This is a genomic window from Allostigmatella hybrida (genome assembly GCF_020103775.1).
Classification (GTDB): domain Bacteria; phylum Myxococcota; class Myxococcia; order Myxococcales; family Myxococcaceae; genus Hyalangium; species Hyalangium aurantiaca.
Window position 1 is genome coordinate 1 of the sequence record NZ_JAHXBH010000043.1, and the last position, 50,885, is coordinate 50,885.

The 50,885-nt window shown below is 68.6% G+C and carries 41 protein-coding genes and 1 pseudogene; 19 read left to right on the plus strand and 23 right to left on the minus strand.

Going from position 1 to position 50,885, the window contains the following annotated elements:
* The first annotated feature begins 421 nt into the window (after positions 1 to 421).
* Positions 422 to 670: a hypothetical protein gene (locus tag KY661_RS34895; RefSeq protein WP_225414302.1), complete on the plus strand. Its 249-nt coding sequence runs from the start codon at positions 422 to 424 to the stop codon at positions 668 to 670.
* 353 nt (positions 671 to 1,023) lie between these two features.
* Here the strand turns inward: KY661_RS34895 and KY661_RS34900 are convergent, their stop codons facing one another.
* The 3 genes from KY661_RS34900 to KY661_RS34910 form a co-directional block, all read right to left on the minus strand.
* Positions 1,024 to 2,577 carry a hypothetical protein gene (locus KY661_RS34900; protein ID WP_225414303.1) on the minus strand — a complete coding sequence of 518 codons (1,554 nt, stop codon included), beginning with the start codon at positions 2,575 to 2,577 and terminating at the stop codon, positions 1,024 to 1,026.
* A 341-nt stretch (positions 2,578 to 2,918) separates the two neighbouring features.
* Positions 2,919 to 4,313: an SH3 domain-containing protein gene (locus KY661_RS34905; RefSeq protein ID WP_225414304.1), complete on the minus strand. Its 1,395-nt coding sequence runs from the start codon at positions 4,311 to 4,313 to the stop codon at positions 2,919 to 2,921.
* 135 nt (positions 4,314 to 4,448) lie between these two features.
* Positions 4,449 to 5,024, minus strand: coding sequence for a class I SAM-dependent DNA methyltransferase (locus KY661_RS34910; protein ID WP_225414305.1), 576 nt, complete (start codon positions 5,022 to 5,024; stop codon positions 4,449 to 4,451).
* 236 nt (positions 5,025 to 5,260) lie between these two features.
* On the opposite strand from KY661_RS34910, the gene KY661_RS34915 reads away from it, so the two are divergent.
* The 3 genes and pseudogenes from KY661_RS34915 (at position 5,261) to KY661_RS34925 (ending at position 5,920) form a co-directional block, all read left to right on the plus strand.
* Positions 5,261 to 5,611: a BP74-related protein gene (locus tag KY661_RS34915; RefSeq protein ID WP_225414306.1), complete on the plus strand. Its 351-nt coding sequence runs from the start codon at positions 5,261 to 5,263 to the stop codon at positions 5,609 to 5,611.
* 30 nt (positions 5,612 to 5,641) lie between these two features.
* Positions 5,642 to 5,772 (plus strand): annotated as a pseudogene (locus KY661_RS34920) (IS3 family transposase); the annotation flags it as partial.
* Between the two features lie 10 nt (positions 5,773 to 5,782).
* Positions 5,783 to 5,920, plus strand: a complete 138-nt coding sequence (locus tag KY661_RS34925) for a PEP-utilizing enzyme (RefSeq protein ID WP_225414307.1) — start codon at positions 5,783 to 5,785, stop codon at positions 5,918 to 5,920.
* Positions 5,921 to 5,963: 43 nt separating this feature from the next.
* Here the strand turns inward: KY661_RS34925 and KY661_RS34930 are convergent, their stop codons facing one another.
* The gene (locus KY661_RS34930) at positions 5,964 to 6,515 is read right to left on the minus strand and encodes a TetR/AcrR family transcriptional regulator (RefSeq protein WP_225414308.1); all 552 of its coding nucleotides are present in this window, start codon (positions 6,513 to 6,515) and stop codon (positions 5,964 to 5,966) included.
* 104 nt (positions 6,516 to 6,619) lie between these two features.
* Here KY661_RS34930 and KY661_RS34935 point away from each other — a divergent pair, with 104 nt between their 5' ends.
* On the plus strand, positions 6,620 to 7,534 hold the full coding sequence (locus tag KY661_RS34935; RefSeq protein WP_225414309.1) for an NmrA family NAD(P)-binding protein: 915 nt from the start codon (positions 6,620 to 6,622) through the stop codon (positions 7,532 to 7,534).
* A 97-nt stretch (positions 7,535 to 7,631) separates the two neighbouring features.
* Here the strand turns inward: KY661_RS34935 and KY661_RS34940 are convergent, their stop codons facing one another.
* The 6 genes from KY661_RS34940 to KY661_RS34965 all read right to left on the minus strand — a co-directional run bounded on the left by KY661_RS34940 (position 7,632) and on the right by KY661_RS34965 (position 13,082).
* Entirely contained in the window at positions 7,632 to 8,666 is a 1,035-nt protein-coding gene (locus KY661_RS34940; protein ID WP_225414310.1) for a DUF3592 domain-containing protein, read from the minus strand.
* A 203-nt stretch (positions 8,667 to 8,869) separates the two neighbouring features.
* A complete protein-coding gene (locus KY661_RS34945; RefSeq protein WP_225414311.1) occupies positions 8,870 to 9,457 on the minus strand; it encodes a protoglobin domain-containing protein in 588 nt (195 codons plus the stop codon).
* A 91-nt stretch (positions 9,458 to 9,548) separates the two neighbouring features.
* Positions 9,549 to 10,118, minus strand: coding sequence for a MarR family winged helix-turn-helix transcriptional regulator (locus tag KY661_RS34950; protein ID WP_225414312.1), 570 nt, complete (start codon positions 10,116 to 10,118; stop codon positions 9,549 to 9,551).
* Positions 10,119 to 10,488: 370 nt separating this feature from the next.
* Positions 10,489 to 10,764, minus strand: coding sequence for a hypothetical protein (locus tag KY661_RS34955; protein ID WP_225414313.1), 276 nt, complete (start codon positions 10,762 to 10,764; stop codon positions 10,489 to 10,491).
* A 161-nt stretch (positions 10,765 to 10,925) separates the two neighbouring features.
* The gene (locus KY661_RS34960; protein WP_225414314.1) at positions 10,926 to 11,489 is read right to left on the minus strand and encodes a type II toxin-antitoxin system RatA family toxin; all 564 of its coding nucleotides are present in this window, start codon (positions 11,487 to 11,489) and stop codon (positions 10,926 to 10,928) included.
* 75 nt (positions 11,490 to 11,564) lie between these two features.
* On the minus strand, positions 11,565 to 13,082 hold the full coding sequence (locus KY661_RS34965) for a flavin-containing monooxygenase (RefSeq protein WP_225414315.1): 1,518 nt from the start codon (positions 13,080 to 13,082) through the stop codon (positions 11,565 to 11,567).
* 183 nt (positions 13,083 to 13,265) lie between these two features.
* Here KY661_RS34965 and KY661_RS34970 point away from each other — a divergent pair, with 183 nt between their 5' ends.
* The 6 genes from KY661_RS34970 to KY661_RS34995 all read left to right on the plus strand — a co-directional run bounded on the left by KY661_RS34970 (position 13,266) and on the right by KY661_RS34995 (position 19,507).
* A complete protein-coding gene (locus KY661_RS34970; RefSeq protein WP_225414316.1) occupies positions 13,266 to 13,670 on the plus strand; it encodes a DUF3175 domain-containing protein in 405 nt (134 codons plus the stop codon).
* Positions 13,671 to 13,743: 73 nt separating this feature from the next.
* On the plus strand, positions 13,744 to 14,916 hold the full coding sequence (locus KY661_RS34975) for an AI-2E family transporter (protein ID WP_225414317.1): 1,173 nt from the start codon (positions 13,744 to 13,746) through the stop codon (positions 14,914 to 14,916).
* 92 nt (positions 14,917 to 15,008) lie between these two features.
* On the plus strand, positions 15,009 to 16,274 hold the full coding sequence (locus KY661_RS34980; protein ID WP_225414318.1) for a glucan 1,4-alpha-maltotetraohydrolase domain-containing protein: 1,266 nt from the start codon (positions 15,009 to 15,011) through the stop codon (positions 16,272 to 16,274).
* Between the two features lie 228 nt (positions 16,275 to 16,502).
* The gene (locus KY661_RS34985) at positions 16,503 to 17,723 is read left to right on the plus strand and encodes a M20/M25/M40 family metallo-hydrolase (RefSeq protein WP_225414319.1); all 1,221 of its coding nucleotides are present in this window, start codon (positions 16,503 to 16,505) and stop codon (positions 17,721 to 17,723) included.
* Between the two features lie 51 nt (positions 17,724 to 17,774).
* Positions 17,775 to 18,581, plus strand: a complete 807-nt coding sequence (locus KY661_RS34990) for a lysophospholipid acyltransferase family protein (RefSeq protein WP_225414320.1) — start codon at positions 17,775 to 17,777, stop codon at positions 18,579 to 18,581.
* Positions 18,578 to 19,507: an SDR family oxidoreductase gene (locus KY661_RS34995; RefSeq protein ID WP_225414321.1), complete on the plus strand. Its 930-nt coding sequence runs from the start codon at positions 18,578 to 18,580 to the stop codon at positions 19,505 to 19,507. Before KY661_RS34990 ends, KY661_RS34995 begins: the two co-directional genes overlap by 4 nt.
* Positions 19,508 to 19,525: 18 nt before the next feature.
* Here the strand turns inward: KY661_RS34995 and KY661_RS35000 are convergent, their stop codons facing one another.
* Entirely contained in the window at positions 19,526 to 20,269 is a 744-nt protein-coding gene (locus KY661_RS35000; protein WP_225414322.1) for an SAM-dependent methyltransferase, read from the minus strand.
* Positions 20,270 to 20,292: 23 nt separating this feature from the next.
* Here KY661_RS35000 and KY661_RS35005 point away from each other — a divergent pair, with 23 nt between their 5' ends.
* Complete coding sequence (locus KY661_RS35005) at positions 20,293 to 20,868, plus strand: RBBP9/YdeN family alpha/beta hydrolase (protein WP_225414323.1); 576 nt, start codon at positions 20,293 to 20,295, stop codon at positions 20,866 to 20,868.
* Between the two features lie 4 nt (positions 20,869 to 20,872).
* On the opposite strand, the gene KY661_RS35010 is transcribed toward KY661_RS35005, so the two are convergent.
* From KY661_RS35010 to KY661_RS35030, 5 genes are all read right to left on the minus strand, one after another.
* Complete coding sequence (locus KY661_RS35010; protein ID WP_225414324.1) at positions 20,873 to 21,667, minus strand: pseudouridine synthase; 795 nt, start codon at positions 21,665 to 21,667, stop codon at positions 20,873 to 20,875.
* A 2-nt stretch (positions 21,668 to 21,669) separates the two neighbouring features.
* On the minus strand, positions 21,670 to 22,218 hold the full coding sequence (locus tag KY661_RS35015; protein ID WP_225414325.1) for a GNAT family N-acetyltransferase: 549 nt from the start codon (positions 22,216 to 22,218) through the stop codon (positions 21,670 to 21,672).
* Positions 22,219 to 22,229: 11 nt separating this feature from the next.
* Entirely contained in the window at positions 22,230 to 24,587 is a 2,358-nt protein-coding gene (gene xdhB, locus KY661_RS35020) for a xanthine dehydrogenase molybdopterin binding subunit (RefSeq protein ID WP_225414326.1), read from the minus strand.
* Between the two features lie 4 nt (positions 24,588 to 24,591).
* Entirely contained in the window at positions 24,592 to 26,043 is a 1,452-nt protein-coding gene (gene xdhA / locus KY661_RS35025) for a xanthine dehydrogenase small subunit (RefSeq protein WP_225414327.1), read from the minus strand.
* A gap of 63 nt (positions 26,044 to 26,106) precedes the next feature.
* Positions 26,107 to 26,523 (minus strand): DoxX family protein, encoded by a 417-nt coding sequence (locus KY661_RS35030; protein WP_225414328.1) that lies wholly within the window; start codon positions 26,521 to 26,523, stop codon positions 26,107 to 26,109.
* A 108-nt stretch (positions 26,524 to 26,631) separates the two neighbouring features.
* Between KY661_RS35030 and KY661_RS35035 the strand changes: the two genes are divergently transcribed.
* Positions 26,632 to 27,723 (plus strand): AI-2E family transporter, encoded by a 1,092-nt coding sequence (locus KY661_RS35035; RefSeq protein WP_225414341.1) that lies wholly within the window; start codon positions 26,632 to 26,634, stop codon positions 27,721 to 27,723.
* 7 nt (positions 27,724 to 27,730) lie between these two features.
* Here KY661_RS35035 and KY661_RS35040 read toward each other — a convergent pair whose 3' ends face one another.
* The 5 genes from KY661_RS35040 to KY661_RS35060 form a co-directional block, all read right to left on the minus strand.
* Positions 27,731 to 27,934, minus strand: a complete 204-nt coding sequence (locus KY661_RS35040; protein ID WP_225414329.1) for a hypothetical protein — start codon at positions 27,932 to 27,934, stop codon at positions 27,731 to 27,733.
* Between the two features lie 139 nt (positions 27,935 to 28,073).
* On the minus strand, positions 28,074 to 30,206 hold the full coding sequence (locus KY661_RS35045; RefSeq protein ID WP_225414330.1) for a dipeptidyl peptidase 3: 2,133 nt from the start codon (positions 30,204 to 30,206) through the stop codon (positions 28,074 to 28,076).
* An 88-nt stretch (positions 30,207 to 30,294) separates the two neighbouring features.
* Complete coding sequence (locus KY661_RS35050) at positions 30,295 to 31,986, minus strand: lamin tail domain-containing protein (RefSeq protein WP_225414331.1); 1,692 nt, start codon at positions 31,984 to 31,986, stop codon at positions 30,295 to 30,297.
* Between the two features lie 157 nt (positions 31,987 to 32,143).
* Positions 32,144 to 32,611 carry a YqaA family protein gene (locus KY661_RS35055; RefSeq protein WP_225414332.1) on the minus strand — a complete coding sequence of 156 codons (468 nt, stop codon included), beginning with the start codon at positions 32,609 to 32,611 and terminating at the stop codon, positions 32,144 to 32,146.
* Between the two features lie 7 nt (positions 32,612 to 32,618).
* Entirely contained in the window at positions 32,619 to 34,262 is a 1,644-nt protein-coding gene (locus KY661_RS35060) for an AMP-binding protein (protein WP_225414333.1), read from the minus strand.
* Positions 34,263 to 34,381: 119 nt separating this feature from the next.
* Here KY661_RS35060 and epsC point away from each other — a divergent pair, with 119 nt between their 5' ends.
* Both epsC and cysK read left to right on the plus strand, forming a co-directional pair.
* Entirely contained in the window at positions 34,382 to 35,227 is an 846-nt protein-coding gene (epsC, locus tag KY661_RS35065) for a serine O-acetyltransferase EpsC (RefSeq protein WP_225414334.1), read from the plus strand.
* A gap of 34 nt (positions 35,228 to 35,261) precedes the next feature.
* Positions 35,262 to 36,173: a cysteine synthase A gene (cysK, locus tag KY661_RS35070; RefSeq protein WP_075004665.1), complete on the plus strand. Its 912-nt coding sequence runs from the start codon at positions 35,262 to 35,264 to the stop codon at positions 36,171 to 36,173.
* 12 nt (positions 36,174 to 36,185) lie between these two features.
* Here cysK and KY661_RS35075 read toward each other — a convergent pair whose 3' ends face one another.
* Positions 36,186 to 37,325, minus strand: a complete 1,140-nt coding sequence (locus KY661_RS35075) for an aminotransferase class V-fold PLP-dependent enzyme (RefSeq protein ID WP_225414335.1) — start codon at positions 37,323 to 37,325, stop codon at positions 36,186 to 36,188.
* On the minus strand, positions 37,322 to 39,583 hold the full coding sequence (locus tag KY661_RS35080; protein ID WP_225414336.1) for an HYR domain-containing protein: 2,262 nt from the start codon (positions 39,581 to 39,583) through the stop codon (positions 37,322 to 37,324). Before KY661_RS35080 ends, KY661_RS35075 begins: the two co-directional genes overlap by 4 nt.
* A gap of 374 nt (positions 39,584 to 39,957) precedes the next feature.
* Here KY661_RS35080 and KY661_RS35085 point away from each other — a divergent pair, with 374 nt between their 5' ends.
* The 4 genes from KY661_RS35085 to KY661_RS35100 form a co-directional block, all read left to right on the plus strand.
* A complete protein-coding gene (locus KY661_RS35085) occupies positions 39,958 to 41,757 on the plus strand; it encodes an OmpA family protein (protein ID WP_225414337.1) in 1,800 nt (599 codons plus the stop codon).
* 18 nt (positions 41,758 to 41,775) lie between these two features.
* On the plus strand, positions 41,776 to 49,905 hold the full coding sequence (gene agmC, locus KY661_RS35090) for an adventurous gliding motility protein AgmC (protein ID WP_225414338.1): 8,130 nt from the start codon (positions 41,776 to 41,778) through the stop codon (positions 49,903 to 49,905).
* A gap of 150 nt (positions 49,906 to 50,055) precedes the next feature.
* Complete coding sequence (locus KY661_RS35095) at positions 50,056 to 50,517, plus strand: SRPBCC domain-containing protein (protein ID WP_225414339.1); 462 nt, start codon at positions 50,056 to 50,058, stop codon at positions 50,515 to 50,517.
* 102 nt (positions 50,518 to 50,619) lie between these two features.
* Positions 50,620 to 50,885 (plus strand): transposase (locus KY661_RS35100; protein ID WP_225414340.1); only part of this gene is annotated, 266 nt, incomplete at its 3' end.

The window sequence follows — 50,885 nt, forward strand, 5'->3', positions numbered from 1 at the left end:
CCCGCTGCTCTTTGACAACCTCGCGCGGGCCCAGACTCCGGCGGGAGAGGGCCGCGCTTTGCCTGTTGCAGAAACCAAAACCGCCTCGAGGCAAAGCGCGAGGCCACCAGCAGGCTCCGCTGCGACACCAGCCCTATCTTCGTGCCCGCTGTGACCGATCCGGGCTATTCCCTCGGGAGCGCGCAGGGCGTTCACTTCCTGCTTTCTCTTGTTTTGTAGACACTTTGAAAGGGGTGAACTCAAGTCCTGTGTCCACCAAACCAAATCGGGGCAAGCCCTTGAAACACGGCACCGGACATAGCGCTTGCGGACAGCGGGACGTAGGCGGCTGCGGCTGCGGCTGCCCACCCTGGGGTGGACATCGGCCCCTTCCCCCCGGCTAATGTTGCAGGCCATGTTCAATGCCTTCGTCGGACCATTCTTGGCTGCGTTCATCGCGCTGCTGTTCCTGGGCCTCCTCGTAGGCCTCGTGCACAAGAGGGCGTGGGCGTGGGCCACCGCCATCGTGGGCCTCTTCCTCGTGCTGGGCGGCGTGAGCGGGAGCGATCTGGCCGTCGCGCTCGCCAACCTGCTGGCCACAGCAGGCGCGGCTGGGCTGCTGTTCCGCCGTGCGCACCGTGAGCAGGTCCTGAAGCAGGAGATTGATGCGCTCTCGCGGCCCAAGCCCTGAGCGTCGGCACCGCCGGCATCCCTAGAATCGGTGCTCGACATGCCCGGAATGTCTGCTCGGCATCCCCGGAACGACTGCTCAACTTGCTCCGGAACACGCAGCTGGCATGGGGCTGCTGTACGCAATCGGCCTGCTCTCGTTCGCGGATGCCCGGCTTCAGGGGAAGAAGGTCCTGGCCCCCGTGCGCGATCTTCCCGTCGAAACCGAGGCGGAATAGCCACTTTCCTGGCGCGAAGCCATGAGGCTCCTCGCCTGCCCCGCGCTCCTCCTGCTCGCCCACCTGAGCGACTGCACCTCCCCCGCAGCCCCAGCGGATGCAGCCCGCTGGTGGCTGAAAAAAAGCGCGCAGGCGGTCAGGAGTGCTTCCCAGCGCGAGCTGGTTTCCGAGCAGCTCGCGTCACCTGACGCGGGCCTTTGCCCAGGGGTGGAATCACCACGTGAAGCGCGGCATAGAGGTAGAAGTCGGTCTCGCCCCCTTCGTTGCCGAAGTACCCAGTGGCGCTGTATGCACCGGAGTGGAAGAGCTGAACGACAGGTTCCTCCGAGGAGGGACTGTCCACATCGCCCTCCACGGTGCGCGGCTTCACGGGGCCGTTGAACTCTGGCGGAGAAATAACCCACGTCACTCCGAAACCCCTGGGCGCGTCCTCGTGAGCGGCGATGGGCAGGGCCTTCTCAATCACCCACGGGTCCAACAATCGCTCATCCAGCAGATCTTGTTCTTCTTCGGATGGGAATCGCTTCAACTGCCAGGTCTCATCAGCGCACATCTCGATGAGGTAGGGCTGAAGTGAAACAGACAGGCCCGCCCTGAGCGCTGCCGCCGCCACCTCGGCATCGCGTCCTTTCAACCTGTGAAGGGCTGCTTCCTTCTGGGTCAGCGGCGGCAGGCTGCGCCGGAAGGCTGCTTCGTGGCTGTACATGTGAAAGCAGGGGAAGCCGAGCATGCCGCCCCGCGGAAGGAAGTGGCGATCCGCCAGTGTTCGCTCCAACCCCTGACGGAGCCGCTCCGTGGCTTCGCCAGAGGGCCTGGGGGCGGTGATGGCGCCCTCCCCCCGGTAGAGGAGGTAGGTCAGCGTCACGCGCAGCCCCATCCACACCTTGTCGATGGCATGGTCCACGTCACCGAAGAAGGCCGCCCAGTGGATGCGCGAGGGCTCTGCCTGTTGGCTGATGTCCTGCCCCCAGTCGAAGACCTTGTGTGCGCCGCGGTGCGTGAGCACGAGCTGACCGTTGAAGAACCGCGAGGGGAGGCATACCACCAAGGTGCCCAGCATCTGGCTGCCTCGCGGCGTGTCCTTGTGAGGCTCGAAGTGGCCCTCCATCCCGTACACGTTGACGTTGTACAGCGCGGCGGTGAAGGCGGTAGGGTCGCCCGGGCAGAGCTGCTGGCGGACAACTTCAAGCACGCCGGAGGCGGCCGGATCGAAGTTCAGGACGGTGAATGCCCCCCCTTCAGCCTTGAGGTGGAGGGCATCACGCACGCGGCGGTTGTAAAGCGTCTTCCTGCCCTTTCCGAAGGGGGCCGGCGAGCATCGGGCGAGCAGAGGCTCAAGAGCGGTGTGTGGATCCGCACCGCGCTCCAACCGCGTGATGGGCATCTGCACTCCGTCCTTGAAGCGCAGTGTCACCGGGGCTTCGGGCACGAGTGTACCGCTGCAGACGAAGGGCGCGGAGATGCCGTGGACGAGGTTGCTCAGCTCCTCGATGGCGGCTTGCTGATGCGCTGAAGCCTGAGGGATTCGATGGGGCATGGAAGGGATGTGCTCTCGTGGGTAGGGCCGACGACATGATACCTCAAAGGTATGGATGGCTTCCGGAACCGGAAGCTCACCGGCGGTGCAAGGCTCTGAACCTAGCGTGGAGCCCTGGAACTCCGGAGAGCCCTTGCTCAGGTGGCTGCTCACGGAGTGCCGACTGTCGAGCGGCTCCGCTCGGTCTCTCACTGTCCGCCCTCGCGAGCGGCCGTGGGCGGAGTGTCAGTAGGCAATATGGCTGCGGGCGAGGAAGCGGAGGGCCGCGCGCCGTCCGTCAGCAGCCCCCCCAGGTGAGTGTCACGGGGTGGACCTCGCAGTCGGGTGCCCAACCTCGGAAGGCTCCGGCAGGACCGGCTCGGTCCAGGCACAGTCGCCGACGGCTACCCAGCGTATGCGGGCTCCCTGTCATTGCTCCCACTCGTGTCCAACCCACCCCGCCATGCAGGCGCGCGCTCGTCGTTCGCAGCCGGGCGCTGATGCCCCAATTCGGCTCACTGGCACGTGGGCACGCCACGCCTCGGCGTGAAGCTGGGGGAGTCCCCCTTCATGTCCTCCAGGATCTCGCTCCAGGAGAACTCCCGTGATTCCGCCAGCAGTCCCTCGTAGGGCTCGGTCTTCTGGTACAGGCGCACCCCTTCCTGGCCCTCTGGAGGCTCGATGAACTCCCCCACGCCGAGCTGCTTCGTCTCCCGGGTGAACTCCAGCTTCAACGTGTCTCCGTCGAACGTCCACGTCCCGTACTTCTTGAAGTCATCGACGAGGAACTCCAGCATCACGCGTCCGTCCTGACAGAGGTTGTAGGTGTCCATCGTGCTGGCGTACTCGTTTTCGAGGATGAGGCCCGTGGCGGAGGGCTGCCACGGCGCGCTTCCGCCCGCGGATGCCCGCATGGACGCGTGTAGCTGGCGCTGCAAGGTGGAGAGCTGCGCGCGCGTGTCGGGGATGAGGGCCTTCTTCATGGCCGCCAGTCCCTGGGTGAGGGTGTTGGCCCGGGCCCAGCCGAGCAGCCCCGTCTCTGACTGGACGAGGTACCACGTGCCCTCCGTGGCCAGCAGCGTGACGGTGCTCCCCGCGCGCAGCTTCGCCACCGTCTCCGCGTCGTCGCGGCGGGTGCGCAGCAATGGGAAGGAGATGGACACCTTCGGCTTCAGGCCCGAGGCGTACAGCTCCGGCAGCACGAGGATGGCGCCGGCCGTGGCATCGCCGTTGATGCGTGCCGACTTTCGGAGCGCCTTGGCCGAAAGCCAGCCGAGCACGTCGCCGGGCTCCCCCACCACGCTCGTGAGGTACCAGCCGCCCTGGCTGTCCTCCGGAGCCGGCTTGAAGGCAAGCAGCGAGAGGGAGCGGTTGGCGCCGGCCATGGCGACGACTCCCAATTGCGCCGGCGTTTGCCAGAGCGTCATCAGGCCCGGAGGACGCACGACACGGCCGACGGCGTACAGCTCCTGCGGCACCTCGGTGAAGCCTGGCACCTTCGCGTCGTAGAGGTACTTGTCGCGGCGCTTCCAGCCGTCCGGCATGGGCACGTCACAGAGGAGGATGCCGTTGCCGGAGGCGCTCGGCGTGCCCGGAGGCAGTGGCACCTCCTGGAGCGCGGTGCCTTCCTGCCGGAAGAGGCGGTAGCGCGCCTCTCCGTGAACGAGCACCTCCCGGCGCTTGTCGCTGCTGTCGACATCCACCACGGTGACGCCGCGCACTCCGGGCAGCTCGCCCTCCGTGAAGGACGTGCCGGCGGTGAGGCGGAAGGCTCCGGACTTCGTCACCTCCAGCGTGATTCGCTCCCGAGAACCGTCACCATTGAGGTCTGCGCCAGCCTCCCGGCTGGGAGAGGAGGGCGCGGGGGCCATGAGCACGGCGGCGAGCACCAGGGCGCATGTGTTGGACATGCGGTCACACTGATGCAGGACCGCAATGCCGCGCAAGGCGGCTACCAGTGTGCCTCCCCGTCGTCGAGGCGCCCACACGCTGGCGCTACGACAAGACGGCATGCGCTGGGGCTGGGGCGCCAACGCGTTCGGCCATTATCCAGTCTTGCGCGACAAGAAGTAGACGTTCTCGCCTGGGTCCGTGTGCGTCGCTTCCAGCGTGAGCCCGTATGCGCGCAGCAGGTCGCGATACCCGTCGACGCTGTACGAGTGATAGCGGAACGGCACGCCATTCATCGGCTCGCCGTCGATGGAGCCGTGGGCGTCGCCGGAGGTGAAGAGGAACGCGGCGCCAGGTTTCAATGCTCTCGCGATATTGGCGATTGCCTGTTCCTGCTCTTCGTGGCGCAGGTGGAACAGGACCCCCCATGCAATCGCGGCGTCGAACGTCCACGCCTGAAGCTCACACGACTGGATGGACGCACAGACCACCGGCACGTGGGGGAAGTTCGCTTGAAATCGCGCCAGCAGTTCGCGGGAGCTATCCACGCCCACCACGTGGCAGCCATGCTCCAGCAGCACCCGCGTCAGCGGCAATCCCGTGCCGCAGCCGGCGTCCAACACCGAGGCGCCGGCCGGAAGTGAGGCCGCGAGCGCGGTCACTTCCGGGACGCCCATGTGGCCTGTGCGTTGGGATGCATACCAGTCCGCGATCAAATCGTACTCGTGCACGCGTCAGCCTCCTGCTGGTGTAACTGTGCGTTGTGCTTACCCAAAATCCGGCCGCTGCGTCATGGGTGCATCAAGGCAACCTCCGACAGTGCGTCGAGGCGCGCGAGGACGGAAGCGCTGTGCAACTATTTTTCAGTAAGTGACGAATCACTTGCCTTCACGTGCGCAACCAGAAAAATAAGTTGCAGACAAAAACATGAAAATCTTAATCAACCCGCTCACTCAAGGAGTCCACAATGGCCAAGGCGACCCTCTTCGCATTCACTCAGCCAAGCTCACCTGGAGTTGAGTTTTTCATTGAACTGACCGACGACAACACCATTGCACATGCGCGCCGGGTACTCTCCGGCGAAGAGCAGAACGAGATTCACGTCCACGGGAGGATTATCAAGCAGCGCAAGGACTACAACCCGCGATTCTCGTTCCATCTCGATCCGACGACCATCAGGTTCTTCGCGATGGCCATCGAAGTCTGTGATGCCAACATGATGTACGTCGAAGACCACTTGGACGAAGCGGGTGGCGCGTTTCTCCCTGGCGGTCACTGGTGCCCGTGGGACTCCCGGCTCACGCGCGAAGTGAAGTAAGCGGAGCGAATCCGGCAGGTTCACCAGCACACCACGGACTCCAAGCATGGCTTGCCAGTGGCGCCCACCGTGCTCGCTCGCGACTTCAATCCACCCAAGCCTGGGTGACGGACATTACGTACGTACCCACACGCGAGGGATGGGTGTACCTGGCTGAGGTGGGGGGGCCTGATGACCCATGGCGCGGTGATCGCACGGGAGTACGGCTTGCCAGCCGTCGTGGGGGTGGAGCGTGCCACCCGGCTGATCCGGGATGGCCAGCGGATCCGCGTGCATGGAACGGACGGATACGTCGAGCTCCTGCCCTAGCCCGTCTCGCCTCGGAGGCCGGGAAGAGGCGCTCTCGCTGCGTTCACGGCCGTATGCCGGTGAGCGCGAGGCGCAGCACCCGGCGCGCGGTGAGCGGCTCGTCTTGGTTGGCAACGGCGATCGCGTTCGCCAGCATCATCAGGTCCTCCGGTGTCGCGCTGGCGTGAATCGCGCCCACCGATGACGCCCGGGCCACCAGAACCTTCAACACGTCGAGCAGCATGCCGCTGCAGCAGAGCTCCTCGGGCGAGAGGCCATCCGGGCCGGTCAGCAGCGCATCGGCAAGCCCGCGGTTGGCCGCGGTGTAGACCGTCAATTCCTCGAGCCAGGCCGCCAACTCCGCAGCGGGCTCCTCACCCGGTTGCGCGGCTGCCCGCGCACAGAGCTGCGCGACGCCCTCGCGGAAGACCGCCTCCAACAGAGACTGCCGCGACGGGAAGTGCCGGTGCAGGGTCGCCGAGCCGACCCCCGCCCGCCGCGCGATCTCCTCGAGCGACACCTGCGCGCCATCCCTGCCGACCAGCTCCGCGGCGGCCGCGACAATCCGCTCCCGGTTGCGTCGTCCGTCCGCTCGCAACGGCTTCACATGCGCCACGGCAATCTTCTCCTCACGAGAACCTTCGTTGACAAACGGGGGGCCCCCCCGTATTTAACCACGAAAATAAACGGTGGGGTCCCCCACTTACGCGAGGAGCGCCTATGGGCAGCAACGGTTCCGTTCTCGTCACCGCCGCCACAGGGCGCCAGGGGGGCGCCACCGCCCGGGCGCTGTTGGCCGAAGGCCGCACACCGGTGCGAGTGCTGGTGCGCAACCCGGAGGCGCCCAACGCCAAGTCCCTCGCGGCGGCTGGCGCCGAGGTGGTTGTCGGGGACCTCGACGATCCAGCGTCGTTGCGCGCCGCCTGCGCCGGGGCGCGGGCAGTCTTCTCGATGCAGTCACCGATCATCTCCGCGACTGGTGTCGACCACAGCAAGGAGCGCCAGCAAGGGAGGAGCCTCGTCGAGGCCGCGCTCGCCGAGGGCGTCGAGACGTTCGTACACACCGCGACGTCCGGCGTCGGCGACCACCGCAACATCGAGGGATGGGCGGAGGGGCGCTGGAAGTCGCATGAGGCGTACTGGGAGAACAAACTCGCCACCTGCGACCTCGTCCGCAAGGCGGGCTTCAAGCACTGGACCCTCCTCCTGCCCGCCACCTTCATGGACCATCCCATGTTGGATCCCGCCGGCTTCGTTGACGGGCGCCGGTTGCTCACGGTGGTCAGGACCGATCGGCTCCTCCAGCTGATCGCGCCGGAAGACATCGGCCAGGCGGCCGCAGCGGCGATCAACGATCCCGCGACGTTCAACGGTGTGACGCTGCAACTCGCGGGTGACCTGCTCACGCTTCCTCAGATCGCCGGGATCCTCTCGCGCCTCGACGGCAAGGAGTACACCGTCCAGTCCGGCACGGTCGAGGAGGCCGTCGCGGCCGGACTGCATCCCGGCGTGGCGCAAGGCATGACGTACATCAACGTCGCCCCGGTGCTGGCACGGCCCGAGATCGCGCGTTCCTACGGCCTTTCACCCATGAGCTTCGAGACCTGGGCGCGCCAGCGTCGCGAGATGACCTGACCGCCGGCCTCTGGACGGGACAGGTGCACCCCTTCCAGCCAACGCTCAGCTCCAGACGTACGAGGTCTTGGAGCTGGGCGGAAGCGCTGCCTTCGAGTCAGGCGGAGCGCTGCTCTCCCGGCGCGGACTCGCCCACCTTGAGGTGCGTTCGCAGCCAGCGTGCCAGCGCCTCTGCCTGCTCCTGGCGGATGAAACTGGCGATGGCTTCCTGGCTCACCCCGCCGCCGGAGAGCGCGCGATCGACGATGAGATGGTAGCGGGTCACCTGTCTCCCCTGGGGCGTGCGAACCTGGGGTTCGACGCGGAGCGACCGCACGTCGCGCCACCGTACGTCGAGCCGGTGTTTCCTTCCGGAGAAGGGCGGCAGGGAGAGGTTTCGTGTTGGGGTATGGAGGCGCAGGTCGTAGTGCCCGGCCTTCCGCCGTGCGCGCGACCACAGCCCGGCGAGCACACCGCAGGCGATGACGGCCCCCCAGGCCCCCACGCCCACGGGCAGCGGTGCGTTGAATCCCCCAGCGAGTCCTCCGAGCACGACACACGCCAGGGCGGAGCCCCCCATGGCCAGGAACACCCAGGCGGCCGTCCACTGCTCATCGAGCGTCACGCACTCGCTGCCGTCCTCCCGGAAGAAGGTGGACAAGAGCGGCGGCTCCGGCTTCCAGGCCCACCCCACCATGGCGCCCAGCCAGAGTGCCACCAGGTTGAAGGGCAGCAGGACCATGAGCAGGAACAGCTCCGAGCTCCCCAGGCCCGCCTGCAACACCGCCTCCGAGGGCTGACCGGGCCGGTAGTACACGGGGATGCTGGTCCCGAGGGGGTAGCGCACCACCAGTTCCTCCGCGTACCCGGCGTCCCCCGAGCGCCACGCGGCGAAGCGGTACTTGCTGCCCTCGTAGCGCTGCCCGTCAACGGAGTAGGTGTAGGCCACCTTCAGGCCGTACGTGGTGCTCTTGTTCGAGCGCACCGCCTCCACCTCGCTCCGGATGATGGTCCCCTGCACGGAGGGCCATTTCGCCGACTGCACCTGGCGGGCCATGCTGGAGATGGCGAAGTAGTCCGCAGCCCCCGTGATAGCCGTCCACGGCAACACGAACACGAGCAATACGGCGGACGAGGCCACGCGAGAAAACATGACCCCATTCTAGGCGATACAAAGGTGGCGGTTACCTCGCGGAAGCGAAATTGTACGCTCCCGCTTCCGGCACTTGGACCAGCACGGCTGGCCGCAAGCGGCCTGGTGGCCGCGTTGCAGGCGTAACGCAAGCCCTGCGCGCACCGAGGTCGTCATGAGCACCGAAGACCTGCCGTCGACGCCACCCCTGTGCGTCGATCAAATTAGAAGTCACCGGGCTTGATGTACGGGTGGCTCCACAGCGTGACCTGAAGGAGGCACGACTTGACCCACGCCGCGTACATCTTCTCGACGTCCTCGGCGGAGTGCCCCTTCCTCGCCAGGAAGGGCCGGAGCGTGAACGTCACCGGGAAGATGAGCGCGAAGAGATTGCGGAACGGAATGAGTTCGGTCGAGGGCGCGCCGTCCGTCATGTTCTTCTTCACGCGGTGGTGCCGAAGACCAATCTCGTGCTGGTAGTCGAGCCACTTCTGACCATAGTCCGCACGGGCGGTATCGAGGATCCACTGACCGAAGCGCTTTCGTACCGCACCGAGGTAATCGCCCAGCGGCCGTCCATCCGATTTGCCGGAGAACGACGCCAGAAGATGCGGCTGGCTGCCGACGAAGCCGTACCAGACGTCGAGGATCGCCTCGACATGGTCCTGCACGACGTCGTGCGACATGCGGAGGTACTTCACGTCCTCGTCGCCGAACAGGACGCTCGCCTTCATCTGCTCGAAGTCAGCGAGCGTCACGGGGGAGGCCGCAACCACCGAGGTAGCGTACGTGTAGCCGGGGATGGTGCTCATGATGTTCTTCTCCTTCTTGGAGCAAAGCTCCGCTCTTGCCGCCGGCCGGTATGGCCGCGGAATGGGTGCACGAACGTGTTCGGCGAAGGGCCTACCTGGACCGCGTGAACTGCTCCCAGAGCTCTCTTCGGATCATCTCGTCGGCGGGCTCGTGCTCGGGGCATTCGAGCCGCAACTGCTCATTCGCCAGCGGTGCATCCACGAACGCGCAATGGTGCGGCGACGCGCCTTCCCGCACGTTCGGACGGAAGTGCTTGCACGCCACGCACATCCCGCTGAGGGGGACGAGCCCTTGCTCCTGAAGGGCACGAATCATCTTCATCACCCCCGAGAAGAACGCTCGCTGTTCCTCGGGCGGCAGGCCGGTCACGGCGGCGGCCATGAATTCGGGCCACGAACGCGCGCGCGCACCGAGCTCCTCACCCTTCTTCGTCGGCGTGAGCAAGCTGGCGCGGGGATGGCGCGGGTCGGGAGACTTCGTGAGGAGCTTCTTCTCGATGAGCACACGCACCGAGTCGCTGATCGTCGGAAGCGTGACCCCGAGGCGCTCACTCAGTTCCGATCCCGTGAGGGGGCCGTGGGCCACGAGCGCGGCCAGGATCTGGCCCTGGGTGGCGGACAGCCCTTCACTGTTCGCCTGCTGCCAGGACTGCTGCTTCATGGCGAGCCCGATTTTGTGCAGACCTGTCGCGATGCGCGATGGGAGCGGCTCCGTGTTCTCGTCGAAGAAAGAGGGGCGCCTTGAGCTCATGACGCCAAGCTAAGTTAGGACTCCTAAGTTGTCAACGGCATCGAAGAGCGCCTCCGGGGTATGGCCCGCAGGCATCTCCGCGCGCACCGCGTCCACCTCCTCCAGGGCAAGTCTGGAAGAGAGAGCTGAGCAACGCCTGCGCCCCCGCCCCTCCTCTTTTCCGAAGCCAGCACTATCCTGCGGGTGGGGCCGGGCTGCACGGGCAGCGGTCCCTCCCGCAGCGCTCTCTCGACAGGAAAGGATGTTGGTCATGAACCCTACCAGAGGCCATTCGCACGCTTCACACGGCCACCAGCACGGAGAGAAATGCGGCCACACGGCCGTGCGGCATGGCGACCACGTGGACTATCTCCACGAAGGACATCTTCACCACGCGGAAGGAACCGGCGTCAGTGAGTGCTGCGTCGCGGCGGACGCGTCCAATCCTGTCCAGTGCACCCCCAAGCATGACTGCGCGGACCATGCGAAGGAGCATGAGCACGGCCCCCAGTGTGGTCATGAAGCCGTGCCCCATGGCGACCATGTGGACTACCTGGTGGCCGGACACCTGCACCATCCCCACGGTCCTCACTGTGACGACCACGGCGCACTGCGCGGCCTCGCCTGATCCAGCAGGCGCCCGGCACTCGGACGGCCGCTGACGCGGACCGTCCGGTGAGCCTGGCCCGGAGCCACCATTGAGGCGGCCGAAGCCGACGGCCGGTCTCCAGCCTCACCCTAACGGCACGAGGCCTCGTCGATCAGACACTCGCGCGTGCGCGCCAGGCACTTCACCATGGCCTCGGAGAACATGCCGTTCAACAGCGGCGAGGCCAGCGGATACATCACCGGGGAGGTCAGCTCGAACACGTAGATCCACTCCACCTGCGTGCCCCCGTCTTGAGCAGGCTGGAAGGTCCACTCGCCGCGGCCCGACTTGAGGAGGTACTTGATCGGCGGCTTGAACCCGGTGGCGAGCCTGTACTCGTGGTGCCGGGGGCGGTCCATGATGGTGATGAGCCGCTCCATCACCGCCCCATCCGAGCTGTGAACGCGCGCCTTCACCCCTTCGCGCAGCGGCCCTCCCCCGGCAACCTCGGTCTTCACCACCCCAGGGATGCGGCCGTGGCCACTGAAGGTCTTCGCGGGTGCCTCCAGCGAGGTGACGAAGTCGTAGACCTGCTCGGGGGGCCGCTCGATCCGGATCGACGAGTGAAGCCGGACCTCTTTCGGTGCGACAAGGGCCGTGATTCCCAGCGCCGCTACCACGCTCAACACCGCTATCCACAGAATTCGCTTCAAGCCACACCTTGCTGTTGACTGGCTCCGAGTGGCCAGGCTCTGGCGGGAAGGATACGCCAGTCAGCGCCAAGACGCTCACGCCCGTGCCCGTCCTGATCCAGCGGGCCCCTCGCGGACGTGAGAAGAGAACCGCAGGCTCGAGTCCTCGACCGAGTCCTCCTTCAAGAGCTTCGTGTCGGAGTAGTAATCCATCGACATCAGCCAAGGTGCCTGGGTGCCCTGAAGCGGGAGTTCGCTGAGCGACCGCTTCACATACCCAGCGCCGAAATCGAGCAGCGGCCGCGTCGGCATGGCCGGTTCGCTCCGCTCGGGACAGCAGATGGAATAGCCGTGCGCGTCCATGTACGCGAGCAAGCGGCAGAAGTGCTCGCAGAGCAGGCCGACCTTCAGCGTCCACGAGGAGTTCGTGTAGCCAATGGCGAACGCATAGTTGGGAACTCCGTCGAGCATCATGCCCTTGAAGGCCACCTTGCTGGGCAGGTGGACCGGGGCGCCATCGACGGTCAGGGTGATGCCGCCGAACGGCAGCAGGTTCAGTCCGGTGGCCGTCACGACCAGGTCCGCTTCGAGTTCGCGTCCCGATGCGAGCTTGAGGCCTCGCTCGGTGAACGTCTCGATTCTATCGGTGACCACCGACGCGCTGCCCTGGCCAATCGCCTTGAACAGGTCCGCGTCGGGGACCATGCACAGCCGCTGATCCCATGGCTCGTAGGGCGGATTGAAGTGCTCGTCGACCGGATAGCCCTTCGGAAGCTGCCTCGCGTTGAGGTACCGGATCAGCCGCCGCGCCAGCTTCGGGTAGCGCCGGCAGAACCGCCAGAAGAGCCGCTGCACGGCGATGTTCTTGCGCCGCGTGAGCGCATACGCCCACTTTCGAGGGAGCAGCCGCCGCAGCAGGTTCGCCACCGCATCCTCGGAGGGGAGCGGCATGATGTACGTGGGGGTCCGCTGCAGCATCGTCACGTGAGCGGCCTTCTCAGCCATCGCAGGGACGATGGTCACGGCGGTCGCGCCGCTGCCGATCACGACGACGCGTTTACCAGCGTAATCGAGGCCGCTGGGCCAGTGCTGCGGATGGACGATCTGCCCACCAAACCGGTGGGTGCCCTCGAACCGGGGCGTGAACCCCTCGTCATACCGGTAGTAGCCCGCCGCGCCAAAGAGCCACCGGCACGTCATCTCGATGCGCTCGCCGGTATCGGTCCGCTCGACGTCCACGGTCCAGCGAGCGTCCTGGCTCGACCAGGCGGCGCGATGCACCTTGTGATGCAGCCGGATCTTGCGGTCGATCCCATTCTCGGCGGTGGTCTCGCGCAGGTAGGCGAGGATCGCCTCCGCGCTGGCGATGGCCTTGCGGCTCTCCCAGGGTTTGAACGCGTAGCCGAACGTGTGCAGGTCCGAGTCCGAGCGGATACCCGGGTAGCGGAACAGCGCCCACGTGCCGCCGGCCGCCTCCCGCGCCTCCAGGATGGCGTAGGACTTCGACGAGTGCTCCTTCTGGAGGTAGTAAGCGGCCCCAATCCCGGAGACGCCCGCTCCGACGATCAGCACGTCGAAATGTTCGGAAGAGCCTGCGGCCCGCTGCGTGGACATGGTGGAAACCTCTCATGGATACGGCCGCTCGTGGGGTGCCGCAACTGCCATGTTCAAGCTCCGGGGAGAACGGGAGCAACTCGCCGCCCGGTGCGGCGGGCCGCTTGCCAAGAGACTTCATGGGTCACGCGCGGCGCATCCCACCGTGGCGCTTATGTTTGGCGCATTCAGAAGGAGCCAGCCATGCCCAGAAAGGCAACCCCCACGAAGAAGCGGACAGCCCCCTCTCCCCGCAGACGGGCCTCCTCCCCAGCGCGCAAGACCGGTCAGCAGTACTGGTCGCGCGAGGTGACGGAGCACAGCGACGCGATGGACCTGGAGGACAAGGTCTTCACGCGCTCTCCCCGGGCCATTGCCCTCTCGCTGAAGCGCTCCGCCGAGCGCAGCTCCCGGCGGAAGTCCGCCCCGTACCGCTCGGCCATGTCCATGCTCACGTTCTACGAGAACCGCGCCGGCCACAACCTCCCGGCCTCGCGGCGGCGTGTCCTCGAAGAGGCCAAGGACGAGCTGCGCAAGCTGTTTCACCGCGAGCCCAAGCCGAAGGCGCCCGGGCGTGCCCGCACGTCCAGCAAGCAAGCACGCTCCTGACCCATGGGCAGGCAGGCAAGAAGCCCCCCATGGGCTGCTTCCTCTTGCCACCAGGAGGCCCCACTTTCCCCACATGGCCACTGAACAAGGTGCCCGCCGTGTCTTCGTGGGGCTCATCCTCCTGTCCATCGCGCTGTTGCTGGCGGTTGCCTTCCCCTTCTTCGAGGCGTTCTTCCTGGCAGCCGTGCTCGCCGGTGCCTTCCAGGGGATGCAAACGTGGCTGACGAAGAAGTTCAGGGGGCGCAGTAACCTGGCCGCGAGCCTCATCTGTCTGGGCTTCGTCTTCGTCCTCCTGGCGCCGGTCGCCGCGCTCACAGCCTTCATTGTCTCGGAGGTCATCCAGGGAGTGCAGTTCGTCGCGGGCATCATCCAGAACCGCGGGCTGGAGGGGTTGATCACCTATGTCCCCGGTCCCCTTCAGGGCCACGCCACCCGGCTGATTGAGCAGTTCCAGACACAGAGCGCGGGGCTCTGGCAGACCCTGCAGGAGCAGGCCTCCGCCCGGGGCGCCACGGCCGCCCAGACCTTTGGCGGCTTGCTGGCCGCCGGCGGCTCCATGCTCTTCCAGGCCACCATGATGCTCATCGCCTTCTACTTCCTGCTGGTGGACGGCAAGCGGCTGGTGGCGTGGCTCGAGGGCGTGTCCCCGCTGCGGCGCGGGCAGACGACGGAGCTGCTGACCGAGTTCCGCGGGGTGACCCGCTCCGTGCTGACCTCCACCCTGGCCACCGCGGGCGTCCAGGCCGTGGCGGCCCTGGTGGGCTTCTTCATCACGGGCGTGCCGGTGCCGGTGTTCTTCGCGGCGGTGACGTTCTTCTTCGCCCTCATCCCCGCCATTGGCGCCGCCGCGGTGTGCGTGGCCGCGGCCCTGCTGCTGCTGGCCACCGGGCACCCCGTGGGCGCCATCGTGCTGACCGTCTGGGGCATCGTCGTGGTGGGCCTGGCCGACAACGTCGTGAAGCCCCTGCTGGCCCGCAAGGGCATGAACATGCACGGGGCCGTCGTCTTCTTCTCCCTGCTCGGAGGCCTGGCCATCTTCGGCGCCATCGGCCTGCTGCTGGGGCCCCTCATCGTCGCCTTCTTCCTCTCGGTGGTGCGCATCTACCAGCGCGACTACGGCCGGTCTTCCGCGCGCCTGGAGGCCACCGCCCCGGCCGCCTCCCGCGCCCCGCTGCCGGAAGAGGAGCCCTGGAAGGTGGCCAACCTCCTCACCGATCTGGAGGAGCCCCAGAAACCGTCTCACTGAGACTTTTGACACACCGCGACACATCTGCTCGCTCGCCCGCCCAGCACGGACGCAGTAAATGGCCCTTCTCCTTTGCTTTCCCGGAGAAGCCAATGCTCAAGAAGAAGGTGCTGGGTGGAGTGCTGTCCCTGTCGTGGGCGCTGGGGCTCCTGGCCGCCCCGGCCGCGTTCGCGGGGCCGATGGATGGCAACAGCGGCGACGTGATGCTCCAGGGCTTTCACTGGTACTCCCACCAGACGTCCCCCTGGTGGAACGTCATCCAGAACAAGGCCTCTGACATCGGCGCCAGCGGCTTCACCATGGTGTGGCTGCCGCCCAGCAGCGACGCGGCCTCCAACGAGGGGTATCTGCCCCGGCAGCTCAGCGTCCAGACCAGTAAGTACGGCACGGACAGCCAGCTGCGGTCGGCCATCGGCGCGCTGCACACCTACAAGGTGAAGGCGATCGCGGACATCGTCATCAACCACCGCGTGGGCACCACCAACTGGGGCGACTTCACCAACCCCACCTGGGGCACCTGGTCCGTGGCCCGCGGGGACGAGTGGACGAGCGCCACGGGCAACCCCGACACCGGGGACGGCTACGGCGCCGCAAGAGACCTGGACCACACCAACGCCACCGTCCAGAGCGACTTGAAGAACTGGATGAACGGCCTCAAGTCCAACATCGGCTATGACGGCTGGCGCTATGACTATGTGAAAGGCTTCAACGGCGCGTACGTCGGCAATTACAACACCGCCACCGTCCCCTACTTCTCCGTGGGCGAGCTGTGGACGGACCTGAACCTGTCCAACCCGGACGCGCACCGCCAGCAGCTCATGAACTGGATCGACGCCACGGGCAGCAAGTCCACCGTGTTCGACTTCACCACCAAGGGCATTCTCCAGCAGGCCGTCCAGTACAACGAGTTCTGGCGGCTGAAGGACAGCGCGGGCAAGCCCTCCGGCGCCATTGGCTGGTGGCCCGCCAAGTCCGTCACCTTCCTCGACAACCACGACACGGGCCCGAGCAGCCCCAGCGGTGGCCAGAACCACTGGCCCTTCCCCAGTGACAAGGTGATGCAGGGCTATGCCTACATCCTGACCCACCCGGGCGTGCCGTGCGTCTACTGGGTGCACTTCTATGATTGGGGCCATGCCTCGGCCATCAAGACGCTGATGTCCATCCGCAAGTCCAAGGGCGTCCACTCGTCCTCGGCGGTGAGCATCCAGGTGGCGGACTCCAGCCGGTATGCCGCCCTCATCACCGGCACCACCGGCACCGTGGCCATGAAGATCGGCCCGGGGGCCTGGTCGCCGTCCGGCACCGGCTGGACGCTGGCCACCTCCGGCACCAATTACGCGGTGTGGACGAAGTAATCCCTTTCGCCCGCGTCAAAACAATGCTCCCAGCGCAAAGTTGAAGTGGTCTTTTACCGGTGCTGCAACGAATGCATGCATCGGTGAAAGCCTCGCGCGCAAATCGTTTCCAGGCGTGCCCTCGCCCCTCTAGATTCGGGAATAGGGCTCCAGTGAAGGTTTCACTGGAGTCCATGCAATCCCCGCCCGCGGGGATTCGCCCATCGAATCACTGCCGAGGAGCACACCATGACGTCGAAGAAGCTGGGGGCCATTGCCCTGTGGTTGGCCTGCGCCACGCCCGCGTTCGCGGGCGAGGACAAGGAGGTGTGGATCACCGTGGGGACGGACGCGCTGGAGCCCGTGCGCGCTTCGCTCCTGCGCAAGGGGGTGGCGCTGCCCGCGGTGGCTCACGAGAAGGACGGCGTCGCGGTGATGCACGTGCGCGAGTCCCAGCTCGACATGCTCTCCGAGGTCATTCACAGCAAGCTCCACCGCTGCGCGGGGTACATGGCACACGAGAGTGAAGCCCAGGCCCGGGCAGCGCTCACCCCCCGGGAGATGGCGCCTGCCCTGGTGAGCTACAGCATCGACAACCCCACGGCGGCGAAGTCCCTGGTGGGTGGCATCACCGAGTCCGGCATCCGCGGCACCATCACCACGCTGTCGGCCTTCCCCTCGCGCCACTACAAGCTCGCCTCGGGCCTGGAGGCCGCCACCTGGTTGAAGGACCGGTGGACCACCCTGGCCAGCGGGCGCAGCGACATCTCCGTGTCGCTGTACACGCACCCCAGCACGGTGTCGCCGCAGCCGTCCGTCATCCTCACCATCAAGGGTACCTCGACCACCTCCAACGAGGAGATCGTCCTGGGCGGGCACCTGGACTCCATCAACGGCAGTGGCACCTCGGCCAAGGCCCCCGGCGCGGACGATGATGCCTCCGGCGTGGCGTCTCTCACCGAGGTCATCCGGGTCATCGTCGCCAAGGGGTACCGTCCCACCCGGACGGTGAAGTTCATGGCCTACGCCGCCGAGGAGGGAGGCCTGAGGGGCTCGAAGGACATCGCCGCGAAGTACAAGAGCACCGGCGTCAACGTGGTGGGCGTGTTGCAGCTGGACATGACGAACTACCGCGGCTCCAGCCCCCACATCGTCCTGGTGTCCGACTACACCAACGCCGCCCAGAACACGTTCCTCACCAACCTCGTCAAACAATACCTGCCCAGCGGCACCGCCGTGGGCACGACGCGTTGCGGCTACGCCTGCTCGGACCATGCCGCCTGGCACAACCAGGGCTACCCGGCCTCCATCCCCTTCGAGGCCATCATGGGATACGACAATCCCGCCATCCACACCGCCAACGACACCCTGGCGCAGTCGGCGGGCAACGCGCAGAACTCGGTCCCGTTCGCCCAGCTCGCCGCGGCCTATGTGGCCGAGCTTGCCAAGGGCACCGTCACCACCCCGTAAGCGCCGCAAAGCCGTGGCATCCGGCTTCCGGAGAAGTGCTACGCTGCCCGCGTGGCGCTCGATGACTCTCCGGAAGCGCGGGTGGAACGGCTGGAGCTGCCGTTCAATGAGTTTGGCGTAGACCCGTACGGCATCTCCAAGAAGCACCTGGCGCAAGCGGCGCACGTGCTGGCCTTCTTCTACCGGCACTACTTCCGGGTGAGGTGTTTTGGCCAAGAGCACGTGCCCGCCCGCGGGCGCGGCATGCTCGTGGGCAACCACTCCGGCGGGTACGCCGTGGATGGCGCCATGGTGCTCACCTCCATGTTTCTGGAGATGGAGCCGCCACGGCTTGCCCAGGGCATGGCGGAGAAGTTCCTCAACCGCTTCCCCATCGCCTCCCTCTGGACGAGCCGCACCGGCCAGTTCACCGGCCTGCCCGAGCACGCTCGCCGCCTGCTGGAGGATGACCGGCTCCTGATGATCTTCCCCGAGGGGTACAAGGGCACCGCGAAGCTCTACAGCGAGCGGTACTCGCTCGTGGACTTCGGCACCGGCTTCATGCGCCTGGCCCTTCAGACGCGCTCGCCCATCATCCCGTTTGCCTTCCTCGGGGGCGGCACCGCCATTCCCACCATCGCCAACCTGTACAAGCTGGGGCGGCTGTTCGGGGTGCCCTACATCCCCGTCACCCCCTACGGGCTGGCCCTGCCCCTGCCGGCGCCCCTCGAAATCCACTACGGAGAGCCGCTCACCTTCGAAGGCACCGGCAACGAGGATGACGAGATCATCACCAGCTATGTGGACCAGGTGAAGGCGCGCATCGCGGAGCTCATCGAGCAGGGCCGGGTCCGCAGGCAGGAAAGGCTGTTTCTGTGAAGGTGCTCATCCTTGGCATCGCGGGCGGAATTGCCCGGAAGCTGGCCACCCGGCTGCACGCCGCCGGGCACCAGGTGCTCGGGCTGGATGCACGCCCCTGGCCGGGCGCGCCCCCGGGCATCGAGATTCACCGGATGGATGTGCGCAAGCGCGCCGCGGAGGACGTCTTCCGCCGCCGCCGCCCGGATGCCGTGGTGCACATGGCCACGGTGACGGCCTTCTCCTTCAAGGGCGGCGAGCGCGAGCGCATGAACCTGGACGGCACCAAGGCCGTCTTCGACCACTGCCGCGACCACGGCGTGAAGCAGGTGCTCTTCGTCGGGCGCCACACGTTCTACGGGGCCGCCCCGGACTCGCTGCTCTACCACACCGAGGACGAGCCCCCCCGCGCCCTGGACAAGGTGCCCGAGCTGGCGGACCTCGTCGCCGCGGACCTCTATGCCGCCACCGCGCTCTGGCGGTTCCCTGAGATGACCACCGCCGTGCTGCGCCTCTGCTACACGCTGGGGGCGCCCGGCACCGGCACCCTCGCCAGCTTCCTGCGCGGCCGGCGGGTGCCCATGGTGCTGGGCTATGACCCGCTCTTCCAGGTGATTCAGGAGGAGGACGTGGTGACCGCGATCCAGCTCGCCCTGGAGAAGCGCATCCGCGGCATCTTCAACGTGGCGGGCCCGCCGCCCATGCCGCTCTCCGTCATCATCCGGCAGACGGGCCGCACGCCGGTGCCCCTTCCCAGCACCCTGCTCTCCTGGCTCCTGGGGCGCATGGGCCTGCCCACGCTCTCGCAGGGCGCGTTGGATCACATCAAGTACCCCATCGTCGTGGACACCCGGCAGTTCCGCGAGGCCACCGGCTTCCAGTACGCCCACGACGAGGGGCACCTGCTCCGCATCTTCCGGCAAGCGTCCCCTCCTCTCGGACGCTGAGTCCCGCGTGAAGGCCGTTCAGGACGCGCGCAGCAGGTAGAAGACGTACCCGTACGCGCCTTCCGCGTGCGCGTAGACGTCAATCTCCCGGCGCGTGGCCGCCAGGGCCTCCGCAAGGGCCGGATCGCTCGCGGCCTCGGCCCGCAGCCCGTCCATCCGGATCTGGAGCGGCCGGTAGTATTCGTCCCACCAGGCGGAGGGTGGCAGCGGAAAGGTGTCCAGCACCTGGTAGCCGGCCTCCTGGGCCACGGCGATGTTCGAGGCCAGCGTGCCCATGGAGGGATACGCCTCCTTCCAGAAGGCCACGGCCGCCGGAGGGCGCGCGTCCGACAGCCAGGTGGCCTCGGTCGCGGCCATGAGCCCCGCGGGGGCCAGCAGGCGGCGCCAGCGCGTCAGCCCTTCCTTCCAGCCCAGGTTATAGATGGAGCCCTCCGCCCAGAGCACGTCGTAGCTTCCCGGCGCATCGGCGAGCTGGCCAAAGTCCGCGCACCGGGCCTGGATGAGGTGGCGCAGGCCTCGCCGCTCCGCCTCGGTCTCCAGTTGCGCGAGAAACGGCGCATGGCTGTCCACGGCGGCAATGGGGACCTTCAGTGCCTCTGCGAGCACCAGGGTCTGCCGGCCGGACCCACACCCCAGATCGAGCACGCGGGGTGCTTCCGGCAAGGGGGGCAGGCGCCGGAGGGCCTCCCGGGTCGACGCATCCTGGCCAGGCCCCTGGCGGGGCAATCCGGAGAAGAGACGAAAGAATGCCTCGGCGCTCATCCAGATACTGTACTTCCCCTCCCATGGAGCGCTCCCTCTACATCGTCCACCGCTGGGCAGGCCGTCCCGATACCGACTTCTATCCCTGGCTCGAATCGAAGCTGCGGCAGCCCGGCAGCGGGTTCTCGGCCGTCCACACGCTGGACATGCCCCAGCCCGTCTTGCCCACCCCCGAGGCCTGGGTGGGCACGCTGGCCCGCACCTTGGGCCCCACCCCTCCCGCCTCGACCGTCCTGCTGGGGCACAGCGTGGGGTGCCAGACCCTTCTGCGCTACCTGTCCACCCTGCCCCCGGGCGAGCCCATCGCGGGCGCGCTGCTCGTGGCGGCCTGGTGGGAGATCGACTCGCCCTGGGAGGCGCTGCAGCCCTGGCTCACCCCGATTCCGAACCTCGAACGCGTGCGCGCGGCGGTGCGCAAGTGGGTGGTGCTGCTCTCGGACAGCGATCCGTACACCCCCGACTACGTGCGCAATCAACGCCTGTGGGAGGAGCGGCTCGGGGCGGAAGTCCTCCTCCAGCCCGGTGGGCGCCACTTCAACAATCCGATTGAACCCGCGGTGCTGAACGCCCTCCAGTCTCACTTCGCCGCCAGCCCGTGACGCCTCACGGCCCCTGAAAGCCAAGCCCCTCGGAGAGCTCCTCCGGGCGCAAGGGGCGCCAGTTCCCCACGGGCACGTCCAGGAGCACGGAGCCCACGGCCTGCCGGTGCAGCGTCCGGACCGGATGCCCCACCGCGGCGAGCATGCGCTTCACCTGGTGGTGGCGCCCTTCGGTGAGCACCAGTTCCACGCACTCCGGTGCGAGCAACCGCGCCAACGCGGGCCGCGTGGGTCCGTCCTCCAGCACGAGCCCCTCCCGGAGCCGCGTCAGCGCCTCCTCCGAGGGCCTCCCGGCCACCTGGGCCACGTAGCGCTTCGGCAGGTGCTTCGCCGGGGAGGTGCCATGCTGGACCACCCGCTCGTCATTGGTGAAGAGCAGCAGCCCCGTCGTGTCCCGGTCCAGGCGGCCCACGGCGTACCACTCGAAGTTCCGCAGCTCCGGGGGCAGCACGGCGCGCAGGCGCTCGAACACCGTCCCCTGCCCCTCTGGATCCGTCCCCGCCACGATGACGCCTTCGGGCTTGTGGAACATCAGCACGTGCAGCGGGGCCTCCAGGCGGTGGGCCTCGCCATCCACGAACACCGTCATGCCCGGGCGCACGGGGGCGAAGGGCTCCCGCTCCACGCGGTCCTCCACCCTCACCCGTCCGTCCCGGATGGCGTGCTCTGCCTCCTGCTGGGGCAGGATGCCCGAGCGTCCCAGCGCCCGGGCCAACCAGTCCGCCCGTTCTCCTGCTTCCACGGGCGCCCCACGCGCGCGGGCCGCCTGCAACCATCGCGGCGTCTTCTTCCGGGCCATGCTCAGCGGCGCGTCCGCGCCGCCCACTCCCGGTCGAGGAGGGCGTAGATGACCGAGTCGCACCACTCGTCCTTGAGGAAGACGTTCTCCCGGAAGTGCGCCTCGTGGCGCATCCCCAGCTTCTGCATCACCTTCACGGAGCCGTGGTTGCGCGGATCACAATCCGCCCAGACCCGGTGCAGGCCGAGCGTTCCAAAGCCGAACTCCAGCATCGCCTCGGAGGCCTCGGTGATGTAGCCCTTCCCCCACCGCGAGCGGTCGAGGATGTACCAGAGCGCGCCCTCCCGCTGCTCAGGGTCGGCCACCTTCAGCCCGCAGCGCCCGATGAGGCGCTCCTCCTCCCGAAGCACCACCGCCAGGTCGAAGATGCGCCGCGGGGATTCCACCGCCGTGGCCCGGGAGTCCGCGATGTACTTCTGGCTCTCCTCGGGCGAGCGGACGCCGTGCGAGCCGTACCGGACGGTCTCGGGGTCCGACTCGTACGGCCAGGTCCACCGCCAGTCTTCCGGTTCGAACTCCCGCAGCCGCAACCGGGGGGTGAGCAGTTCCATGGCCCCGCTTCTTAGCGCTTCGCCGTCCGGGCGTCTTCCACCGCGCGGAGGATGGCCTCGGGCGTCGCGGGCGAGGCGAGGTGCACGTGCGCGCCCGGAGGCGCGAAGGCGCCGATGGCATGCCGGAGGGCCGTCACCACGCCGATGGCCAGCATGAACGGAGGCTCTCCCACCGCCTTGCTCCCGTGGATGGTGTCCTCCTGGGGCGCGCGCTCCAGCAGCGCGGTCCGGAAGTCCTCGGGCACATCCCCGAGCGCGGGAATCTTGTACGTGTCCGGGGAGTGCGTGAGCAGCCGCCCCTTCTTGTCGAAGAGCACCTCCTCACACGTGAGCCACCCGAGCCCCTGGACGAAGCCGCCCTCCACCTGGCCCTTGTCGATGGTGGGCACCAGCGAGTTGCCCACGTCGTGCAGGATGTCCACGCGCCGGACGCGGTGCTCCCCGGTGAGGCTGGAGACCTCCACCTCCACCACGGCCGCCCCGAAGGCGAAGTAGTGGAACGGCTTGCCCCGCCCCGCCACCCGGTCGTAGGTGATGTCCGGCGTCCGGTAGTACCCCGTCGCCGACAGGGACACCTGGGCCAGGTAGGCCGCCTGGGTGACTTCAGCGAAGGAGACGGAGCGCTGGGGGCGCTCCGGGTGGAACACCTGCCCCGAGGCGAAGCAGAGCGCCTCCACCTCGCCCCGCTCCACCTGCAGGAGCCGCGCGGCGATGGGCCGCAGCCGTTCCCTCAGCGTCTCGCACGCGGCCTTCACCGCCTGGCCGTTGAGGTCCGAGCCACTGGAGGCCGCGGTGGCCGAGGTGTTGGGCACCTTGTCCGTGGCGGTGTTCATCACCCGCACACGCTCGACGGAGATGCCCAGCTCATGGGCACACACCGCGCGCATCTTGGTGTGCAGGCCCTGCCCCATCTCCGTGCCACCGTGGTTGAGCTGGACTCCGCCATCCGCGTAGATGACGACGAGCGCGCCCGCCTGGTTGAGGAAGCTGGTGGTGAAGGAGATGCCGAACTTCACCGGCTGGTAGCCAATGCCCCGCTTCGTCCAGCGCGAGGAGGCGTTGAAGCGGTCAATCTCCTCGCGGCGGCGCGTGTAGTCGCTGGAGGCCAGCAGCTCCTCGTGGATGCGGGGCAGGCGGTTGCCCACCACCGGCTGCCCGTAGGGCGTGGTGTTCCCGGGCGCGTCCCGGTAGAAGTTGCGGCGCCGCAGCTCGGCGGGATCCATGCCCAACCGCTCGGCCGCGTGGTTGAGGATCTCCTCCACCACGTACATGCCCTGCGGCCCCCCGAAGCCCCGGAACGCCGTGTTGGACGGGAAGTTCGTCCGGGCCACCCGCCCCGTCACCTCCACGTCCGGCAGGAAGTAGGCGTTGTCCATGTGGAACAGCGCCCGGTCCAGGATGGCGCGGGACAAGTCATTGCTCCACCCGCCGTCGGAGACCAGCTCGGCCTTCAGCCCAAGCAGCTGGCCGTCCGCGGAGAAGCCCGCCTCGTACCGGGCCCAGAACGGGTGGCGCTTGCCCGTCTGCGCCATGTCCTGATCCCGGTTGAGCCACACCTTCACCGGCCGCCGGGTGACGGTGGCCCCCAGCGCCGCGAACGCCGCGAACGGGGCGGCCTGCGTCTCCTTACCGCCGAAGCCGCCGCCCATGCGCGGCACCTCCACCACCACCTGGTGCCGCCCCAGCCCCATCACCTCCGCCACCTTGGCCTGCACCTCGGAGGGGTGCTGCGTGGAGGACCAGATGCGCAGCGCGCCGTCCTCCTCCAGCACCGCCAGGGACACCTGGGTCTCCAGGTAGAAGTGGTCCTGTGCCCCCGTCATGCACTCGCCCTGGATGCGCACGGGCGCGCGGGCCAGCGCCGCCTCGGGCGCTCCCCGGCGGATGGTGTGCGGCTCCGAGAGGTAGGCCCCCACGGCCATCGCCTCGCGGATGGAGAGCACGGCGGGCAGCTCCTCGTACTCCAGCTCCACCAGCCGGGCGGCCTGCCGGCACACGGCCGCGCTCTCGGCCACCACCAGGGCCACGGCCTGCCCCACGCAGTGCACCTCGCCGGCCGCGAGCAACGGCTCGTCGTGGATCGCCGGGCCGATGTCGTTCACCCCCGGGATGTCCCCGGCGAAGAGGACCGCGTGCACGCCCGGCAGAGCCCGGGCGCGCGAGGCGTCCTGGCGCACGAGCCGCGCGTGGGCATGGGGCGAGGCGATGACCTGGCCCACCAGGGTGCCGGGCGGTGTGGGCAGGTCATCCACATAGAGGGCCTCGCCGCTGGTGTGCTTCAGCCCGCTCTCGTGGGGCGCGGGGGCATGCAGCGGGCTGGAGGTTTCGAGCTTCCGGGGAAGTTCGAGGGGGGGGGGCATGGTGCTCATCGCATCACCTCACCTGGACCGTGGCCGAGTGGCGGGCTTTGAGCCGCGGCGAAGGCGACTCGAGCGTTTCCTGAAAGAAACCGCGCAACAGGTTCTTCGCCACCTGGGCCCGGTACCACGCCGAGCCCCGGTGGTCCGTCAGCGGGGTGAAGTCCTCGTCGAGCCGGGCAAGCGCCGCCTCCACGCGCTCCTCCGTCCACGGCTGGCCCACCAGCGCCTGCTCCGTGTGCCGGGCCCGCGCGGGCCGAGGCCCCATGCCGCCGTACGCCAGCCGGGCTTCGAGCACCTGGCCCCCCGCATCCACCACCACCCGGAAGCCCGCGGAGACGGCGCTGATGTCCAGCTCCCGCCGCTTGGAGACCTTGTAGGCCAGGCTCCGGGCCCCCGTGGGCTGGGCGGGAACATCCACTGCGGCCAGCAGCTCGCCAGGGCGGAGCGCCGTGCGCCGGTAGTCCACGAAGAAGTCCTCCAGCGCCACGCGGCGCTCACCGGCGCGCGAGAGCAGCACCGCCTCCGCGCCCAGGGAGAGGAGCACGGGCGCCAGGTCTCCGATGGGCGAGGCCGTGCACAGGTTGCCGCCCACCGTCGCGCGGTTCTTGATCTGCCGCGCGCCGAAGTAGCGCAGCATCCGCTCCAGGGCCGGGAGGGTGGCGCGCGCGTAGTCCTCCAGGTCCGTCAGCCACACGCCCGCCCCCAGCCGGTGCCCCCCTTCCCGCGGCTCCAGGGTGCGCAGCGCGGGCAGCGCCTCCAGGGACACGAGCAGCGGCGGCTCGGTGAAGCGCTTCGTCACCTCCAGCGACAGGTCCGTCCCGCCCATCACGAAGCGGGCGCCGGGATGCGCCTCCAGCACGTCCCACAGCGCATCGAAGGAGGCCGGGGTGAAGAAGCGCTGAGCGCCCGCCGCGTACGAGAGCGCCATCGGTTCAGGGCGCGTCTCCGCCAGGGCCCGGGCGAAGCGGTCCTGCGGCCCCAGGCCCGCCACACGGGCGGCGGCCTCCCGGATGGGCCGGTAGCCCGTGCAGCGGCACAGGTTGCCGCACATCTGCGCGTCCAGCTTCCAGGGCTCGTCCAGGTCCTTGCGGTGGCAGGCCTCCAGCAGCGCCATGGCCACCCCCGGCGTGCAGTAGCCGCACTGGGAGCCCAGCCCCTGGGCCAGGACGTCCTGCACCACGTGGGGCTTGCCCCCCTCCTTCAGCGCCTCCACCGTGTAGACGCGCTTGCCCTGCACCATCGGCAGCAGCAACAGGCAGGCGTTGAGGGCCCGGAGGACCGGGGCGCCCTTCGCGTCCTGCTCCAGGACGGCCACCGTGCAGGCCCCACAGTCGCCTTCCGCGCACCCTTCCTTGGTCCCCATCAGGTGGACCCGGTCACGCAGGTAGCGCAGCAGCGTCGTGGTGGGCGACAGCCCCGGCTCCTCGATGAGCCGGTCATTCAGGTAGAAACGCAGCCGGTCCATGGATCCCCTGGCCTCCCCACGGGAGGCGGCTGGGGACAAGTCTACCCCGGCGCCTTCACCGTCTCACCCCCGCAGGGCGAAGAGTGCCGCCAGACTGACCAGGAAGTAAGGCACCGAGCCCGCGGCCCCCGGATAGTCCTTCACGATGCGCTGGCCAAAGAGGAGCGCCAGAAAGATAACACCCGACACCGAGGCCCCCAGGACCGCGAGCCAGGAATTCCCGGTGAATATCAGCGCCAGGACCCCCGCGGCACACAGCCCACCGGCGGCGAGCTCCAGAACCATCAGGGTGGCGAACATGGGCAGGACGAGCCCCCGCAGCACCGGGGTCTTGGAGAAGTACCCCGTCTGCCAGTCCAGGTTGCCCTTCCAGTTGATGACCTTGTCCAGGCCGGACTGGAGGAAGGTGATGGCCAGGAAGGCCACGGGCAGAACCTGCAACATCCAGGTGGGAAGCGCGCTCGAAGCAAAGGGAGGCATCGGGCCGCACTCTACCCGTCCTTCGGCGCGCCACCAGCGTGAGGAAGTCAGCGCACCGGGCCATTTCTCCTCTTCCGTCCCGGAACAGGACCCGTAATGTCCTGGCCCATGACTTCGGATCTCGTCGCCCGGCGGGTCTTCACCGGCCTCATCATCCTCTCCATCTTCTTGCTCGGCGTGGTGGTCTGGCCGTTCGCCAACGGCTTCTTCCTGGCGGCGGTGCTGGCCGGGGCCCTCTATGGCGCCCACAAACGGCTCACCCGGCTGCTGCGGGGCCGCAACAACCTGTCGGCGGGCCTGCTGTGCTTCGGGGTCATCGTCGCCCTGCTGCTGCCGCTCACCGGCTTCACCGCCTTCCTGGTCTCCGAGGCCGTCGACGGGGTGCGCTTCGTCAGCGAGACGCTGAAGACGGAGGGCATGGATGGGCTGGTGAACCAGCTGCCCAGCTCGGTGCAAAAGCCCGTGCAGGGCTTCCTCGACCGCTTCGCCATCGAGGAGCTCAAGTTGGACGACAAGATCCAGCAGCAGGTGAGCAGCACAGGGGGCACCGCCGCCCGGGCCGTCACGGGGGTGGTAGCCGCCACGGGCTCCTTCGCCTTCCAGACGACGATGATGCTCATCGCCTTCTTCTTCCTCCTGGTGGATGGCAAGCGGCTCGTCGAGTGGCTCGAGAGCGTCGTGCCCCTCAAGCGCGGGCAGACCACGGAGATCCTCCTGGAGTTCCGCCACGTCACCATCGCCGTGCTGGTGTCCTCGGCCGTCACGGCGGGCGTCCAGGCCCTGGCCGCCCTGGTGGGCTACCTCATCGCCCGGGTGCCGGTGCCCTTCTTCTTCGCCGCGGTGACGTTCTTCCTGGCGCTCATTCCCGCCATTGGCGCGGCGGTGGTGTGCTTCGTCGCGGCCCTGCTGCTGCTCATCACCGGCCACCCCTGGGCCGCCCTCTTCCTGGCCATCTGGGGCGTGGTGGTGGTGGGGCTCGTGGACAACATCGTCAAGCCGCTGCTCGCCAAGCGGGGCATGGACATGCACGGGGCCATCGTCTTCTTCGCCCTGCTGGGAGGCCTCGCTGCCTTCGGCACCGTGGGGCTCCTGCTCGGGCCCCTCATCGTCGCCTTCTTCCTGGCGGTCGTGCGCATCTACGAGCGGGACTACGGCCGGGCCTCCCCAAAGGCCGCGGCGCCGCCCACCCCGCCCGTCTAAGGGCGCCCTACCAGGAGTGGAGCGGCTCCTCGTCCCGCCAGATGCTGTCCAGGTCCTCGAAGGGGCGGGGCCTGGCCCCCTCCGGTTCCCGGTGCCGTGCCAGCAGCTCGCTCAGGCGCCGGGCCTCGGCGGCCCAGCGGCACGGCTTGGGCTCGAGGGCGAGGATGAACGGCTTCCCCTGGAAGTCCTTGTCAAACGCATCTGAGGCCATCCCGTGGATCCTCGGCAGCGGGTTCGTGACGCTCGCCGGGCAACAGCAATCCACATGCCGCCCCTGCGTTCGTTCCTGAACACCCCTGACCCAAGTCCGGCTTCCAGGAAGCTCCCTGCCGAGCCCTTCCTTGCTCCCTTCAGGGAACCGCGGGCACCTTCGCCGGCAGCTCGCCGGGAACCTGTGGGAGCTTGCGATACATTTCCTTCAATGTATCCGGCGCGCTGGCCAGCCGGGCCGCGGCCACGGAGGCCTCCGCTGGCGGGAGCCTGCCGAGCACGCTGCGCTCGAGGTGCTGCTCGATGAAGCCCTGGGTGGACTCCACCTTCACGTCCACCACCCGGCGCCGGTCGTCGAGGACGGGCACGAGGCGCGGCGCGGTGAGGAAGAGCACCGAGGGGACATCCGCGGCCTTCACCCGCGCGGCGACCTCGTCGCGGAGCTTCGGGTCGAACTGGATGCCCTTCTGGGTCACCAGGGTGCGGATGCCCTCGTAGTCGCCAGTGGCCTTGATGACCATCAGCTTCGAGAGCAGCTCGCCCACCGCCTCGCGCATCTTCTTGAAGTCCACCACCGTCCAGTAGGTGCGGCCGCCCTCCACCGTCGGCTTCACCGCGCCCTTCTCGATGAGGAAGTTCACGGTCATGTGGTGGCCGCGCTGGTGGTCCTCCTCGAAGGCGTTGCCCTTCTCCACGCGCTGCATGTTGGTGAGCCCCTCCACGAGGAAGTCCCGGTACATCTGCTGGGCGATCTGCTCGTGCTCCGGGGACAGCGCCGCGAGGGCGGGATCAAAGGCGTGCCAGAGCGCCACCAGGTCCGCCCGGGCCTCCTCCAGCGTGTTGTCGTACTCCTTGAGGAAGCGCGAGGGCGGCTGCTTTCCGAGCTTCTTGTCCACCTGCCCGGAGGCATGGCCGAGCACCTCGTGGAAGGCCACCAGCCACTTGCGCGCGGTGGCGGAGTGCTTCGCGGCCTGGGCCCGGTCCTCGGGCGTCCGGGAGAACTCGAGCGCCAGCGGGAGCCGCCGCAGCGCGGAGGCCGCCTCCATGACATTGGCCACCATCACGCTCTTGCTGCCGTACTTCTCGCGGATGTGCTGCTCGTTGGGCAGGTTGATGCCCGCGGGGGGCTGCGGGTAGGTGGCCACCAGGTCGATGGCCTTGGCCACCGGCAGCGACACCTTCTTGCGCTTGTAGGCCTGCGGCCAGGGCATCCGCTCCTCGAAGTACTGCGCCCGCTTACCGATGAGCTCCATCACCCGGTTCTCCTGGGGGTCCCGGTAGTTGACGAGCGCCTCCCACAGGCCCTTCTGGCCCAGCGGATCCACGTACGTCTCGACAAAGCCCATCGTGGCGTCCACGCGGGGGTTCGCCTTCAGCCAGGCGATGTTGAAGGCGTCCCAGTCCTTGGGGTTGCCCGTCTCGAAGTAGCGCACCAGCTTGCCCAGCACGGCCTTCTGGTCCTTGGGGGCGGACTTCGTCGCCTCCTTCAGGTGGCTGGTGACGCGCCCCAGCTCCACCGCGTACAGCCCCGGGGGAACCTTGCCCGCCCCGGTGCGGAACACCTGCTCCACCAGCTTGCCGTTCTCCTTCACCAGCCGGCTGTTGAGCGGGTACTTCTCCTTGAAGTCCCGCACGTCCGCCAGCGTCACCCCAGGCCCGTAGGCCGTGTTCGCCGAGGCGGTGACCATGTCCTGGCCAGCGGGCGGGGACTTGGAGGTGAGGGCGGGCTCGAAGGAGGCATCGAAGATCGTGGGCCGCAGCTCCACCAGCCAGGCCCGGAGCGCCACCTCGTCCTTCACCCCGAAGGCGGCGCCGGCGCGGAAGGCCCGCACGGCCGCGGCCTCCAGCTCCCCGGCGGTGAACTCCGGGACGAACTTCTGGCCCGTCACATGGTCATGGTTGCCCATGTGCCCGTAGAAGCGCTCCAGGTAGGCCGTGAGCCGCTTGTCGAACAGGCCCGGGCCGCCCTGCCCCTCCTTGCCGAAGAGGTAGACGTTCTCCAGGAGCCGCTTGACGGCCACCAGCCGCCAGCCGAGCTGGTCGTAGGCGATGTCCTGGCCGGCGTGGGCGGCGAGCGTCAGGTTCCAGAGGACCCGCTTCTCGTCCGTGGACAGCGACGCCACGCCGGGCGCGAAGAGGCGCGCGATGGCGATGTTCTTGGTGCGCGACTGGAGGAAGTCCTTCGCCTCCAGGGGCGTACTGGCGGGGGCCGGAGGGGGCGCCTTCGGCTGTGGAGCGGCGGCCAGCGCGACGGCCAGGAGGAGGGCGTTCAAGCAGGCTCCCGGAAAGGGTGGAACGAGGCAGTTAACACCCGTCCTCCCCCGGTTCCAGTTTGCGGCGGCCCTCCTGCCCGGAACGGCCCTAGAAGCCCGCCCCGCTCGCCCGCTTGCCCGGTGAGGAGCCCGTCCCCGCGAGGCCCGTGTGCAGCACGAAGGCGCCGCTGCTGCTGCCGTCCGGGCTGCGGTTGGCCGAGACCCCATCCGTGCCACAGAGGGCGGAGCTGAGCGTGGCGGTGTCCACCACCGTGCCCGCGCTGTTCTTCACCGTCACGGTGTCCCCGCTGTTGGACAGGCCCAGGGTGCCCGTGGAGGCCGCCACGGCCGGAATGCCGGACGGAATCCCCGAGGCCCCGCCGAAGACCACCAGCGCGGCCCCGGCGGCCAGCGTCGTGCCGCTCGGGAAGGTGTGCCGGACGCTCGCGGCGTCGGAGAGCGTCCACCCCGCGAGGCTCACCGCCGTGCTGCCCGGGTTGACCAGTTCCACGAACTCGCCGTTCACGTCCGAGCCCGCCTCGTTGGCCAGCACCTCGTTGACGAACACCGTGCCCGTGCCGCCGCCCCCACCGGTGGTGATAGAGAAGGCCGCGTCGCTCGTGTCGCTCAGGGCCGCGTTGGCCGCATCGCTCACCCGCACCCGGGCGGTGGTGGTGGCGCTGCTGGGCACCGTCCAGGTGTAGCGGCCCGTGGACGCCGCGGTGCTGGAGGACAGCACGGTCCAGGTGGACCCACCGTTGAGCGAGTACTCCACCTTCACGTTCGTCACCCCCGAGGCCGTCCAGGTGATGGACTGGCTGCTGCCCGCAGCCCAGCTCTCGCCGCCGTTGGGCGCGCCGACCGAGAGGCCCGCCGAGGTGGTGTCGCTGGGGATGAGGAAGTCCTTGATGATGGCCATGTGCTGCATGTTCGTGGCGCCGCTGTCCCCGCTCTGCACGGGGGAGATCTCCGCGAGCGGGGAGTAGACGCGCGAGTCCAGCACCAGCCCGTTGGCGAAGGTGCTCCCGCCGATGACCGTCGCCGTCTGGTAGGCGCGCAGGCCGCTGTTCACGAGGACATGGTCATACGGCTTGCCTCGCGATGCGTTGGTGTTGGTGTTGCCGTTCTTGTCCGCCGGGTAGGGGCTGCTCGTCACCACCACCTGGGAGAACGTGGAGAAGCAGGACTCCGAGCGGCTGTCGGTGTTGAAGTCCCCTCCGATGGCCAGGTAGTCCCCCGCGGGGATGCTGGCCTTGATGCGGCTGACGAGGCTGGAGGCCTCCGTGTTGCGCGTGGTGCTGCTGGCCGTGAGCAGGTGGACGCTCACCACCCAGAGGTCCTTGGGCCCCGGGATGTCGATGCGCGCATAGGCGAAGTCCCGGTTGTCGACCTGCGGATCATCCCACTCGCCCGAGGCGATGATGGGGTAGCGGCTGATGACGCCGTTGGGGATCTGCGCGCCCCCCTCCCGGTAGTAATAGAAGTTGGAGCCGAACGCCGTATTCACGAATTGCCGGATCGACGCGGCCGAGTTGTCCCCGTAGTTGAACTCCTGAATCATCACGATGTCCGGATCCGTCCCCTGGAAGAGGCGGGTGCCGTGACCGGGATCGTAGCTCTGGAGGTTGCCGCTGGTGATGTTGGCGGCCATGAGGCGCACCCGGACGCTGGCCAGCGCGGACTCCTGGGATGCCAGGGTGTCCTCGGCTTCCCCCTCCGGTTGCGCACCACAAGCCACGAACGTCAGCAGGAGCAGGGCCGCGGCAAGCACGTCCCGTGAGGCGGTTTTGGAAATTCGCAAGATGTCAGTTCCTACCCTGGGCAGGGCGCGGTGAAGGGGGATGGCACGAGACACCACGTCTCCGGGTGAAACAGGCACGGAGCCTGGCTCACCTTGTTTTGTTATCTGCCCAGTCCCCGGAAGCGTTGCGTGGCATCCGGGTGAAATTCTCACGCGCTCACAAAGCGGACATGGCCGACACCGCCACGATGCCGTACCGCAGTCCCTTTCCCATCGCGGTGAAGATCAGGAAGGGCAGGAGCCGGACCCCGGCCACACCCGCGCCGAGCACGAACACGTCCCCCACCACGGGCATCCACGAGAGGATGAGCACCGGGGCGCCCCAGGCGCGCATCCACGCCTCGGCCCGCGCCAGCCGGGGCCCCTCGCGCTCCCGGCGGCGGGCAACCCACCGGCCAAGCCTTCCCCCGCCCCCTCGGGAGACCCACTTGCCCAGCACGTAGAGCGAGAGCGCCCCGAGGACGTTGCCCACCGTGGCCACGGTGGCCGCCGTGCTGGGCGCGACGCCTCCATAGATGATGGCCACGAGCAGTGCCTCGGAGGGCACCGGCACCACCGAGCCCGCCATCATGGCGATCAGGAAGAGCCCGGGTAGGCCCCAGGTAGCCAGCGTGCCGGGATCCATCCGGGCCTCACGCCGTCTGGACGGCCGCGGCGCGCTGGAGCCCCAGCTCCGCCACGGATTGCTCGCGCATCCGGAACTTCTGGACCTTGCCCGTCACCGTCATGGGGAACGCGTCCACGAACTTCCAGTACCGGGGAATCTTGAAGGTGGCGATGCGGCCCTTGCAGAAGGCCTCCAGCTCCGCCTCGGTGAGCGTCACGCCGGGCTTGGCCCTCACCCACGCCATCACCTCCTCGCCGTACTTCTCGCTCGGCACGCCGATGACCTGGGCCTCGCTCACCCCCGGGTGGGTGTGGAGGAACTCCTCCACCTCGCGCGGGGACACGTTCTCCCCGCCCCGGATGATCATGTCCTTGATGCGGCCGACGATTTTCACGTAGCCCTCCGCATCCAGGGTGGCCAGATCCCCGGTGTGCATCCACCCAGCCGGGTCGATGGCCGCGTGCGTGGCCTCCGGGTTGTTCCAGTACCCGAGCATCACGCTGTAGCCGCGCGTGCACAGCTCGCCCGAGGTGCCCCGGGGCACCACCGCGCCCGACTCCGGATCGACGACTTTGACTTCCAGGTGCGGGTGGACCCGCCCCACGGTGGAGACGCGCCGGTCCAGGGGGTCCTCCAGCGAGCTCTGCGTGGACACAGGCGAGGTCTCCGTCATGCCGTAGCAGATGGTCACCTCGCGCATGTTCATCCGCGCCTGCACGTTCTTCATCACCTCCACGGGGCACGGCGAGCCGGCCATCACGCCCGTGCGCAGGGAGCGGAAGTCGAACTCTCCGAAGCGGGGGTGGTCCAGCTCCGCGATGAACATCGTGGGCACGCCGTAGAGGGACGTGCAGCGCTCGGCCTGCACCGCCTCCATCACCGCCAGGGGCTCGAAGGCCTCCGCGGGAATGACCATGCACGCCCCATGGGAGGTGCACGCCAGGTTGCCAATCACCATCCCGAAGCAGTGGTAGAACGGCACGGGGATGCACACCCGGTCCTCCGGGCCGTAGCGCAGCGTCTCCCCGATGAAGAAGCCGTTATTGAGCACGTTGTGGTGCGACAGCGTCGCGCCCTTGGGAAAGCCCGTGGTGCCCGAGGTGTACTGGATGTTGATGGCGTCATCGAACTGGAGCGACGCCTCGCGCTCCGCCAGCGTGTCCGCGCTCACCGCCGCGCCCTGGGCCAGCAGGCCCGCCCAGTCCTCATCGAGCACCAGCGAGGTCTTCAGCTCCGGGCACTGGGGACGGACCTCCGCCACCATCGCCCGGTAGTCCGTCTGCCGGAAGCCCTTCGCCAGCAGGAGCACGCCCGTGCCGGACTGGCGCAGCGCGTACTCCAGCTCCGAGGTTTTGTAGGCCGGGTTGAGGTTCACCAGGATGGCCCCCACGCGCGCCATGGCGTACTGGGCCACCACCCACTCGTACCGGTTGGGAGACCAGAGCCCGACCCGGTCCCCCTTCTTCACCCCGAGCGCCAGCAGCCCGAGCGCCGCCTGAGTGGTCAGCTCCCAGAGCTGCCGGTAGGTGGCCCGGAAGCCCTGCGAGCACGCCACCAGCGCCTCGCGGTCCCCATGGCGCTCCACCGTCCGGCGGAGGTTCTCACCGATGGTTTCCCCCAGCAGCGCGGTGCTGCTCGGACCATGAACATAGGACGGAGCGAAGGCCATGACCCATCCTCCACCGGAAGGGGAAACCGGCGCCACGCGTGGCGCCAAAAACTCCGTCCGTTATAGTGGAAAAACCTCCGTCCCCCAACCGTTGATGGGATAACCTCCGCTCCCCTTCCATGGACGCCCCTCACGACAGGCTGCTCGCGCTCTTGCTGGAAAGCCGCCAGCGCCAGTGCTTCCCCTCTGAGATCGCCACGGCGGCCCCGGAGTTCGTCAAGCAGGTCCTGGGCCTGCTCTTTCCCCACTTCGCGGAGCGGCTGGAGTGTACCGCTCCCGCCATCCGGCGCGATGTCATGGGCGTGGAGGCCAACCTCGTGCGGCTGCTGGCGCTGCTCCGGCCCCTCTACCCCGGCACCGAGGAGTCCGTCCCGCAGCGCTTCATGGCGGAGCTGCCGGACATCTATGACTGGCTGCGGCAGGACGCCGATGCCATCTTCGAGGCGGATCCGGCCGCGCGCAACGTGGACGAGGTCATCCTCACCTACCCAGGCTTCTACGCCATCGCCATCTTCCGCGTGGCGCACGCGCTGCACCAGCTCGGCTTTCCGCTGCTGCCGCGCCTGCTCACCGAGTTCGCCCACCAGCGCACCGGGGTGGACATCCACCCGGGGGCCACCATTGGCCGGCGCTTCGTCATCGACCACGGCACGGGCGTGGTGATTGGCGAGACGACCGTCATCGGCGAGCGGGTGAAGGTCTACCAGGGCGTGACGCTGGGGGCGCTGGTGGTGCAGAAGAGCCTGGCCAACAGCAAGCGCCACCCCACGCTCGAGGACGACGTGGTGGTGTACGCCAACGCCACCATCCTGGGCGGCGACACCATCGTCGGCCGGGGCAGCATCATCGCCGGCAACGCCTGGCTGACCCAGAGCGTGCCCCCCCAGTCCGTCGTCAGCCGCCGCACCGAAGTGCGCCAGCGGGGTTCCGACTCCGATCTGGGCGAGCTGGAATTCCACATCTGACCCCGCGCAGCCGCGCCATCCCGAGGCCCATCCCATGAAAGTCGACAACATCCTTCAGACCATCGGCAACACGCCCCACGTGCGCATCAACCGGCTGTTCGCCCCGCGCGTCACGGTCTACATGAAGCTGGAGCGGGCCAACCCCGGCGGCAGCATCAAGGACCGCATTGGCCTGGCGATGATCGAAGATGCCGAGCAGCGCGGCCTGCTCAAGAAGGACAGCGTCATCATCGAGCCGACCTCGGGCAACACCGGCATCGGCCTGGCCATCGCCGCGGCGGTGAAGGGCTACAAGCTCATCCTGGTGATGCCCGAGTCCATGAGCCTGGAGCGCCGCCGGTTGATGGCGGCCTACGGGGCCACCTTCGAGCTCACCCCGCGGGCCCAGGGCATGAAGGGCGCCATCGCGAAGGCGCAGGAGATGGTGGCCAGCACGCCCAACGCGTGGATGCCGCAGCAGTTCGAGAACGAGGCCAACATCACGGTGCACAAGCGCACCACGGTGAAGGAGATCCTCGCGGACTTCCCCGAGGGCCTCGACTACCTCATCACCGGCGTGGGCACCGGCGGCCACATCACCGCGTGCGCCGAGGAGCTGAAGAAGGTGTGGCCCAAGCTGAAGGTGTTCGCCGTGGAGCCCACCAAGTCGCCCGTCATCAGCGGCGGCCAGCCCGGCCCCCACCCCATCCAGGGCATCGGCGCGGGCTTCATCCCCAAGAACCTGCGCATGGAAGCCATCGACGGCGCGGTGCAGATTCCGGAGGAGGAGGCGTTCGACTTCGCCCGCCGGGCCGCGCGCGAGGAGGGCATCTTCGTGGGCATCTCCTCCGGCGCCGCGCTGGCCGCGGTGAACCGCAAGCTCGCCGAGGTTCCGGACGGCAGCCGCATCCTCACCTTCTGCTACGACACGGGCGAGCGCTACCTCTCCATCGAGAACCTCTTCTAGGTTCCCCAGGGCTCACCTGCCGAGGAAGCCGCGGACCTCCTGCAGGAGGCGCCCGGCGTCCTCGGGCGAGGTGTAGAAGTGAGGGGACAGGCGGACGCGGCCCCGGCGCAGCGAGAGGCTCACATCCCTCTCCCCCAGCCAGGCCGCCAGCGTCCGCGCCTCGCCCCTCGGGGGGACGAAGGTGAGGATGCCAGCCCGGTGCTCCGGCGAGGGCCCCGTGGTGCAGCCCAGCTCCTTCAGCCCCTCGTCCAGGGTGGCCACCACCGCCCGGATGCGGGCCTCGATGGTGGGCATGCCCACCTCCAGGAGCAGCTCCAGGGCGGCCCCCAGCGCGTAGATGCCGGTGAAGGCGTGGCTGCCCTCTTCCAGCCGCCCCGCGTCCGGGCGCAGCTCGAAGTGGGAGCGGTTGAAGTTCCACGCGTCCGTGGTGCTCCGCCAGCCCACGAGCACCGGCCGCAGCCGGGGCAGCAGCGCTTGGTCCACGTAGAGGAAGCCGATTCCCGAGATGCCCAACATCCACTTGTGGCTGTCGGCGCTCAGGAAGTGGATCCGGCAGCGCTTCACGTCCACCTGGGTGCAGCCGACGCTCTGGATGCCGTCCACGCACAGCAGCACGCCCGCGCGCTCGCACAGCGCGCCGATGGCCTCCAGGTCTGTCTGAAAGCCGCTGGCGAACTGCACGGAGCTGACCGCCACCAGGCGCGTGCGCGGCGTGAGCGCCGCGGCCACTGCCTCGGGCGTCACCCCGCCCCCGGGGGCGGAGATCTCCCGCACCTCCACCCCCCGGTCCTTCAGGTGGAGCCACGGATAGACGTTGGAGGGGTACTCGATGGCGGTGGCCACCGCCACCTCGTCCCCGGGCCGCCAGTCCAGCCCTTCGGCCACCAGCCCCAGCCCGTGGCTGGTGTTGCGCACGAAGGCGATCTCCTCCGGGGCCGCGCCGATGATGCGCGCGGCCAGCCCCCGGGCCTGCTCGGCCCGCGCCTCCCACCCGCGCTCGTGCTTCACGCCGTGCTGCACCACGTCGTCCATCCACTCGCGCACGGCGGCGGCCACGCGAAGGCTGGTGGGCGCCACGCCCGCGTGGTTGAAGTAGAGCTGCTGGGCGAGGACGGGAAACTGGGCCCGGTAGGTTTCGATCGAAGCGCTCACGCGCCCAGTTTACCGGCCCGGCGGCGCGTCCAGGCGGGGAACAGCACGAGCAGCAGCCACACGACACTCCCCGCCACGCCCCCGGACCGGCAGCCACAGCCTTCGCCCTCGCCCTCGCTGCCCCCGCCGGTCACGGTGACGGGGAAGGTGCAGCTCACGGTGTTGCCCTCCGCATCCGTCGCGGTGGCGGTCACCACCGTCTCCCCCACGGGAAAGACGCTGCCCTGCTCGGGGCTGTAGCGCACCTCGGGCGAGCCCGCGTTGTCCTGCGCGGACGCCTCGGCGAACTCGACACGGCCCCCGTCCTCCCCCTGCACCGCCACCGTCTGTGGCCCGGGACACTCGATGGAGGGGGGCATCCGGTCTTTCACGTCGACCCAGAAGGTGCACTCGCTCCGGTTGTTCGCCCCATCCACCGCCGTGGCCTTGACCTGGGTCTCTCCCAACGGAAAGAAGCTCCCGGAAGGCGCGCTGAGCTCCACCCTGTCCAGGACGACCGCGTCATTGGCGGACACCTGAAAGAAGACGGGCGCGCCCTCCATCGCCGTGGCCTCCGCGTACAGCCTCTCCGGCGGGCACTGAATCCACGGCGCGGTGCTGTCGCGGACGAAGACCTCCATCGTGCAAGTCCCTGGATTGCCCACCCCATCCTTGACGGTCACGGTCACAGGGGTAGGCGACGTCTGACTCCAGGGCAAGCGGGTCCCAGACGCAGGCGTATACTCCGGCTCCTTGACGGGCAGCAGCGAGTCGTCGCTGATGGATTTCGGAGGCAGGAACTGGACCTGTGCCCCGCCGGGGCTGAGCGCCTCCACCGTCATGGGCCCCGCGCAGGTGACTTCCGGCGGAGTGCAGTCCACCTGATTGAAGTCCACCGAGAACAGCTCATCCCCCACGAAGGGCTTGTTGTCCTTGTACTCCGTGGCCACGAAGAAGAGCTTGTTCAGCGCGCTCACGATGGTGGTCGTGGGCGAGGGAATCCCTGCCTGATAGGGGTACCTGGCCATCTTCAGGGTCCCCGTGGGCTGGCCATTGCTCTTCCAGAGCGAGTAGCCGCCCTCGGGGTCGTCCGCCACGAGGATGGCCATGCCCGGCCCCGGGGCCATCAGCGAGATGGGGGTGGTGTCGAAGTTCTTCACGAGCTGGGTCCCGGATTTCGTCCCATCGCTCTTCCACAGCTCGTTGTTGTGCATGAAGAAGAGCAGGCCACTCACGTGGGTGAGCTGCGAGAGCGGAGAGGAGAAGCTGCGCAGGTTCCTCGCGCCCCACCCATCCCGGTACACCCACAGCACCGTTTGCCCGTCCCTGATGGTGAAGAAGAGCAAGTCCCCGGCGGCGGTCAGGTCCTCCAGGGGGCCGTCGCCGGTGATGCCCAGCACGAGCTCGGTGTTCTCCGGACTGCCCGAGGACTTCCACAGCTTGTAGTTGCCCCCGGGCGTATTGATGGCCCGGAAGAACAGCTGCTCATTCGCCACGGTGAGATCCGACGGGGCCCCATCGCCCCCGGGCCACAGGTCCTTCACCTGAAGGGTGCCCTCGGGCGTCCCATCGCTCTTCCACAGCTCGGCCCCGTGGCTGCTGTCCCAGGCCTGGAAGTAGATCCTCCCGTCCCCCAGGGGCGTCAGGAACTGCGGATTCGAGTAATTCACCCCGTTCGCGGCCGCCACCTCCACGGTGCCGCCTGCGCTCCCATCGCTCCTCCACAGCTTCGTGCTGCCCCCCTGTCCCTTCATCTTGAAGATGAGCCTGTTGCCCAGGGCCGTCAGTTCCATCTCGGCTTCGTTCGAGTCCAAGTTGTGGACGAACTGGGTGCTCTCCCGAGTTCCATTGCTCTTCCACAGGGTTGGCTTGCCGTTCTGGGTAGCCACGAAAAACAAGGTTCCATGAACAACCGTGAGTTCCCGGGGATCCGAGTTGGGATCGTCGGGATTTTCGGCGATGTCCTTGACGAGCCACGTCCCTGCCGGCGTTCCATCGCTCCGCCAGAGCTCGGAGCCATAGCGCCCAAGCCCCTGCCCCCCGTCGGAGGCCTGGAAGTAGAGCACTCCGCCCATGTCCACCATGCCGGTGGGAACGGAGCCGGCACATTGGGTGCCGACACACCCCTCCGCGATGTCCTTCACCAGGGCGGGCTTCGTCTCCTCGCAGCTCTTGAGGAGGTGCTCACCTCCGGAGGACTGCGCGTACGCCGGACGGGAGAGAAGTCCCCAGGGGGAGAGCAGCAAGAGCGTCAGGAGTGAAGGCCGTGGGCGCCACATGCGCTCGTTCTACTTCAGGACTCGCCTCATTTCTCATGTGCCGCACTCTCCTACTTCTGCGGCGGCCCGCGCTTGCCTGCCGCTTCCGGCGGGGCGGACGGATCCGCTGACATGCGAGAGGTTCAATCTGGGCGCCATAGTGGTGGAACGCGCGGCTTGTGCGAAGATGCGCGAGGCCACGCCGGCCCTGTTTCTGGGCCTCCGCGCTGCTTCTTCCCCTGTCCTCGTGGCAAGCTGAAGGCGCAACGCGAGCCCTGGATGCTCGCGTCCGGAAACGTCCCGGCCCGGCGCAGTCCGCACCACCCCGCCCCCTCTTGCCGCCCTCGCAGGATGACGACGACATGACCGAAGCCACACCGCTCGCAGGATCCCCGGTGGAGACCTCTCGACGCGTGGCCCCGGCGCGGACCCCGGCCGCTTGGGCCTGGGTGCTCGCGCTGGCCACAGCACTCCTGGGCACCTCCGCGCTCGCGCAGCCCCAGGGGCTCCCCGACATCGAACTGGAGCGCCTGACGCTCAACCCCAGCGGCAAGGGCTCCTTGCTCGTGGGCACCGGCGAGGTGCTCAACCGCGGCGGCTACCGCTTCTCGCTCACCGGCCATTACCAGAAAGACCCGCTGGTCCTCTTCAAGGACGGGGAGGAACTGGGCGCGCTGGTGAAGCAGCGAGTCACGGCTCACCTGGCGGCGGCTTACGGCGTGTTCAACTGGCTGGAACTGGGAGTGCAGGTGCCGGTGCTGCTGACGCAGGGCGGAGATGATCTGACGCCCTACGGGTTGGACCGGCCCGCCGAGGGGCTGGCGCTGGGAACCCCCTATGTGTCGGCGCGGGTGGCGCTGCTGGCCCAGGCGGATGAGCAGCCGGTGGATCTCGCCATCGGCGCACAGGTGGGGCTGCCCGTGGGCAGCGCCGCGGCCCTGGCGAAGGATGGCTCGGTGCGGCTCATTCCCAGCGTGATGGTGGGCCGGCGCTTCGGCCTGCTGCGCGCCGCGCTGGATGCGGGGCTCACGCTGCGCTCGCGCACCGTGCTGGTGGAGGACGAAAACATCCAGGACGAGCTGGGCAAGGAGCTGCGCCTGGGCGCGGTGCTGGCCACCACCAACGAGGGCGTACGCGGAGAGCTGAACGTGCTGGTGTCCGCGCCCTTCGAGCGCTCCGGCAACGCCGTGGAGGCGCTGGCCGGGGTGCGGCTGCCGCTGAGCAGCGCGTTCGAGGGCTATGCGATGTTGGGCGCGGGCGTGGGCGATGCGCCGGGCACCCCGTCCTTCCGGGGCCTGCTGGGCGTGGCGCTGGTGAACACGCCGTTCCGGTGCGTGGCGGGAGGCAAGCACACCACCGAGCAGTGCCCGGACCTGGATGACGACAACGACGGGGTGACGAACGCCGCCGACACCTGCCAGGGCGTGGGCCAGGGCGTCCGGGTGGATGCCCAGGGCTGCCCGGTGAAGGACTCGGATGGCGACGGGCGGGTGGATCCGGATGACCGGTGCCCGCAGGTGCCCGGCGTGGAGCGGTTCCAGGGCTGCCCGGACACGGATGGCGATGGCATCGAGGACTCCGCGGACAAGTGCCCGCAGGTGCCCGGCGTGGAGCAGTTCCAGGGCTGCCCGGACACGGATGGCGATGGCATCGAGGACTCCGCGGACAAGTGCCCGCAGGTGCCCGGCATCCCCGAGCTGAAGGGCTGCCCCGCGAAGGACACGGACCAGGACACGCTGCCGGATCACCGCGACAACTGCCCCACCGAGCCGGGGCCGGTCTCCAACCAGGGCTGCCCGGTGCAGCAGCAGCAGCTGGTGGAGATCCAGCGCGACCGCATCGAGATCAAGGACAAGGTCTTCTTCGACTCCGACCGGGCCAGCATCCTGCCGCGCAGCAACCCGCTGCTGGATCAGGTGGCGCGGATCCTCATCGAGCACCCGGAGCTGGAGAAGGTCTGGATCGAGGGCCACACGGACGAGCGCGGCAGCCTGGACTACAACCGCGAGCTGTCCCAGAAGCGCGCGGAAGCGGTGCGCGAATACCTCATCTCGCGCGGCGTGCCCGGCAACCGCCTGGTGGCCAAGGGCTACGGGCGCGAGTACCCCGTCGCCTCCAATGAAACCGTCGAAGGCCGGGCGGCCAACCGCCGGGTCGAATTCCTCACCACGCCCCGCGAGGGCGGCCAGCCGTAACCGCGGGGAGCCCACATCATGAAGACTCCATCCATCCTGAGGAACACCCTCCCCACCGCGCTGCTGGCGGTGCTCGCGTGCGCCCTGCCCGCCCTGGCGGCACCAGACCTGTTCGGCGTGGGCACCGGAAGGAACGGGGCCTTTGCGCCCGGCGGCACCAATATCGTCAACCAGTACGCCCGGGTCCGGGCCCCGCTGGCCCCCGGAGACACTTCGATCCCCATTACGCCCACCGCGGGCTGGACCGCCGGGGGGGGCGATCTGGTGATGGTGCTCCAGACGACGGGCATCGTCCCCGAGCCTGGCTCAAGCGGACCGGACGCCATCGATCTGTCGAATGATCCGGTGGGCCGGTGGGAGCTGGCACGGCTGAGTTCGGCCACTTCGACGGTGCTGACCCTGACGGAGCCGCTGAGTTACTCCTACGCGGCCACCGTCACCCAGGTCATCCGGGTGCCGGAGTACACGACCGTCACCCTCGGCTCGACGAGCGTCATCACGGCCCGCGGCTGGGATGGGAGCACGGGTGGCGTCGTTGCCTTCCTCGCCCAGGGCATCGTGACCAACAACGGCTCCATCACCGCCACGAGCCGCGGCATGCGAGGCGGACAGGCGGTGCGGGACAACAGCAGCACCACCGATTGCTCAGACCTGGATCAGCCCGCGGCGTCCGGCGCACAAAAGGGTGAGAGCATTGCCCAGACCCGTTATGGGGCGGGTGTCACCGGCCGCGGCCGGATGACCAACGGGGCAGGCGGTGGCGTCTGCCTCCGGTCGGGCGGCGGTGGCGGAGGAAACGGAGGCCCCGGCGGCCGTGGTGGAAACAGCGAGGACTACCGGGACGTCGGCGGAGAGGGAGGCGCCGCCCTGCTCTACTCACCGCTCGCCCGCCTGACCCTGGGCGGTGGCGGAGGCGCAGGTCACGTCAAGAACACCTCGACCGCCGCCGGCGGCTCGGGCGGTGGCATCGTCTTCATCCGCGCGGGCGGGATGGCCGGCAACGGCTCCCTTCTGGCCGATGGATTCCTGGCCTCGAACGTCACCGCGGATGGCGCGAGCGGCGGTGGTGGCGGCGGCACCATCCACCTCCGCTTCACGGGAGACGCGGACTGCAACTACACCCGCGTTCACGCCTACGGAGGCAACGGCGGCAATTCGGCCAACCCGTCCGGCCCGGGCGGCGGCGGCGGTGGCGGACAGATTGTCTTCCAGTCCTGTGGCGGCACCTGCGTGCTGCCGTCCAGCGCCATGAGCGGAGGAAGCTCCGGTGTGCAGACGGGCCTGGAGGATCCCTATGGCGCCGAGGCGGGCTCGGACGGAGTCCTCTCCGTCGTTCCGGGGTGTTACTCCCCCGTGCCCGCGCCGGTGGTGCTGACGCCGGCCCACAACTCGCGCACCAACGACACGACGCCCACGTACACGGGCACGGTGCCTGTCCCCGCGCCCGCGGGCACCGAGGTGATCATCTATGTGGATGGCATCGCGGCGGGCCAGGTGGTCCCCGACAGCGCCGGGAACTGGTCGTTCACGCCCACCACGCCCCTGGCTCCGGGAACCCACACCGTCTACGCCACGGCCATCGCCGGCGGGCTGGAGGGGCCGGACAGCAACACCAACACCTTCGTGGTGGACACGACGCCCCCCGCCGCACCGGTGGTCTCCACCCCGGCGAACAACACCACCCTCACGGACAACACGCCCACCTACTCCGGCACGGCGGAGCCCTTCAGCACCGTCACCGTCATCGTGGATGGCATCCCCGTGGGTACCACGACGACGAATTCCAGCGGTGCCTGGGTCTTCACCCCCACCGCGCCCCTGCTGGACGGCCCTCACTCCGTGAAGGCCACCGCCACCGACACCGCGGGCAACACGAGCCCTGAGTCCAACACCAACACCTTCATCATCGACACCACCCCCCCGGCGGCCCCGGTGGTTGTGACGCCGGCCAACGGCTCCATCACCAGCGACAACACCCCCACGTACTCGGGCACCGCCGAGGGCGGCGCCACCGTCACCGTCATCGTCGATGGCAGCCCCGTGGGCACCGTCACCGCCGATGCCAGCGGCAACTGGAGCTTCACCCCCACGACGCCGCTGCTGGATGGCTCTCACTCGGTGCGGGCCACCGCCACCGACTCGGTCGGTAACGTCAGCGCCTCGTCCAACACCAACACCTTCATCGTGGACACCTCGCCCCCGGCGGCGCCTGTGGTCACCACCCCGGCCAACGGGTCCACCACCAGCGACAACACGCCCACCTACTCGGGCACCGCCGAGGCGGGCTCCACCGTCACCGTCATCGTCGATGGCGTTCCCGTGGGCACCACCACCGCCAACACCAGCGGCACCTGGAGCTTCACCCCCACCGTGCCCCTGGCGGACGGCTCCCACACCGTGAAGGCCACCTCCACCGACGCGGCGGGCAACCTCAGCCCTGAGTCCAACACCAACACCTTCACCATCGACACCACGGCCCCGGCGGTCCCTGCCGTCATCACCCCGGCCAATGGGTCCACCACCAGCGACACCACGCCCACCTACTCGGGCACCGCAGACGCAGGCTCCACCGTGACCGTCATCGTGGACGGCGTTCCCGTGGGCACCACCACCGCCAGCGCCGGTGGCACCTGGAGCTTCACGCCTGCCGCGCCCCTCCTGGACGGCCCTCACACCGTGAAGGCCACCGCGGCGGATGCCGTGGGCAATACGAGCCCTGAGTCCAACACCAACACGTTCATCGTGGACACCACGCCTCCGGCGGCCCCGGTGGTCACCACGCCCTCGAATGGTGCGGTCCTTTCGGACAACACGCCCACGTACTCGGGCACCGCCGAGGCCGGTGCCACCGTCACCGTCATCGTGGATGGCAGCCCTGTGGGCACCACCACCGCCAACACCAGCGGCGCCTGGAGCTTCACCCCCGCCGTGCCCCTGGCCGATGGGACTCACTCGGTCAGGGCCACCGCCAGCGACGCGGCGGGCAACGTCAGCGCCTCGTCCAACACCAACACCTTCATCATCGACACCACCGCCCCGGCGGCCCCGGTGGTTGTGACTCCGGCCAACGGTTCCACCACTCAGGACACCACCCCCACTTACTCGGGCACCGCTGAGGCCAACTCCACCGTCACCGTCATCGTCGATGGCACTGCGGTGGGCACCACCACTGCCAACGCCAGCGGCGCCTGGAGCTTCACCCCCACCACGCCTCTGGCCGATGGCTCTCACACGGTGAGGGCCACCGCTACCGACTCCGTGGGCAACGTCAGCGCCCCGTCCAACACCAACACCTTCATCGTGGACACCACCGCCCCGGTGGCTCCGGTCGTCACCACCCCGGCCAATGGGTCTACCACCGGCGACAACACGCCCACCTACTCGGGTACCGCTGAGGCCAACTCCACCGTTACCGTCATCGTTGATGGCTCTGCCGTGGGCACCACTACTGCCAACGCCAGCGGCGCCTGGAGCTTCACCCCCACTGCGCCTCTGCTGGACGGATCTCACTCCGTGAGGGCCACAGCCACCGACGCGGCGGGCAACACCAGCCTCCCGTCCAACACCAACACGTTCACCGTGGATACCACCGCGCCTGCGGCTCCGGTCGTCATCACTCCGGCCAATGGGTCCACCACCAGTGACACTACGCCCACCTACTCGGGCACCGCCGAGGCAGGCTCCACCGTCACCGTCATCGTGGATGGCATTCCCGCCGGCACCACCACCGCGGATGCCAGCGGCAACTGGAGCTTCACGCCTGCTGCACCTCTGCTGGATGGCTCTCATACGGTGAGGGCCACGGCCACCGACTCCGTGGGCAACGTCAGCGCCTCGTCCAACACCAACACCTTCATCGTGGACACCACCGCCCCGGCGGCTCCGGTCGTCACCACCCCGGCCAATGGGTCCACCACTCAGGACACCACCCCCACCTACTCGGGTACCGCCGAGGCGGGCTCCACCGTCACCGTCATCGTCGATGGCACTGCGGTGGGCACCACCACTGCCAACGCCAGTGGCTCTTGGAGCTTCACCCCCACTGCGCCTCTGGCCGATGGCTCTCACGCGGTGAGGGCCACCGCCACTGACTCCGTGGGCAACGTCAGCGCCTCGTCCAACACCAACACTTTCATCGTGGATACCACCGCCCCGGCGGCCCCGGTGGTTGTGACGCCGGCCAACGGGTCCACCACTCAGGACACCACCCCCACCTACTCGGGTACCGCTGAGGCCAACTCCACCGTCACCGTCATCGTCGATGGCTCTGCGGTGGGCACCACTACTGCCAACGCCAGCGGTGCCTGGAGCTTCACTCCTACCGCTCCTCTGGCGGATGGCTCTCACACCGTGAGCGCCACCGCCACCGACTCTGTGGGCAACGTCAGCGCCTCGTCCAACACCAACACCTTCATCGTGGACACCACGCCTCCGGCGGCTCCGGTCGTCACCACCCCGGCCAATGGGTCCACCACCGGCGACAACACGCCCACCTACTCGGGCACCGCCGAGGCCAACTCCACCGTCACCGTCATCGTCGATGGCACTGCGGTGGGCACCACCACCGCCAACGCCAGTGGCGCCTGGAGCTTCACCCCCACCACGCCCTTGGCCGATGGGACTCACTCCGTCAGGGCCACTGCCACCGACTCCGTGGGCAATACCGGTCCTCAGTCCAACACCAACACGTTCACCGTGGATACCACCGCGCCTGCGGCCCCGGTGGTTGTGACTCCGGCCAATGGGTCCACCACCGGCGACAACACCCCCACCTACTCGGGCACTGCTGAGGCCGACTCCACCGTCACCGTCATCGTGGACGGCATTCCCGCTGGCACCACCACCGCCAACGCCAGCGGTGCCTGGAGCTTCACCCCCACCGCGCCCCTGCTGGATGGCTCTCACACGGTGAGCGCCACCGCCGCCGACTCCGTGGGCAACGTCAGCGCCTCGTCCAACACCAACACCTTCATCGTGGACACCACGGCCCCGGCGGCTCCGGTCGTCACCACCCCGGCCAATGGGTCCACCACCGGCGACAACACGCCCACCTACTCGGGCACCGCCGAGGCAGGCTCCACCGTCACCGTCATCGTCGATGGCTCTCCGGTAGGCACCACCACCGCCAACGCCAGTGGCGCCTGGAGTTTCACGCCCACCACGCCCCTGGCCGATGGGACTCACACGGTGAGGGCCACGGCCACCGACTCCGTGGGCAATACCGGTCCTCAGTCCAACACCAACACGTTCACCGTGGACACCACCGCGCCTGCGGCCCCGGCCGTCATCACCCCGGCCAATGGGTCCACCACCGGCGACAACACACCCACCTACTCGGGCACCGCCGAGGCGGGCTCCACCGTCACCGTCATCGTGGATGGCATTCCCGCCGGCACCACCACTGCGGATGCCAGCGGTGCCTGGAGCTTCACGCCTACCGCTCCTCTGCTGGACGGCCCTCACTCCGTGAAGGCCACTGCCACCGATGCGGCGGGCAACACGGGCCCTGAGTCCAACACCCACACCTTTATCGTCGATACCGCGGCTCCCGCCGCTCCGGCCGTCACGGCTCCCGCCAATGGCGCCATCCTCACGGACACCACGCCTACCTACTCAGGCACCGCCGAGGCGGGCTCCACCGTCACCGTCATCGTCGATGGCAGCCCCGTGGGCACCGTCACCGCCGATGCCAGCGGCAATTGGAGCCTCACGCCTACCGCGCCGCTGCTGGACGGCTCGCACACGGTGAGGGCCACGGCCACCGACTCCGTGGGCAACGTCAGCCCTCCCTCCAACACCAACACCTTCATCGTGGACACCACCGCGCCTGCGGCTCCGGTGGTCATCGCTCCCTCGAACGGTGCCACCCTGAGCGACAGCACGCCCACCTACTCGGGCACCGCCGAAGCGGGCGCCACCGTCACCGTCATCGTGGATGGCACCCCCGCCGGGACGGTCACCGCCAACGCCAGCGGCGCCTGGAGCTTCACCCCCACCGTGCCCCTGGCGGACGGCTCTCACTCCGTGAAGGCCACCGCCACCGACGCGGCGGGCAACACGAGCCCTGAGTCCAACACCAACACCTTCACCATCGACACCACCGCCGCGGCGGCCCCCGTCATCGTCACCCCCGCCAACGGTGCTGTTCTCGGTGACAACACGCCCACCTACTCGGGCACCGCGGATGCGAACACCACCGTCACCGTCATTGTCGATGGCGTTCCCATTGGCACGGCTCCGGCGGATGCCAGCGGCAACTGGAGCTTCACCCCCACCGCGCCCTTGCTGGATGGCTCGCACACGGTGAAGGCCACCGCCACGGACTCCGTGGGCAACGTCAGCCCTGAGTCCAACACCCATCTGTTCCTCATCGACACCCTCGCGCCCGCCGCTCCCGTGGTCATCACCCCTGCGGATGGCGCCACCCTGAGCGACAGCACGCCCACCTACTCGGGCACCGCCGAGGCTGGTGCCACCGTCACCGTCATCGTGGATGGCACCCCCGCCGGGACGGCCACCGCCAACACCAGCGGCGCCTGGAGCTTCACCCCCACCGTGCCCCTGGCGGACGGCCCCCACACCGTGAGGGCCACGGCCTCCGATGCGGCGGGCAACATCAGCCCTCCGTCCAACGTCAACACCTTCACCATCGACACCACGGCCCCGGCGGCCCCCGTCGTCGTGGCCCCCGCCCAGGGCGCCGTCCTCATGGACACCACGCCCACCTACTCGGGCACCGCGGATGCGGGCACCACCGTCACCGTCATCGTGGATGGCACTCCGGTGGGCACCACCACCGCCAACGCCAGCGGCAACTGGAGCCTGACGCCCACCACCGCCCTGGCCGATGGCTCGCACACGGTGAAGGCCACCGCCACGGACTCCGTGGGCAACGTCAGCCCTGAGTCCAACACCCACACCTTCATCGTGGACACCACCGCCCCCGCCGCTCCCGTGGTCATCACCCCCGCGGATGGCGCCGTCATCAGCGACAACACGCCCACGTACTCGGGCACCGCCGAGGCAGGATCCACCGTCACCGTCATCGTCGATGGCTCTCCGGTGGGCACCACCAAAGCGGACGCCAGTGGAAACTGGAGCTTCACCCCCACCGTGGGGCTCTCCGCGGACACCCACCAGGTGAAGGCCACCGCCACCGATGCGGCGGGCCAGACGGGCCCCGAGTCCAACACCCACACCTTCATCGTCGACACCACCGTGCCGGCGGCGCCGGTCGTGCTCACCCCCGCGCACCAGTCGGTGACGAACGACACCACGCCTGCGTTCACGGGAACCGCCGACGCCAACCTCACGGTGACGCTCTACCTGGGCAACGTCGAGCTGGGCACCACCACCGCGGACGCCAGCGGCAACTGGAGCTTCACGCCTTCCTCGCCCCTTGAGGAGGGCACCTACGAGGTGAGCGCCGTGGCCACCACCCTGGCCGGCAACGCGAGCCTGTCGTCCAACGTCAACACCTTCACCATCGACACCACCGCCCCCCAGGCCCCCGTGGTGACCACCCCCGCCGAGGGCTCGGTGACGAACAACACCACGCCTGCCATCTCCGGAACCGCCGAGCCGCTCAGCACGGTGGAGGTGACCCTCAACGGAGCCGTGCTGGGCACCGCCACGGCGGATGCCGCGGGCCAGTGGACGCTCACGCCCCCCACGCCGCTGCAGGACGGCCCCTATCGTGTCACTGCGATCTCCTCGGACCTGGCCGGCAATGTCAGCGCCCCCTCCGTCCCGGTGAACTTCGTGGTCGACACGAGCGCCCCCGACACCTCCATCGTCTCGGGCCCCTCGGGCGACACCTTCGAGGCCGATGCCTCGTTCCGGTTCAGCGCCACGGAGGCGAACGTGACGTACGAGTGCAGCCTCGACAACGCCGCGTTCACTCCTTGCGAGGAAGCGCCCACCTTCCCGGGGCTTGCCGAGGGCAGCCACTCGCTCCAGGTGCGTGCCCGGGACAGCGCGGGCAACGTGGACCCGACGCCCGCCTCGGCTACCTGGAACGTCCTGACGCCTCCGAGCGACTGGGCGCTCCTGGGCAATGGGTGCACCTCGACCAGCGGGGGACCGGGCCTGCTGGCGATGATGGGGCTGGCGCTCTCGGCGCTGCTGACCCGGAAGCGCCGGCCGTAGGCCCGTCCGGCTGGGGCTTTCTGGGCCGCGTGTCTCTGTTCAGAGCACGCGGCCCCGCCCCCGCCCGCTCACGCCCCGGCCCGTGAGCATGGTGAAGAGACGCCCAGCGAGGGCGCTGGAAACGCTCGCCGGACGCGCTACCGTCCGAGCATGAGCTCGACCCAAATCCGCTGCCACGTGAACGCCCCTCGCGCGAGCGTCTATCGCGCGCTGGTGGATGCGCGCTCCATCGCGGCCTGGAGGGTGCCACCCGGCATGACCAGCCACGTCCATGCGTTCGACCCGCGTGAAGGGGGCTTGATCCGGATCTCGCTCACCTACGACATGCCTACCGGCACAGGCAAGACGACCGCGCACACCGACACGTACCACGGCCGCTTCGTGAAGCTCGTGCAGGACGAGCAGGTGGTCGAAGTGGTCGAGTTCGAGACAGAGGATCCCGCCTTGCGCGGCGAGATGACGCTCACACTCACCCTCACGGATGCAGCAGACGGTGGCACCGATGTGCTCGCCGTCCACGAGGGCCTGCCTCGCGGCGTGCCGGCCGAGGACAACGAGACCGGCTGGCGGCTGTCACTCGCGAGACTCGCAGCGCTCGTCGAGGCCCGCTAAGCCCCCGGACGGCGGAACAGGCGTAAGACCTCGCCGTGCCCCGTCGTGACGGGCTCCGGCCTCTCGTGAGACCTCCCTTGGCCACACGCCAGGAGGTGGTCCATGGAGTTGGAGAAGGAACTGGAGCAATTCCGTCAGGAAGCGCAGCGATTGAAGGCCGGGCGGCGCAGTGGCTCGCTGCCGTTCCCGGAGGCGCTGCGCGCCTTCGCGGTGCGCTACGCCGAGCACACCGTGGCGAAGGATGGGACGGTGACGGACGCGGCGCAGAAGCTGGGGGTGTCCGGGCCGACACTCTACGAGTGGCGCAAGGGGCGCCCCGCGGGACACCGCCGTCCGAAGCCCGCCGAGAAGGGCGCGGCTCTGGTGCC

What these genes read in the sequence shown, in the direction of transcription:
- KY661_RS34980 (WP_225414318.1), top strand. Translation starts at nt 15,009, where the DNA reads ATGCTCAAGAAGAAGGTGCTGGGTGGAGTGCTGTCCCTGTCGTGGGCG.
- KY661_RS35015 (WP_225414325.1), bottom strand. Translation starts at nt 22,218, where the DNA reads ATGGAACTGCTCACCCCCCGGTTGCGGCTGCGGGAGTTCGAACCGGAA.
- agmC (WP_225414338.1), top strand. Translation starts at nt 41,776, where the DNA reads ATGAAGACTCCATCCATCCTGAGGAACACCCTCCCCACCGCGCTGCTG.
- KY661_RS34915 (WP_225414306.1), top strand. Translation starts at nt 5,261, where the DNA reads ATGGCCAAGGCGACCCTCTTCGCATTCACTCAGCCAAGCTCACCTGGA.
- xdhB (WP_225414326.1), bottom strand. Translation starts at nt 24,587, where the DNA reads ATGAGCACCATGCCCCCCCCCCTCGAACTTCCCCGGAAGCTCGAAACC.
- xdhA (WP_225414327.1), bottom strand. Translation starts at nt 26,043, where the DNA reads ATGGACCGGCTGCGTTTCTACCTGAATGACCGGCTCATCGAGGAGCCG.
- KY661_RS35055 (WP_225414332.1), bottom strand. Translation starts at nt 32,611, where the DNA reads ATGGATCCCGGCACGCTGGCTACCTGGGGCCTACCCGGGCTCTTCCTG.
- KY661_RS35040 (WP_225414329.1), bottom strand. Translation starts at nt 27,934, where the DNA reads ATGGCCTCAGATGCGTTTGACAAGGACTTCCAGGGGAAGCCGTTCATC.
- KY661_RS35030 (WP_225414328.1), bottom strand. Translation starts at nt 26,523, where the DNA reads ATGCCTCCCTTTGCTTCGAGCGCGCTTCCCACCTGGATGTTGCAGGTT.
- KY661_RS35035 (WP_225414341.1), top strand. Translation starts at nt 26,632, where the DNA reads ATGACTTCGGATCTCGTCGCCCGGCGGGTCTTCACCGGCCTCATCATC.
- KY661_RS34955 (WP_225414313.1), bottom strand. Translation starts at nt 10,764, where the DNA reads ATGGTGCAGGTGTCCGGCCACCAGGTAGTCCACATGGTCGCCATGGGG.
- KY661_RS35010 (WP_225414324.1), bottom strand. Translation starts at nt 21,667, where the DNA reads ATGGCCCGGAAGAAGACGCCGCGATGGTTGCAGGCGGCCCGCGCGCGT.
- KY661_RS34970 (WP_225414316.1), top strand. Translation starts at nt 13,266, where the DNA reads ATGCCCAGAAAGGCAACCCCCACGAAGAAGCGGACAGCCCCCTCTCCC.
- KY661_RS34975 (WP_225414317.1), top strand. Translation starts at nt 13,744, where the DNA reads ATGGCCACTGAACAAGGTGCCCGCCGTGTCTTCGTGGGGCTCATCCTC.
- KY661_RS35080 (WP_225414336.1), bottom strand. Translation starts at nt 39,583, where the DNA reads ATGTGGCGCCCACGGCCTTCACTCCTGACGCTCTTGCTGCTCTCCCCC.
- KY661_RS35095 (WP_225414339.1), top strand. Translation starts at nt 50,056, where the DNA reads ATGAGCTCGACCCAAATCCGCTGCCACGTGAACGCCCCTCGCGCGAGC.
- KY661_RS34985 (WP_225414319.1), top strand. Translation starts at nt 16,503, where the DNA reads ATGACGTCGAAGAAGCTGGGGGCCATTGCCCTGTGGTTGGCCTGCGCC.
- KY661_RS34940 (WP_225414310.1), bottom strand. Translation starts at nt 8,666, where the DNA reads ATGTTTTCTCGCGTGGCCTCGTCCGCCGTATTGCTCGTGTTCGTGTTG.
- KY661_RS34905 (WP_225414304.1), bottom strand. Translation starts at nt 4,313, where the DNA reads ATGTCCAACACATGCGCCCTGGTGCTCGCCGCCGTGCTCATGGCCCCC.
- KY661_RS35005 (WP_225414323.1), top strand. Translation starts at nt 20,293, where the DNA reads ATGGAGCGCTCCCTCTACATCGTCCACCGCTGGGCAGGCCGTCCCGAT.
- cysK (WP_075004665.1), top strand. Translation starts at nt 35,262, where the DNA reads ATGAAAGTCGACAACATCCTTCAGACCATCGGCAACACGCCCCACGTG.
- KY661_RS34945 (WP_225414311.1), bottom strand. Translation starts at nt 9,457, where the DNA reads ATGAGCACCATCCCCGGCTACACGTACGCTACCTCGGTGGTTGCGGCC.
- KY661_RS34925 (WP_225414307.1), top strand. Translation starts at nt 5,783, where the DNA reads ATGACCCATGGCGCGGTGATCGCACGGGAGTACGGCTTGCCAGCCGTC.
- KY661_RS34935 (WP_225414309.1), top strand. Translation starts at nt 6,620, where the DNA reads ATGGGCAGCAACGGTTCCGTTCTCGTCACCGCCGCCACAGGGCGCCAG.
- KY661_RS35060 (WP_225414333.1), bottom strand. Translation starts at nt 34,262, where the DNA reads ATGGCCTTCGCTCCGTCCTATGTTCATGGTCCGAGCAGCACCGCGCTG.
- epsC (WP_225414334.1), top strand. Translation starts at nt 34,382, where the DNA reads ATGGACGCCCCTCACGACAGGCTGCTCGCGCTCTTGCTGGAAAGCCGC.
- KY661_RS34950 (WP_225414312.1), bottom strand. Translation starts at nt 10,118, where the DNA reads ATGAAGCAGCAGTCCTGGCAGCAGGCGAACAGTGAAGGGCTGTCCGCC.
- KY661_RS35000 (WP_225414322.1), bottom strand. Translation starts at nt 20,269, where the DNA reads ATGAGCGCCGAGGCATTCTTTCGTCTCTTCTCCGGATTGCCCCGCCAG.
- KY661_RS34965 (WP_225414315.1), bottom strand. Translation starts at nt 13,082, where the DNA reads ATGTCCACGCAGCGGGCCGCAGGCTCTTCCGAACATTTCGACGTGCTG.